We start from the raw sequence: 42,568 nt of genomic DNA, 5'->3' as shown, positions 1-42,568 counted from the left end.
GCTCAACAGGAGTATCGAACATCATCGCTTCTTTTAGAACTCGCCAATGATAGTCATGGATAGAGTTGGATGAGCGACCGCATTGACACACAGCGGTGGAATCAGGCTTTAAAGTGATTGTAATTAAAGAATCAGTTTTATGGGACTTTATAATCTGAAAGCCTTCCCAGAAGGAAGATAGGAAAGTATTATTCGACATGAAAACGGTAGTTTTTGGAAGGTTGTGTTTGGCGATGTAACCATACCATTAACTACCGTTTTTGTTTTCAGTTCCCGCTAATCCGCGAAGAACCTTTTTTTTACCCGAAATCCAATGGCGAAGTTAACCAATTGATTTAAAGAGGATTTTAAAAAAATATCAAATCTTTTTTAAATTTATTGGAACCATTCTGAAAACAGTCAGTCTGAATATATGACATTCAAATTAATGGTGATGCAAAAAGATTGTTTTCATCATTAATCATTGATGCCACTGCTGCTAAAACTCCTTATTTTGTGTAAATGCATTATACCGTTTGGTAATCCCGCTGAAGGCTCAGCGGGATTTTTTTATGCGTGGTACACAAAAAAGTTCCCTTCAGCATGAAAAAGCCTTCAAACCATAAAAATACAATTTTTTTGAAATTCTTTTGAACCAACCTCATTTCACAAAGTCATACTATATAGATTGAGATTAATCCTTTACCCATTCTAACTGAATTTAGTTATGAGTAAGTGCTACTGAGTCCTTATGCATTTAATCTTAAACTGCCACTGCTGCTTAAACTCCGAATTTTTGGATATTCACGCTGAGCCCCTTGCTCAGCGTTTTTTTATCTAAAAATTAACACTTAACATCATCTAGCTCCGGCTTTAGCTGCATCAAATCATCTTTTTCTAGTACCAGATTAAGTAGATCGCAAGTCAATGTCGCATCAATTGTTTTGCCACTTTCCCCACATATATCAATAAATTCTGGTACTGCTAATCCAGCAATCTTTGCCATCGCAGTGTAGTAATCTGCTCGAGAAGGATGCTGGCTAGCAGCAAGATGAAAGATATTTTGCTTAGGCTGACAGCGAATAATCGCCGTTATTGCCTGAATACAATCCTGTTGGTGAATGAGGTTCACTGGCGCGCCGCCCTGTTCGATACCCGTACGGCCAGATAAAAATTTAACTGGATGCCTATTGGGTCCAATTAAACCGGCCAACCTCAGTATCGTCACCTTATCACCCCACGACGCTATCAAGCTCTGCTCAATCTCATAATGGGCTTTACCCGATTCAGTGGTAGGCATTGGCAGCGTAGCTTCTGATATCACGCCACTTTGTTCACCATAAACCGCTGTTGTACTAATAAAGATAAGCTGTTGGCACCCTTTCCTTTTTGCTGCAAGGCAGAGTGTCAAAATCGAATCTGTGTAATGTGAAGATAAGCTACCTTTTCGACCTGGTGGAATATTTACGACCATCACATCGCAATCAAACAAGCGATCCAATTCTGATAATGATTCGCTTATTAACGGCAACGTTAGTGGAAACCCCATAATGTCTGCATCACAGAGTGCCTGAATCCCCTCTGGTGTGCGTTTGGTACCTTGTACGATCATTCCCTGCTTTTTTAAATAATAAGCAAGCGGTAGCCCTAACCAACCACAACCACAAATACTGACTTTCATGCTATACCCTTTCGCTCTGTAATAAACATTAATAACCACACTATTAATTTCAAGCTGTAAATTAATTCCTCCAATATGAAATTAAATAACAGAATAAGTGCCAAACTGCGCGTATTTTTACGGATTTCACGCATTTTATTTTCAATTCTGAAAGGGAAAACTCGATCCCTGTCAAATTATAATAAAAAGGAATGCCGATATTGATCGATTCACTAGGAGTAACAATCACAGAGGTAGTATAGTTTCACCATATTGGCTAACTATGTAGTCTTTTGAAACTCAGTAACGAAGCGCGGTAATCTCGATGAATACCCTAGAAAAAATTCAAAAAAATTTAGATAACTTCAGTAAGTCTGAACGTAAAGTTGCAGAAGTTATCATTGCTTCCCCGCAAACTGCTATTCACTCCAGCATTGCAACATTAGCCAAAATGGCTGACGTGAGTGAGCCAACGGTAAACCGTTTTTGTCGCCGCTTAGACACAAAAGGCTTTCCCGATTTTAAATTGCATTTAGCACAAAGCCTTGCAAATGGTACGCCTTATGTGAACCGCAACGTTGAAGAAAATGACGGCCCAGATGCTTACACATCAAAAATTTTCGAATCAACAATGGCGTGTTTGGATGTTGCTAAAAATAGCTTAGAACCTTTGCAAGTAAATCGCGCGGTTGATCTACTTACTCAGGCAAAGAAAATCTCGTTTTTTGGTCTTGGCGCATCAGCTTCTGTTGCGCATGATGCACAGAACAAGTTTTTCCGCTTTAACATCCCGGTCGTTTGTTTTGACGATATAGTGATGCAGCGCATGAGTGTAATTAACTGCAGCGACGGCGATGTCGTGGTTGTTATCTCGCATACTGGGCGCACGAAAAGCTTGGTCGAAATTGCTCGTATGGCTCGCGAAAATGGTGCAACGGTAATTGGTATCACAGCTAAAGACTCACCACTGGATCACGAATGCTCGCTGTCTATTTGTCTGGATGTACCTGAAGACACGGATATTTATATGCCAATGGCAAGCCGCGTTGTACAAATGACGGTAATTGATGTGTTAGCCACGGGCTTTACACTACGCCGCGGTGCGGGTTTTCGTGAAAACCTAAAACGCGTAAAAGATTCGCTGAAAGACTCTCGTTTCTCTAAACAAGATCTTATTTAAGCCTAAATAACCACGTGTTACATTATCCCTAAAAGGCATGCATATATATTCATGCCTTTTTGTTTTTTTCTGCCAAACTTCCACCCTAGTCTCTCTCTGTAACCACTACACTTACATCATTGAATAAACTGCCACTGAAAATCATTTTTATTTCATCCATTGCATGTATATTTCTTACAGTTTATTGATGAATAACAACGAACATTCCGCTCGTCTTGTAGTAATATTTCAAATAGATAAATGGTTTCAACTGGCCCGTTCCTAACCAGTCCATTTTTCTTTATGAATCTTAAATGGAGTTCCCAATGTCTGATAGGCTAAGACGCACTAAAATCGTAACTACTCTGGGTCCAGCAACTGACCGTGATAACAATCTTGAAAAGATTATCGCGGCTGGTGCTAACGTTGTTCGTATGAACTTCTCTCACGGTAGCCCTGAAGATCATATCCAACGTACTAAAACTGTACGTGAAATTGCGGCTAAGCTCGGCAAACACGTCGCTATTCTAGGTGACCTACAAGGCCCTAAAATTCGTGTTTCAACATTTAAAGACAACAAAATTCAACTCGCTATTGGTGATAAATTTACACTTGATAGCGATCTGCCAAAAGGCGAAGGTAGCCAAGACGCAGTTGGCCTTGACTACAAAGAACTGCCAAAAGATGTAACGACTGGAGATGTTCTATTACTTGACGATGGCCGCGTGCAACTGCGTGTTGTCGCTGTTGAAGGTAATAAAGTTCACACTGAAGTTACTGTTGGAGGCCCTTTATCAAACAATAAAGGCATCAACAAACAAGGTGGCGGCCTATCAGCAGAAGCACTGACTGATAAAGATAAAGCCGACATCTTAACGGCTGCTGCAATGAAAGTTGATTACCTTGCTGTTTCGTTCCCGCGTAACGGTGAAGATATGAAATATGCGCGTCGCTTAGCTGTTGATGCTGGCCTTGAAGCTAAGCTAGTTGCGAAAGTAGAACGTGCAGAATCAGTAGCAACAACAGAAGCGATGGATGACATCATCTTAGCGTCTGATGCTGTAATGGTTGCTCGTGGTGACCTCGGCGTTGAAATCGGTGACCCTGAGCTTGTAGGCGTTCAGAAGAAGCTGATCCGTCGCGCTCGTAGCCTGAACCGCACGGTTATTACTGCGACGCAAATGATGGAATCAATGATCACTAGCCCAATGCCAACACGTGCTGAAGTGATGGATGTGGCGAATGCGGTTCTTGATGGTACGGATGCAGTAATGCTATCGGCTGAAACTGCAGCGGGTGATTTCCCCGTTGAAACCGTAACGGCAATGGCAAGCGTATGTCTTGGAGCTGAAAAAGAGCCAAGCATCAATGTTTCAAACCACCGCCTAGCACGTCGCTTTGAATCACCAGAAGAAACCATTGCAATGTCTACCATGTACGCAGCTAACCACATGGAAGGCGTTAAAGCGATGGTAACAATGACTGAATCTGGCCGTACGCCACTGATGATGTCTCGTATTTCTTCGGGCTTACCTATTTTCGCAATGTCACGTAATGAAAGCACATTAAACCGTGCGGCACTGTTCCGTGGTGTTACACCGATCTTCTTCGATCGTGAAAGCGATGCAGGTCTTGATGCAGCTAAACACGCCGTTGTTGTGCTGAAAGAGCAAAACTACCTTGCAACGGGTGATCTTGTGATCATCACTCAAGGTGATGTGATGGACACGGTTGGTTCAACCAACAATATGCGTATTTTAACTGTTGAGTAATACTCGGCGATCGCAAAGCAACGCTTAAATCCAAAGGGCTTGCACAGTGCAAGCCCTTTTTATACCAATCACATTAATTAACTAAGCAAATATTACGCAGGAAAAACACAGTTAACTAGACATAGATTACTGTCGATCATTTAGGGCATTTTCCAATTGGGATTTATTTTCGACGTCAAAACGTGGTCTTCCCACTTGCCATTAATTAATAGGTAATCTTTGGCATACCCTTCTTTTTCAAAACCGAGAGATTCCAATACTTTTTCGCTTTTCGCATTACGGGGCATATAACCTGCTATAACACGATGAAAATTCTGCTCTTCAAACACCCATTGTACCGTTGCTGCCACAGCACGACGCATAATACCTTGGCCTTGGTAATGCTCACCTAATGAGTAACCAACATGGCATGCATGAAAAGGATGTTTAACTAAGTTACTGAAATTCACGACACCGCAAATTTCATCACTTCCCGCTTTGAGAATAATAAAATAGTACGCAAGATGATGTTTCTGCAATTCTGTCAGCTGGATTAAACGCTTTTCCCACCCAGCTAAAGTATAAAAGTGCTCCTCGCGTAAAGGTTCCCAAGGTTGAAGATAGGATCGGTTTTTTTGATAATAGGCTGTAATCTGCTCAGCATCTTTGTTAGCAATCAGACGAATTTTCAGATCATCGACTGCTAAATTTGATGAACGGTTTATAATAGAATTAAACAAATTAGTCCCTTAAGCCGTAACTATGTATTTCGACTATCTTGATACTGATATTGGTAGAATTTTCTTGTTGGCAGACTCACAAGGTCTTCGCCAACTCACCATTTGTAGCCCTGGTTTTTGCCCCGATAAGAGCTGGGAACATAAACCAACCCAAATGCAGCCCTATATTCATGAGCTCACCGAGTATTTCAAAGGAAAAAGAAAAGAGTTCACCTTTCCTATCGCTCCGCAAGGCACAAGCTTTCAAATTAAAGTATGGCAAGCACTTCGCCATATTCCGTTTAATCAACACCAAACCAACCTGCAAATTGCGCAGCAACTCGGCTTGCCACATGCCGCCAGTGCAGTGGGAATGGCCAGAAATGTAAACCCAATCCCTATCGTTATTCCTTGCCACCGCATTGCGAGTAACGTCTCTTCCCGCTATCACTTTGGTGATGATGTTATTCAACAATTACATGCCCTTGAAACGGGGCAACTTGCGTTGATTTCTACCCATAAAGAATAGATAAATGTAGCATCGTGATAGGTAGTTGTCCGATGGCGACTACCTAGCAGTGACTACTTGTTAATTTGATACTCACGCAGCTTATTCGCCACAGCAGTATGCGAGACACCAAGCCTTTTTGCCAATTTGCGGGTTGACGGGTAGCTCTTATACAAATTATTCAAAATACCCGACTCGTACCGCTTCATGATGTCATCTAAAGATCCATCAAGAATTTCGTCACTAATGATGCTGGTGGTTTCATTTTCAGGTAATTGAATATCTTCAATTTCCAGCTCCTCACTATCCACTTGAGTCATTGCGCGAAACAATACATTTCTGAGCTGACGAATATTTCCAGGCCAAGCATATTGGCTCAGATACTGTGCCAATTTATCGGAGATATTTGGTTTTGGCTGTTGCAGCTCTTGGGCAAATTGCGATAAGAATAAATCAGCAAGTGGGACAATATCTGCGGTGCGTTCACGTAGTGGCGGTACGACTAACGCCAGCACATTAAGACGGTAATATAAATCTTCGCGAAATTGCCCAGCCGTGATCAAATCGGGTAATTTCTTTTGGGTTGAACAAATAACGCGTAAATCAACCTTAATTTCATGCTCTTCGCCCACACGACGGAAGGTGCCATCTTGTAAAAAACGTAACAGTTTGATTTGAAGGTGCGCCGACATTTCACCGATTTCATACAAGAAAACCGTACCGCCATCCGCTTGTTCAAATATCCCTTTTTTGCTGGGCTCGGTTGCACTACCTGCAAAACCAAAGAGCTCAGTCTCCGCAGCGTTATCAGGCATAGAGACACAGTTCACCACCATAAAAGGTTGGTCACGGCGAACAGAGCGCTGATGACACGCCCGCGCCAACATTTCTTTACCTGTACCTGTTTCACCTTGGATCAATAACGGCGCATCAAGCAAGGCGAGTTTTTTCGCTTGGGATAGCAGATGCTTAAAACGAGATGACTGACCAACAAGGTGCTCAAAGCCATTATCGCCGCTGATCTTACGCATCGCGATTGGCATTTTTGCTTCCGACAGCGATTTAAGCAGCACCACAGCACTCGCCATGACCGACTCTTCATTATCATCCGTCACAAATACTGGCATGATTTCCATCATGTAATCTAAGCCAGAAATCACCACCATTTCACTGCGATGCTCACCGGCTTGATTTTCCAACCACTGCTGAAAATTAAAGCCCAGAATGGTTTGAATCGTCTCACCCAATATCTCTTCACGCTGCTTGGCGATTAAACGCTCAGCCGCTTCATTGGCTAGATCGATCTTGCCGTGAAGGTTAATTGAAAAAACTGGATCAGGTAGCGTTTCTAATAAGGCGCTTAGCTCTTTATGCTCACGTTCGCTAGGCATAAACTGAATTTTTCGCACATCGGTGACACCATCAAGTTGGCGTATTTGTGACATTAATTGACTGAATTGCTCGAACTCAATCTCAGGGCAATTTAAATAAATGATGCCAATGCGATCAATTTCAATTCCGCGAAGATCAATCTGCTGATTGGTCAGAATATCCAGTAATTCACGGGTTATTCCTAAGCGATCTTCACAAAAGACTTGTAGCCTCATATTTTCCACTCCAAAAGTGTCAACTATTCCTGACAGTTGAAGTGTGCGTCGATGTGTAATTTGAGTCAAGTAGAGCCTGATAACCTGTAACAATTATCGAGTTAAATGTGCTCAAGATCAGCTAAGCGAGTCAAAATCTGACTGCTGTCGCCGACTTCAGCAACATGGCACATTCAGCAAGTAAATATGAGTAAACTAAATCAAAGTCAGATCGAGATATATCGTCCGAAAAAATAGCAGACGAGAAAAAGGCAACTCGAGGTTGCCTTTAAACTCAATATTGAAATATGTCGCGTATGTTATAAATTACGCATCATCTTGTTTCTTGGTTAATTGCGCTAATAAGTCGCGACGTATTTCACCCAGTTTGGGCTGGGTTCCCTCTTGCCATGGTAGCGGACGCATTAATGCCATCGCCTTTAGGCCAAGTCTTGCGGTCAATAGTCCAATCCCCACACCTTGAGCGACACGGGTAGAAACACGACCAGCGATATCCATCGACAGCATATTCATGCCTGTATCAGCAACCACCTCACTGGCTCCTGCCAGCGCCATATTAGTCAGTACTAGCTTCACTAAACGAATGCGCGACCAATAACCGAGCTCTACCCCATAAACAGTAGAAATTTGCTCGATCAAGCGAAAGTTACGCCAAGCCACCAGCAACATGTCAGCAATGGCTAATGGACTTAATGCCACCATTAATGCCGCTTCGCTCGAATATTTACTGACTAAGCGACGAGCAAGTTTATCTTGTTGTGACATCACCATTTGATCATAAAGTACGATAACTTCACGGTCGTTATGAGTCGCTGCTAACGATTGTTGCCAACGATCATACCCTGCATGTTCACTATGAATGCCACTTTGCTTAGCAAGCTTGGTGCAAAATGCCTTACCCTGCCCCATACCATCAGCATCCAATAATGCTTGGGCTTGATCGCGCTCTGTTTGGCGTTGCTTAAGGCGGCGTAATTTAAACAATTCGCGCCCTAAAGCTGTGATACCCATGGTGGCGATTGCCGCAGTAATGCCGCTCCACCCCAATGCTAGCCAGTCACCACCTTGGTAAGCAGTAACCACATAATCGACCGTTTGCCAGCCCACCATAGCGGCACCTGCCACCAGCAAGCCTTTAAACCAACCGCTACTTTTCTTTGACTTGGCCAGCGTTCTTTCTAAATCCTTTTCAAGGCTAATATCGGTATCAGCCTCTGGTGTCGTTTCAGGCAGAAAGGTATTGTCGCCAGCAAATTTAAGTTGGCTATTTAACTCAAGATCAATCTCGGCCTCTTGAGGTTCATCAAACACGACTTTTCTTTTTAAGTCTTGAGGTTGTTGGCTCATTGTAATTTGTCCCCCAATAAATACTCCAGCGCCTTATCCATACGGATATGTGGCAATGGTTCATCATTTTGTTGTGCTAACGGCCTGAAATTCACAAAATCAAACCCGTTCTGTTCCCAATAATTCTCATTCGGCAGCCGACGCGGCACTTCACCAGGATAAATTGTCTGAGGCTGCTCATCGAGTGTATGCCCTCTTAATGCGGGCATCTGCTGACCGTGGTAAGACACAAAACCAGGTTCAGTCGCTTGAATGGAAGACAAGCTCACACAATCCATTTTAATGCCTTCAAACGAGGCCGTTTGCCACGCTTCATTGACCATCTGTTGCAGCAAACTCACTAAATTCGGGTGCTGTTCTGGCGTCACATGATCCGCTTTTGTCGCTGCAAACAGTACTTTATCTATTCGTGGAGAGAACAACCTGCGCATCAGCGAACTACGGCCATATTTAAAGCTTTGCATCAATTGATCGAGCGCTTGACGCATATCATTAAACGACTCTGGCCCTGCGTTTAATGGCTGAAGGCAATCAACCAAAATAATTTGACGATCAAACTTCGAAAAGTGATCCCGATAAAACGCTTTCACCACATGCTGCTGGTAATACTTATAACGTTGCTCAAGCATGGCAAAGTTACTGTGCTCATCCGCCTGCGCTAATTCAGCTTCACTGTGATGCTGTAGCCACGCAAAAGGGAAAAACTGTAATACTGGGGCGCCCGCTAATTCGCCAGGAAGAACAAATCGGCCAGGCTGTACCCAATGTAAACCACCTTCTGATTTACACGCATAGAGATAATCAGTAAACGCTTTAGAAATAGCTTCTATTTGCGCTTCATCCGCAGGAGCAAAGGGATCTAACTCAGCCCCTAATGTCAGCCAGTCTTGAGCCAGCGCCTCTCGCTGCCCTTTCATCAATTTGGCTTGCTGTGCCGACCACTCGATAAAGTTCATGTCGAGCAGAGGTAAATCCAATAACCACTCACCAGGGTAATCAACAATATCAAGGTAAAGTGTTGCCGTATCTTGCAGCAGTTTCATTGGCCCTTTTTGAGGCTTATAACGCAAAGCTAGGCGAGTTTGGCTAACATCTCGCGTTGGATCGGGCCACGCTGGCGGGGTTGACAATAACGCACTCATCCCTTCATCGTACGCAAACTTTGGTACATGTAAATCAAGCTGTGGAACACGCTTAGCACCTAATAAGTATCCGTCACGTACTGCTGTAAACAATGGCAAACGTGGATTTGTGCTAACGTGCATCAGCTGATTAATCAACGAGGTGATAAAGGCCGTTTTCCCCGCACGGGATAACCCTGTTACAGCCAAACGAACATGGCGATCTAAGCTGCGATTCACCAGTTTATTAAATTCATTACCAATTCGGTTCATAGCTATTCCTGCGAAAGAGCAAAGGCAACAATGCGGCAATCAATGCGTTAGCCTGCTGATGAAATAAATTTTATCGTAGTGAAGGTTAACCTTGGATGAATGAATTTATCCGCTTCTATTCAGGTTGAGCGAATAACGTGTAAAGCGCCAAAGTACACATCAAGCAATAAACAACAAACGATAAACGATAAAAAACGAAAAGCAGGCCTAAGCCTGCTTTCAATTAAGGGTGATAAGCTTACAAGTTCTTGAATTCACGCTGAACATTGAAGGTGGAAGACGTCACATACGCTTCAATATCACGTACATTCTTTTCAATGTCATCCAGTTCAAGCTCAACATTGTGCAGGACTTGCTCTGGCGGTAAACCCGCCTGCCATGATTTCTGCTTCACATTATGTTCTTTATAAACATACTGCTGTTGGCTTCGATCTTCTGGCATCTTATCGAGAATTAAGCATGCCGCTACGTAAGCCACCAATACCACAAAGCCTAATCCCAATAAAAATGCAGACACGGTAAGAATACGGACTAGCCAGACCTCTAGGCCAAAGTACTCCGCAACACCAGCGCAAACACCACCTAACTTGCCATTTTTGGGGTCACGATAAAGCATTTTGCTCATTGCTTATGCCTCCACTGTGGTGCCTCTGCATCTAGAATTTTTTCCAGCGTTACAATACGCGTTTGCATCTGTTCTGCACGAACAACGAGCGCCTGTAGTTTTTCTTGATCCTCGCTGGATAACCCTTGTGATGCATGACGCTTACTTCGGTAATGTAAAATCAGCCACAATGGGGCGACCACCACCATGAACACAATTAATGGAGCAGCAATAAATCCCATCGACATTCGTTATCTCCTTTTCGCGCAGCAAAACATATTCCAATCAATATAAAGGCTATCTTACTCTTTATCCTTAATATTTGCTTTGAGGCGCGCTAACTCTTTTTCAATTTCATCTTGTGCTTGTAGATCAGCAAATTCTTGCTCTAAGTTTTTACCACGACCTAGGTTGTAACTATCAGCTTCCGCTTCCATTTCATCGATACGGCGCTCGTATTGTTCAAACTTCGACATGGCTTCATCAACTTTACCTGTATCAAGCTGGCGACGAACATCACGACGATTACCTGCGGTTTTGTGGCGCATCACTAATGCTTGCTGACGAGCGCGAGTTTCTTGCAGCTTACGCTCTAGCTCTGCCACTTCACCCGACAATTTATTGATTGTGTCTTCAACCAACTTGTACTCTTCGTTCAGTGTTAATACCACATCGCTAAGTTTTTGTTTTTCAATCAAAGCAGCACGCGCCAAATCATCGCGACCTTTTTGCAGCGCTAGACTGGCTTTTTGCTGCCAATCATCCGCTTGTGCTTGTAGTGACTCAATACGACGGTGTAGTTCTTTCTTATCAGCCAAAGCACGTGCAGAAGAGGTACGCACTTCGACTAATGTATCTTCCATTTCCTGAATAATCAGGCGAATCATTTTTTGTGGATCTTCGGCTTTATCTAGCAGTGAATTAACGTTCGCGTTCACGATATCTGCAAAGCGTGAAAAAATACCCATCATTTCTCTCCTCGTTGAATGGATGAATGCGAATAACCTTATCGGCTTGGTGCACCCATCAAAAACTGTGTTGTCCAAAAGATATTCAACAAGCTGAGTGTAAATCTGGTTCAATTAATCAGCTGACTCACTTGTCATGCCTATAGATATATCAAGTGTCGTGCCAACTTTTTATTTATTAATAATCATACACTTAACTTTGCCTTTCATTTAATGCACTGCTAAGGTATGGATTATTACGCCAACAGTTAGCGAGATTAACCATGCAAAAACAGGATAATTTAATTGGTGAGTCTGAAGCCTTTCTCAGTGTACTCGACAGTGCATCACGGCTTGCCTCTTTGAATCGACCACTGCTAATCCTTGGGGAGCGAGGAACAGGTAAAGAGTTAATTGCTCAGCGAATCCATTACTTATCAAAACGTTGGGATCAGCCATTAGTCACACTGAACTGCGCGGCATTGAGTGAAGGTGTGATTGACTCGGAGTTATTTGGCCATGAAGCAGGGGCTTTTACCGGGGCAAAAGGCCGCCATCAAGGTCGCTTTGAACGTGCTGAAGAAGGGACGCTTTTTCTCGATGAACTTGCAACCGCTCCGCTTGGCGTACAAGAAAAATTATTACGCGTAATAGAATACGGTGAGTACGAGCGAGTTGGCGGCAGTAAAACCTGTCAAGCTAATGTTCGTTTGATCTGTGCGACCAATGCAGATTTGCCCCAACTAGCACGTGACGGTAAGTTTCGATCCGATCTATTGGATCGGTTAGCTTTTGATATTATTCATTTACCCCCGCTGCGCGAACGCCAAGAAGACATTCTACCTTTAGCTGAATACTATGCCGTGCGGATGTGCCGAGAAATGGGTTACGGCTATTTTGCTGGATTTACTTACCCAGCTCGCCGAGCGCTACTCGATTATCACTGGCCGGGCAACATTCGGGAATTAAAAAATGTGGTTGAACGATCTGTCTTTCGCCATAGCCAAGAAGATATTCCTGTTGATGAGATTATTACCGATCCATTCACACCACCTTGGCATGATAATAACGACTCAAAAGCGGACTTACCCTCTACTCACATTGAATCAGCGGATCAAGCCGATAACGCATCAACAGCAATTGGTGAGACTGCACTACCCAGCTTACCTATCGATTTTCGACAATGGCAACAACAACAAGAAGTCAGTGTTATTCAGCACGCCTTAAAACAAGCGCAGTTCAACCAACGGCGAGCCGCTGATCAATTAGGTTTGAGCTACCATCAATTGAGGGGACTGCTAAGAAAATATCAACTTGTTGGAAGCGAGCCGAATAATAATTAGGCAAGAAAACAAACAAGGTTAATCTTGACCATAAAAATTAGCGATATTATGCCTCTGGTTTCCTCGTAATATGGCTAAAACACAATAATTTCAGTGGTTATTATCACTGCTGACTTGGTGCTAAGGAGAGAAAGTGATAAATTTGGATGCTTATTTTCACAAATACCCTTTCCTTATGAACGTCTTTAGTCGTTGCCTGCTCGCTTGTTGGGGGCTGGTTAGCTTAGTTGGCTGCCAAGAACCTACCCAAGACAGTAATACGCGCAGCCGAGGTTTCATTTATTGTGGGCAAACTACGCCAACAACCTTTAACCCTCAGCTAACCGACAGTGGGCTCACTGCCGACACCTTAGCCGCTCAGCTTTTTGATCGCTTATTGCAGCTCGATCCTGTCAGCCACCAGCCGCTGCCAGGGCTCGCACGTAGCTGGGATATCAGTGCTGATGGTTTAGTCTATACCTTTCACTTACGAAGCGGCATCGAATTTCAAACCACACCTTGGTTTAAACCAACACGGCCACTCAACGCACAAGATGTTGTGTTTAGTTTTAAGCGTGTTATCGAACCAAACCACCCTTTCTATCAAGTTTCTGGTGGGCGATACCCATGGTTTGAAAGCATAGGCTTTAGTCATCTGATTAAAGATATCGTCGTCACGGATACCAACACGGTTACCTTTACGCTAAATCGCCCTGATAACGCTTTCTTGGCAAACTTAGCGACAACCTATGCGGTGATTTATTCACAAGAATACGGCCAGCAGCTGCTAAAGGCAGGGCAACTTGACCAGCTAGACATGAAGCCAATCGGAACAGGGCCATTTTATTTAGATTCTTATGTCCCAAATAATGTCATCCGCTTGAAGCGTCATTGGGGCTATTGGCGCGGCGCGGCGCCCATGGAGCAAGTCATTTTTGATATCGCTTCACACGGCACAGGCGATCTTGCCAAATTACTGAGCAAGGAATGTGATGTTCTATCGTCACCTGTTGCCAGCCAATTACCGGTTATTTCAGACGATCCTAATTTTGAACTACTCGCTCAAACAGGCATGAATGTCGCTTTTCTTGCTTTCAACAACGATCAAAAAGCACTGATGGATCCTAAAGTTCGCCAAGCAATCAATGCCGCAATTAATCGAGAAAACCTGCTTAACTCGGTATATTACGGCACGGGGACAGAAGCAAAAAGTCTATTGCCTCCGATGTCTTGGGCATACAATCATACTAGCCAAGCATTAGGCTATGATCCTAAGTTAGCTCGCTCTCTATTAAAAGAAGCGGGGATTGAGCCTGGCATGCGCTTAAATTTATTAGTGCCTCTCGATCCTCGACCTTATAACCCGAGTCCGAAGAAAACGGCGGAGCTGATTCAGGCCGATCTTGCTGCTGTTGGCATTATTGTTAATGTCACGCTAGAAAAACAAGATCGTATCAGTGCCATCAGTAATGGTTTTGATATGGTATTAACAGGTTGGATTGCTGATAACGGCGACCCTGATAACTTCTTACGGCCACTTCTTTCTTGCGACGCAAAGCAAGCAGGGTTGAATGTGGCTAACTGGTGTAATCTTTCGTTCGACAATTTGTTAGAGCTCGCCTCTCGCACCAACCAACTTGAACAGCGTGTTAGCTACTACCACCACGCTCAAAATATTATCGACCAAGAAGTACCCATAGTCCCACTGGCACATGGCGTACATTTCCAAGTTCACCATCGTTCCCTTGGTGGCCTACAGATGAGTCCATTCGGTACGCGTTCTTTTTCTAGCGTGTACCGAAGCGAGTAATTAGCATGTTTATTTATACAATCCGCCGGCTTAATCTTTTCATTATTACGCTTGCGATATTAACCATGATCGGGTTCAGTATTCTGCGCCTTGACCAAACATCACTATGGAGTAACCAACCCTTCTGGAGTGGTTGGCTCATCTATGTAGAAAATCTACTCGCGGGTAACTTAGGGCTAGACCACGATGGTTCGCCAATTTTGCAGCAAGTCTTGACTGTTTTCCCTGCTACCTTGGAGCTGTGTTTCTTTGCATTTGGCCTATCGCTTATTATCGGCATCCCCTTAGGCACACTCGCGGGTGTACGCCAAGGTAGACCCGTGGATACCATCATTTCATCGCTGGCATTAGTGGGCTACTCTATTCCGCTTTTTTGGCTGGCAATGCTGCTGATTTTACTGTTTTCACTTAACTTAGGTTGGTTACCTGTTGCAGGGCGCCATAGCTTGTTATACGAAATTCAGCATGTCACAGGCTTTGCAATTGTTGACGTATTATTGTCTGAAAAGCCCTACCGCGGTGAAGCCTTAATCGATGTTATTCGTCACCTCATTTTGCCAACATTAGTGCTCGCAATGGCGCCAACCACGGAAGTCATCCGCTTAACACGCGCTTCGGTTACTGAGGTTATGACGCAAAACTACATCAAAGTGGCGCACACCAAAGGGTTATCCACTTTCGAAATCATTATTCGCCATGTGCGGAAAAATGCAATTCCACCGATCATTCCAAAGCTCGGCATGCAGTTTTCTACCATGATGACTTTCGCGATGCTGACAGAATCTATCTTCAACTGGCCGGGTATTGGCCGTTGGTTATTAGACGCAATTTCAGATCAAAACTATGTTGCTATTCAAGCTGGTGTAATTACGGTGGCAAGTTTCATACTTATTGCCAACATATTCTCTGACTTAGCGGGCGCAGCAATAAACCCCCTAGTACGGAAGGAATGGTATGCCATCAGATAACATTTATCAGGAACAGAAAATCCCAACTCAGTGGGAGCGTTCACGCCAAGACTTTCGCAGTAATTCTTTAGCGATGTTTGGCTTATGGTGCTTAAGCCTCACCTTAATACTTACTTTAAGTGCACACTGGCTCGCCCCTTACCTACCTCACCTTCAAGTTGGTGAGTTATTAATGCCCCCATCGTGGGATCAATCTGGCCATGTTGAATTTTTCTTTGGTACCGATGATTTAGGTCGCGATATTCTCAGCCGCTTACTGATTGGCTCGCAGCTTACGTTTGGCTATGCGCTATTAGTGGCTTTTGCCTCTAGCGTGATAGGTATCATTATTGGCGTACTCGCGGGGATGACTCGAGGCTTAAAATCAAGCATTCTTAACCATATTCTAGATACTGTTCTTTCCATCCCTTCTCTATTATTGGCCATTATTGTGGTTGCTTATATGGGGCCGGGGGAAAACAATATTTTACTAGCCATTTGGCTTGCGTTGATACCTCGCTTTATTCGCGCCATTTACACCGCAGTACACAATGAAGTCGAAAAAGACTACATCATTGCAGCCCGTCTTGACGGTGCCAATAATTTTTATTTGCTGTATCACTCGATTTTACCGAACATTTTAACCACGATTACCACGGAAATAACACGCGCTATCTCTATCGCAATTTTAGATATCGCCGCCTTAGGTTTCCTTGGTTTAGGGGCACAAGCACCTTCATCTGAATGGGGAGCAATGCTTGGTGACTCAGTGGAGCTGATATACATAGCGCCTTGGACAGTAACGCTGCCAGGCCTTGCCATTATGTTCAGTGTACTCATTGTAAACTTAGTTGGTGAAGGACTCCGCCAAGCCTTAAATGCGGGGATAGACTAATGCCATTACTGGATATACGTAACTTAACGATTGAGATCGATACACCTCAAGGTATGGTGAAAGCCGTCGATCGTATGAGCCTAACCCTTAATGAGGGGGAAATTAGAGGGCTCGTGGGTGAATCAGGATCAGGTAAAAGCTTGGTTGCCAAAGCGATTGCAGGTGTCAGTAAAGATAACTGGCGCATCAGTGCTGATCGTTTACGCCTTGGCAATATTGATCTACTGGCACTCACCCCTCGTGAGCGCAGGAAAATTGTTGGCCGTGAAATCGCGATGATTTTCCAAGAGCCGTCATCGTGCTTAGATCCATCAGAGCCTGTGGGCGAGCAGCTAGAAGAAGCGATCCCATCGTCATCGTTTAACGGCAAATGGTGGCAACGTTTTGGTTGGCGTCAAAAACAAGCGATTGCACTACTGCACAAGGTCGGTATTAAAGAGCATAAACGGGTAATGAATAGCTACCCGTACGAGCTAACAGATGGTGAGTGTCAAAAGGTTATGATTGCAATGGCGATTGCTAACCGCCCTCGTTTGTTGATTGCCGATGAGCCGACCAATGATCTTGACCCAATTACTCAAGCGCAAATATTCCGTTTATTGAGTCGAATGAATCAGTTAAGCAATACGACTATTCTATTAGTAAGCCATGATTTAACACTGGTAACACAGTGGGCAGACCGAATTACGGTGATGTATTGCGGCCAATCTGTCGAATCAGGCAGCCGTAAGCAATTAATTGAATCCCCACATCATCCGTATACCGAAGCATTACTGCGGGCAATGCCAGATTTCAGTAAAGATATTCCGCACAAGAGTAAACTTGAAACCTTGGCGGGCTCGATTCCACCGCTGCAACATTTGCCGATTGGTTGCCGACTTGGCCCTCGCTGTCCACATGCACAGCGCAAATGTGTCGAAGTGCCCAAACGCAGAAAGATTAAAAACCATAAGTTTAGCTGCCACTTCCCGCTAAACATGGAGGACGGTAACAAATGAGTGCTTTGTTAGAAGTTGAGAACTTAAAAAAAGATTATCACTACCGTTCAGGGTTATTCCGCCGCCGTACGATTGAAGCGGTAAAACCGATTTCATTTTCGTTAGAAGCAGGCGAAACCATGGCGTTCATGGGTGAAAATGGCTCAGGAAAATCCACACTCGCTAAAATGCTAGCGGGTGTTGTTGAACCAACGGAAGGGATTATTCGTGTAAACGGTGATCCGCTCTCACCTAACGATTTTCAGACGCGCTGTAAATTGATCCGAATGATATTCCAAGATCCGAACACCTCGCTTAACCCGCGTATTCAGATCGGCAAGATCCTTGAAGGTCCATTAAAGCGAAATACCAATATGACGCCACAAGCCCGTGAACGCCGTATTATGGAAACATTAAAGCGCGTCGGCTTATTACCCGAGCATGCATACTTCTACCCTCAAATGCTTGCTACAGGGCAGAAACAGCGTGTATCTCTTGCTCGCGCCTTGATTCTTCAGCCTTGCATTATTGTGGCGGATGAGGCCTTGAATGGTTTAGATATGTCGATGCGTTCGCAGATCATTAATCTATTATTTGAACTGCAAGAAGAGATGGGACTGTCATACATTTATGTATCGCAGCATATGGGCGTGATTAAGCACTTTACCGACAAAGTTATGGTAATGCATGAAGGTGAGGTTGTGGAATCAGGCAAGACTGCGGAAGTGTTTAGTAACCCTCAACACCCATTAACACAAAAGTTATTAGACAGTCACTTTGCAGCCCCTTCTCACGACCGTAGCACTCGTATCAGCGGCGCAACACCCAAGATTTGCTGCTAAATTAGGTTACGTAATGGGCTGTTAATTAGCAGCCCGTATCCACCATTTCCAACCTGTAGTTACCGATTGAATTTGCATTGGGCGGCAAGTACATCACATAACAGTTCTGCCTTTTATTAGTAAAATTTCTCGGCATGATGTAAAGCCCATCCTTATTCGGACTGGGGTTATGCCACATCCACTCATATTTGCTGGCATCTTGATACGGTACTTCCCCAAACTCGCCGACTAACAGCTCAGCCCATACTGCTCGGTATTGTGATTTAGGATAACCATATACCACTTCGATTGAGCGACCATTCATGGCCACAGCGCCAGATGGTGACTGATCAAGCCCACTGATTATCGATTTTGCGTAAACTTGTTCAGATGCTGACGCCATTGCAGCTTTCATCCCTGCCAATGTCGCTTTGCGGGCATCGTGCTGTAAGTCGATAAAACGCGGTGCTGCCGTAACCGCTAAGATCCCGAGAATAACAATAACAATGACTAGCTCAATCAAGGTGAACCCTCGAATATCACTACTTTTAATCATGTTTACCAGTCACTTATATCGCTAAAAAGAATGTCGATATTTTGACACACACCATAGATAAGCTACAAATATAAATTCTGATTATTGTTAATCAAACACAAAAAAAACGGCCCACATTGCTGTGAGCCGTTATCTTGAATTTAGCCAACAAAACTGATTACGCTAGCGATGCATTAATCTCAGCAAGTACTGCCGCAGGATCGACAGCTTTAGTGATAGGACGACCAATCACAAGATAATCAGACCCCGCCTGTACGGCTTCTACTGGTGTCATCACACGGCGCTGATCACCCGCAGCACTGCCGGCAGGACGAATACCTGGGGTAATTAGCTTAAACTCTTGCCCTAAGTTTGCTTTTAACATTGATGCTTCTTGTGCAGAGCAAACAACACCATCTAAACCGCTGTTCTTCGTTAAGCTAGCAAGGTTTAGAACATGCTCTTGTGGCTCACGTTGGATGCCAATCCCCGCAAGGTCCGAGGCCTCCATACTTGTCAGTACAGTCACAGCAATCAATAACGGGCGATCTTTTCCATAAGGCTCTAGAATTTCGCGCGATGCGGCCATCATGCGTTCACCACCGCTGGCGTGAACATTTACCATCCACACTCCCATATCAGCAGCAGCAGCCACTGCGCGCGAGCATGTATTTGGGATATCATGGAATTTTAAGTCCAGAAATACAGAATGACCCCGATCATGCAGTTTACGCACAAAGTCAGGGCCAAAATAAGTAAACATCTCTTTACCAACTTTCAGTCGGCAGCTTCCCGGTTCAATACGGTCAACAAAAGCTAACGCATCATCTTGATTTGGGTAGTCGAGAGCGACAATCACTTTTGGGTCTAACATTGTATCTCCTGCTTTATCTATAAATCAGTCACGTACAGTTTCCTGTCTGCGGCAGAATTGTACATGAAAATTGCATTTTTTCGAGCGTTAATTACATTTACACCCACAGATAGGCAAAACAGCCACTATTCATCACTAGCCAATCGTTTGTTACAGTAAGATTAATTTTACCGCCTCATAAAACTCATAAAAATACTGAATATCGATTTAAAACTAAAAATAACCTGTTAAATCTTATGTTTTACCCACAAAAAAGCCCACTCATTTTAAAAGTGGGCTCTAAGCTCTAAAATATCAACAATGTAAACCTGCTATTCACCATCTAAACCGCGAATAGGCTTAACCGTTCCCCAGCTTTTACACGATGGACACTGCCAATAAAGTGAATGGGTAGCAAAACCACAGTTTCGGCAGCGGAAGTTCGGTTTAAGTTTCAGTTGTTCACCCACTAATTTACGCAACGAGGTTAGGCTATCTTTAGCCCGTCCCTCTTCAGCTTCATCCAGATGGTAGTCCATCAGTTGGTAGAAGCCCTTCATCGTTGGGTTTTTAGTTAACTGTCGCGTCATAAAAGCTTGCGCTAACGCAGCACCTTCATGTTTAAATATTTCATCAGCCAGCATCAGTTCCGCTGTTGCGCCTGCTTTATGCTCCACTGAGTTTTGTAGATACTTGAGCCAAGCAGCTTCGTTACCAATTGCTTCATAGCATTGCAATAACAAAGGTAAACCTTCGCTAATAAATTCAATATCTTGCTCTGCGATACGCTCTAGCTGCTTTGCTGCTGATTTATATTCTTTTTCAGAAATCAAAATACGTGCAGTCGCTATGGTTGCCCTGACACAATTTTTATCAGCCGATAGTGCTTTCTTTAAGTGTTGCTTTGCTTTGTCTGGATTTTGGGCACCTAACTCCAGCATCGACAATTCACACCAATAATGTGCAATATCGTGCTTTAACTTCGTTTTGCCTATTTTTACCAGTTGCGTCGCCATCTCTATCGCATTTTCCCATTCACGGGTCTGCTGATAAATAGAGAGGAGCTGTTGGAGTGCCGCTTTACGATGATCGGGTTCATCAAGCAGTTGCTGAAATATTTTCTCTGCTCGATCGAGGAAACCAGCAGCCATGTAGTCTTTTGCTAACTGTTGTAACGCCAGATTACGTTGATCGATTGTTAGGTTTGGGCGAGCGATGAGGTTTTGGTGAATACGAATTGCGCGATCGACTTCACCTCGGCTTCGGAAAAGGTTACCAAGTGCAAGGTGGGTATCAATTGTTTCACTGTCAACTTGAAGCAGCTCAATAAATACATCTACTGCTTTATCTGATTGATCAGAGAGCAATAGGTTCAGACCTGTCACGTATTGACGTGACATGTGATGAGACTGTTCCTGTCGTTCATTTTGTGCGTTCCTGTTACCCATATACCAGCCATAGGCAGCAGCAATAGGGAGTAACAGGAACAACAGCTCAAGCATTGATTAGTCCTTCGCTGGCGCGGCGCGAAGCTGCTCCAACTCTTTTTGTTGCTTAGCCACTTTTTTGGTTAGTAGATTTTTTGAAACACGCGCTTTCAAATATAGAAGGCCACAGATCAACCAACCAATAGCAAAACCACCACCGAATGCGATGCCTAATAATGTTGATAACTGGAACTCACCTTGCGCGACAAGGTAGTTAAAATTCACCAGCTCTTGGTTTTGTGCCCCAAGTGCTAAGGTGATCAGAAAGCAGACTATGAGTAGCAGAATGCCAATTATTTTCATCGTGAATCCTCTCACTTAATCCATCAAAGTTCGATTATATCAAACAGAACATTCTGTGATTATGCAGTAACTCGCAACCAAAATCATTAAGTAACGACATAATTCCGCACGTTCTATGAACACTTAGCTCTCAATATTGATATATTCATAAGAATAAATATTTTCTGCTTAATAAATAGTAACTTAACTCATTACCATCTTGCAGAATCACGGTACAGAATCAATATTCTAAGGTGTCTTCTTTCCACTGGCAATACAACTCAAATTTTAGGCATAAAAAAACGGCATACAATGTATGCCGTTTTTTGTCAGAACCGTGGTTAACCTGCCAGAGACAAATTAACACGATCGCGTAATTCTTTACCTGGCTTGAAGTGAGGAACGAACTTGCCGTCCAACTCAACTTTATCACCAGTTTTAGGGTTGCGACCTACACGGGGAGCACGGTAATGCAACGAGAAGCTACCAAAGCCGCGGATCTCAATGCGATCGCCCTCTTCGAGGGTATTCGCCATGTGCTCAAGGATATCCTTGATTGCATCTTCTACCTGTTTGGCAGAAAGATGTGTTTGTTGACTACATAGCCTTTCAATTAATTCAGACTTTGTCATAAACACTCCGGTTTTTAGTATGTTTCTCAATAGTATAACCGTTTAGGGAGAAAATGCTAAAACGCTTTTTCTCCCTAAGCTCAATTATTCGCCTTTAGCAGCTTTGAAAGCGTCAGCCATAGCGTTACCGAACGAAGCATCATCTTGCTTGTTCAGAGTAGCCATTGCTTCTTGCTCTTCAGCAACGTCTTTAGCGCGTACAGATAGGTTGATTACGCGGTTCTTACGGTCAACGCCTGTGAATTTAGCTTCAACAGAATCGCCAACAGAAAGAACTAGAGTTGCGTCTTCAACACGGTCAACAGATGCTTCAGAAGCACGTAGGTAACCTTCAACACCTTCAATTAGCTCAACTGTTGCGCCTTTCGCGTCAACTGCAGTAACAGTACCGGTAACTAGAGCACCTTTCTTGTTAACTGCAACGTAGCCGTTGAATGGGTCTTCTTCGATTTGCTTAACGCCTAGAGAGATACGCTCACGCTCTGCGTCAACTGCAAGAACTACTGCAGAGATTTCGTCGCCTTTCTTGAAGTCACGAACTGCGTCTTCACCAGAAACATTCCAAGAAATGTCAGATAGGTGAACTAGACCGTCGATGCCGCCTTCAAGACCGATGAAGATACCGAAATCAGTGATAGACTTGATCTTACCAGTTACTTTATCGCCCTTAGCTTGCATTTCTGCAAATGACTGCCATGGGTTAGCTTTACACTGCTTAAGACCTAGGCTGATACGACGACGTTCTTCGTCGATATCAAGAACCATAACTTCAACTTCGTCGCCCACGTTAACAACTTTTGATGGGTGGATGTTTTTGTTAGTCCAATCCATCTCAGAAACGTGTACAAGACCTTCAACGCCTTCTTCGATTTCAACGAAGCAGCCGTAGTCAGTTAGGTTAGTTACGCGGCCAGATAGCTTAGTGCTTTCTGGGTAACGCTTAGCGATTGCAACCCATGGATCTTCGCCAAGTTGCTTAAGACCTAGTGATACGCGAGTACGCTCACGGTCGAACTTAAGAACTTTAACGTTGATTTCGTCACCAACATTAACGATTTCACTTGGGTGCTTAACGCGTTTCCAAGCCATATCAGTAATGTGTAGAAGACCGTCAACACCACCAAGATCAACGAATGCACCGTAGTCAGTAAGGTTCTTAACGATACCTTTAACTTCCATGCCTTCTTGTAGAGATGCAAGTAGCTCGTCACGCTCAACGCTGTTTTCAGATTCGATAACTGCGCGGCGAGAAACAACAACGTTGTTGCGCTTCTGATCAAGCTTGATTACTTTGAACTCTAGCTCTTTGTTTTCAAGGTGAGCAGTGTCACGGATTGGACGTACGTCTACTAGTGAACCTGGTAGGAACGCACGGATGCCGTTAAGTTCAACTGTGAAGCCGCCCTTAACTTTACCGTTGATGATACCAACAACAGTTTCAGCTTCTTCGTAAGCTTTTTCAAGCTGGATCCAAGCTTCGTGACGCTTAGCTTTCTCACGAGAAAGTTTAGTCTCACCGAAACCATCTTCGATCGCGTCAAGAGCAACATCTACTTGTGCGCCGATTTCGATTTCAAGTTCGCCAGCAGCGTTCTTGAATTCTTCAGCTGGGATAGATGACTCTGACTTAAGGCCAGCATCAACAAGAACGTAACCGTTCTCGATAGCTACTACAGTACCTTTAACGATCGCGCCTGGGCGTGTTTCGATTTCGTTTAGAGACTCTTCAAAGAGTAAAGCAAAAGATTCAGTCATTATTTAATCTTCAATTTGATAAACAACCATGGGTATCCTACCGCATGGGGTTGATATAAAAGTCAGTTATCTTCCTTGACACCGACGCCGCCTTGCTGAGTATTCAACAAGACAATTTTTGTTCAATATAAGCGAGGGCTTGTGCTGTCACTTGCTCTATTGAAAGTTCAGTAGAGTCTAGCACTAAAGCATCATCAGCGGGACGCAGAGGAGCAACCGCACGGTTACGATCTCTATAATCGCGTTCTTGAATCTCGCTTAAAAGGGTGACAAAGTTAACATCTATGCCTTTATTTTGCAACTGATTCATACGGCGATTAGCACGTTCTTCCGCACTCGCATCTAGGAAGATTTTCACTTCCGCTTGTGGAAAAACAACCGTGCCCATATCGCGGCCATCAGCCACTAAACCAGGCGCTTCACTAAACGCACGTTGACGGCGTAGTAAGGCTTCACGAACACGAGGAAGTGCCGCAATTTTAGATGCTGCGTTCGCCACATCTTGAGTACGCAATGTAGGCGATACATCTTCGCCTTCTAAGATCACTTTCACCAAGTCACCTTCAGCAACAAACTGCACATCTAAATGCGCCGCCAGTACCACTAGCGCTTCTTCTGATTCAAGATCAACACCGTGATGAAGCGCTGCAAGTGCTAATACACGGTAGATAGCGCCAGAATCTAAAAGATTCCAACCTAACTTGTCAGCTAAAAGCATACATAGTGTGCCTTTACCTGCACCGCTGGGGCCATCAACCGTGATTACAGGTGAATGTGTAGACATAGAGTATCTCCGAATATTTTCACAATCGTAATATTAATCGCTTAATTTTGCATAGCAAAAAATGCAGCAACAACAAAGTTAAGCCATCAATCAAACGGGCGCAGATTATACGTGATTTTTTTGAAAAGGGGCAGAAGAAAACGGCCGCATCGAATAGGAAAAAATTAGCTGAAGAAAAAACACCCACATCTGGTGATATGGGTGTAATTCTTGATTATTTTCTTATATTTATAAGCGGCTGATTATCGGCTGAGTCCTTCAAGCTTCTCAAAGTAATCTGGGAATGTTTTTGATGTGCACTTCGGATCATTAATGGTCACCGGTGTATCGCTTAATGCAACTAATGAAAAGCACATTGCCATACGGTGGTCATCATAGGTGTCAATAGCGGCATGAAGTAGCTGCTTAGGCGGCGTAATTGTAATGTAATCATGCCCTTCTTCGACTTCCGCGCCGACTTTACGTAACTCTGTCGCCATTGCCGCTAATCGGTCTGTTTCTTTCACTCGCCAATTATAGACATTGCGAATTGAGGTTGTACCGTCGGCAAATAGTGCGGCAGTCGCAATCGTCATTGCTGCATCTGGAATATGGTTAAAATCAAGGTCGACCGCTTTTAACTCACCGCGACGAGCAATAACATAGTCATCACCCCACTCGATTTCAGCCCCCATTTTGGCCAACGCATCAGCAAATTGAACATCACCTTGAATACTTTTTTTGCCAATACCCGTAACCTTAACAGCGCCTCCCTTAATAGCGGCAGCGGCTAGAAAATAAGAGGCTGAAGACGCATCCCCTTCAACTAAAAAATCACCAGGCGCTTGATAGATCTGTCCCGCAGGCACAACAAACTCTTGATAATTACGGTTTTCAACTATCACACCAAATTGCGCCATAATGTGCAGCGTAATATCAATATAAGGTTTAGATACCAAATCCCCCTTAATACGAATAACGGTGTCTTGCGTTGCCATTGGTGCCGCCATTAAGAATGCGGTCAAAAACTGGCTAGAAATAGAACCATCAATTTCAACGTCACCACCATTAAGGCCTGTGCCTTTAATCGCGAGCGGTGGGTAGTGTTCATTTTCTAGGTAAGTGACTTCTGCTCCCGCAGTACGCAGGGCATCGACTAAATGTCCAATTGGGCGCTCTTTCATGCGCGGTTCACCCGTTAAGACAAACTCACCGCTACCGAGGCACAATGCGGCTGCCAGTGGGCGCATCGCCGTGCCGGCATTACCAAGATATAACTCTAGTGCTTTTTCTGGTTGGAAAGCATGACCTAAACCATTTACTACACACTCAGTTTTATCAGCAGAGAGTTCGAATTGGACCCCTAATTGCTTGAGTGCATTTAGCATATGACGAATATCATCGCTATCCAGTAAGTTGGTTAGGCGTGTTTGTCCCTGTGCTAACGCCGCCAATAACAAGGCACGGTTCGAAACACTCTTTGAGCCCGGTAAATTTACTACACCATCAATCTGTTTAATTGGCTGTAACGTTAAACTTTCCATTTATTTATGCGTCTTCCTAAATTTTAGCGTTCCAGCAGATTAGCGAATTATGTTGTGAGATGCCAGCACCAATGCATCACCTAACTAGTACAAACTTAGCCACTACGTATTAATTCACCATAGTCCCCTTGTTTAACCCTACCCGTTCAAGCCTATGATTAAAGAGATGAAGACAATCATGCACTTTATCTTGGAGTCTTATCACTGATTGTTAACAAATTAGATTGGCAGTTCAGTGACTTCATTGTATATATAGGTTCAGAATAGATTTTTGGAGTTAAAAGCTTAATATGGCGGCAGAAAACCCTAAAGTGGGCATCGGCGTTATTCTGGTAAATGAACAAGGGCAAGTACTGATCGGTAAGCGCAAAAATAGTCACTCACCGTATTACTCAATTCCTGGTGGTCACCTAGAAATTGGTGAAACCTTCGAACAATGTGCTGTGCGTGAAATGCTTGAAGAAACTGGGGTCCAGATCCTTAACCCACAAGTTATTGCCGTCACGAATAACCTAAAGACATATCAAGAGTCTGGCCTGCATTACATCAGTATTGCCCTGTTAGCGACTGAATATACAGGCACTCCACAATTGAAAGAGCCTGAAAAATGCGATGGTTGGCTATGGGTTGATCCTAAAATGCTCCCGCAGCCTCACTTCGATGCCAGCGAGCAGTCTATCGCCTGTTATTTAGATAATATTGTTTATCTTAGTGCGTCCTAATTCCCCATGACATCGCCTCCCCCTTTTACTGTTCGCACAGCTTATGATGACGATTATGAGTTTCTGTTTGAGCTAAAAAAGCAAACCGAATTTGAGCCAATAAAAAACGTGTTTGGCTGGGATGAAACAGTGCAACGTCGTATTCATGCTGAAGAATGGTTGGAAGAGCGTCCTTTGATCATAGAATCTAATGGCAAAGCGATTGGCAGTTACCTGGTACAAGACCAAGGCGATAAGCTGTATTTTTGTCGCTTCTTTATTTTACCGTCTCATCAAGGGCTCGGCATTGGCTCTCAAATCCTGAACCTGGCGATTAAACAGGCCCAGCACCAACAACTGCCCTTAACCTTAAGTTACTTACAAAGCAACCGTGTTGGTGCGCTTTACCAGCGTATGGGGTTTGTTCAAACAGGGGAAGATAAGCAGTTTGTCTATATGTGTTATCAACATAAAAACTAACCACCCTGCTATATTGCGCACATAAAAAAGCAGCCACATTCAGCTGCTTTCTTTTGAACTATTAAGACAAACTCAATTATGCATTTGCTTGCTCAAAGGCTGTCATAAAATCAACTAACGCCTGTACACCTTCTATTGGCATCGCGTTATAAATAGATGCACGCATCCCCCCGACTGCACGGTGTCCTTTTAAAGCAACCAAACCAGCCGCATCCGCTTGCTGTAAAAATAGCGCATCAAGATCTGGGTTCTTCAGTTGGAAAGGCACATTCATTAATGAACGGTTATCGGCGTGAACCTCGTTGCGGTAGAAATCAGAGCTATCAATAAAGTCATACAGCACTTTAGCTTTGGCTTCGTTGCGCAGTTGCATCTCCGCCACACCACCAATGCTTTTGAGCCACTTGAAGACTTCACCGGCTAAATACCAAGCAAATGTCGGTGGTGTATTAAACATTGATTCTTTATCCACCAGCACCGAGTAATCTAAAATGCTTGGGAGAATACCTTTTGCTTTACCCAGTAAATCATCACGTACAATCACTAAGGTTAAGCCTGCTGGACCGATATTTTTTTGTGCGCCAGCGTAAATCACACCGTACTTAGACACATCAATCTCGCGAGACAAAATGGTCGAAGACATATCTGCAACAATCGGCTTATCGGTTTCAGGCAAGTCACGAATTTCAATCCCATCGATAGTCTCATTCGGACAGAAATGCACAAATGCCGCGTCTTCAGATAACGGCCACTCAGAGGCAGGTAAAATTGCTTTCTTACCATCGCGCACACAGGTGATATCAACATTATTTGGTGAACAGTATTTCTTTGCTTCCGCGACAGCACTGTGGGCCCAGTAGCCGCCATCCATGTAATCTGCTGATTTGGCATCACCCAATAAATTCATTGGTACAGCAGCAAACTGACCACGCGCACCACCATGGCAAAATAGCACATGGTAGTTAGCAGGAATTGACAATAAATCGCGTAGATCTTTTTCCGACTGCTCCGCTACCGCAAGAAACTCTTTGCTGCGGTGGCTAATCTCCATCACAGACGTGCCTAAACCATTCCAATTGATGAGTTCTTCCTGAACCTTTTTTAACACTTCGGCTGGGATCATCGCTGGGCCAGCGCAAAAGTTATAGACGTTTTCCATGATGAAAAGTGTGCTCCTGCTATACAAATTGAGACATAGTTTTATCCATCACACTCACTCATTGCTGAATGTGATTACGATCAATCTCTTCGTTTTACACCTTTGTCGCAGCGCTGAAAAGCCTTTCCCAACCTATTTATTAAAAAAAATGACGATAAGCCTTTCATCTTATAGCCAATTTTATTCAGGCATAAAAAAACGCAACCCGTAGGCTGCGCTTTTATCAGTGATTCAATCTAACAAGATTACTCTTCGTCAGTTGATTCATCTTGCTCTGAATCAGATTCAGGTTGTTGTGGCTGTTCAGCATCAGACGCTTGGCCTTCTACTGCTTCACCTTCAACCACGCTTGCTTCACCGTCAATGATGTCGTCATCATTCAGTAACACTTCTTCAGGCTCATCGATACGTTGTAGACCAACAACAAGCTCATCTTCCGCAGTTCGGATCAGCGTAACACCTTGAGTATTACGGCCTACACGACTCACTTCAGATACACGCGTACGAACCAGAGTACCACCGTTGGTGATCATCATAAATTCGTCACCGTCTTCAGCTTGAACGGCACCAACAACTTTACCATTACGCTCAGAGACTTTAATCGATACAACACCTTGTGTTGCACGGCTCTTCGCTGGGTATTCTTCCAATGCAGTACGCTTACCGTAACCATTTTCAGTTACTGTTAATACGTCACCTTCATTGTGCGGTACGATTAGCGAGACAACTTTGTCGCCTTCCGTTAGTTTCATACCACGAACACCCGCAGCTGTACGGCCCATACCACGCACTTGTTCTTCAGAGAAGCGAACCACTTTACCCGCTTCAGAGAACAGCATGATTTGGTCTGTGCTGTTGGTAACATCAACACCAATCAATGAATCACCGTCACGTAGGTTCACCGCAATGATACCTGCGCTACGAGGGCGACTAAAGTCAGTTAATGGCGTTTTCTTAACGGTACCATCTGCTGTTGCCATGAATACAAACTTATCAGCTTCGTATTCTTTAACCGGCAAGATAGCAGTAATACGTTCACCTTCTTCTAGTGGAAGAATGTTAACAATTGGCTTACCACGTGCAGTACGGCTCGCTAACGGTAACTGGTAAACTTTCAGCCAGTACATACGACCACGGCTTGAGAAACACAGAATCGTATCGTGAGTGTTGGCCACTAGCAGACGCTCGATGAAATCTTCATCTTTCATGCGCGTTGCCGCTTTACCTTTACCACCACGACGTTGCGCTTCGTAATCACTTAGCACTTGGTACTTAACGTAACCTTCGTGAGACAGTGTTACAACAACATCTTCTTGCGTGATTAAATCTTCAAGATCGATATCGTGGCTTGCTGCTGTGATTTCAGTGCGACGCTCATCGTTGAACTGTTCTTTCACTGCAAATAGTTCTTCACGAATAACTTCCATTAGACGCTCAGAGCTACCCAGAATAAGCAGTAGTTCTTCGATGATATCTAGAAGACCTTTGTATTCATCAAGGATCTTCTCGTGCTCAAGGCCCGTCAAACGGTGTAGACGAAGCTCAAGGATTGCTTGTGCTTGCTGTTCAGTTAAGAAGTACTGTCCACCGTGAATACCGTATTGAGGCGCTAACCATTCAGGACGAGCAGCATCGCTGCCAGCGCGCTCAAGCATGGTAGACACATCACCAAGCTGCCAAGGACGCGCCAATAGGCCTTCACGAGCAACTTGTGGTGTCGGTGCTTTTTTGATCAATTCGATGATTTCATCGATGTTAACCAATGCAATTGCTAAACCTTCAAGAAGGTGTGCACGCTCACGTGCTTTACGCAATTCAAAGATAGTACGGCGTGTCACCACTTCACGGCGGTGATTCACGAAGCACTTCAGCATTTCTTTTAGGTTAAACAACTTAGGTTGACCATGGTCTAGTGCAACCATGTTAATACCAAATGTTGTTTGAAGCTGAGTTTGTGAGTACAGGTTATTCAGGATAACTTCGCCCACAGCATCGCGCTTACATTCAATAACAATACGCATACCGTCTTTATCAGACTCATCACGTAGTGCACTGATGCCTTCAACCTTCTTATCTTTAACCAGCTCAGCGACCTTCTCGATCAGACGGGCTTTGTTAACTTGATAAGGGATTTCCGTAACAATAATGGTTTCTTTACCATTTTTGTCAGCTTCGATTTCAGCTTTGGCACGCATGTAAACTTTACCGCGGCCGGTATGGTACGCATCGATAATGCCCTTACGGCCATTAATCAGTGCTGCTGTTGGGAAATCTGGACCTGGGATGTAATCCATTAGCTGATCGATAGTGATGTCTTCATTATCGATGTAAGCAAGACAACCATTGATCACTTCACCCAGGTTATGCGGTGGGATGTTTGTTGCCATACCCACGGCAATACCCGACGAACCATTTACCAGTAAGTTTGGCACTCTGGTAGGAAGAACGGCTGGGATTTGCTCTGTACCATCATAGTTAGGTACATAATCAACAGTTTCTTTATCTAGATCGGCCAACAATTCGTGGGCAATTTTTGCCATACGAATTTCGGTGTAACGCATTGCCGCTGCGGAGTCACCATCAACGGAACCGAAGTTACCTTGACCGTCGACTAACATGTATCGCAGTGAGAATGGTTGCGCCATACGTACGATAGTGTCGTATACAGCACTGTCACCATGTGGGTGATATTTACCGATTACGTCACCTACCACACGGGCAGATTTTTTATATGCTTTATTCCAGTCATTGCCTAGCACATTCATCGCGAATAATACGCGACGGTGCACAGGCTTTAGGCCATCACGCACATCCGGAAGAGCACGACCAACGATAACTGACATCGCATAGTCGAGGTATGAGCCTTTCAGCTCCTCTTCAATGTTTACGGGCGTGATCTCTTTTGCAAGATCGCTCATTGAGCCAATATCCCTCAGGTAATTTCTGTCGTATTTTTATACGTGCAAGGTGCGAGAATATAGCATATTTCCGTAAAAATAGGCACACCTTTCACACTTTATGTTGTGAGTAATTGATGGGTTTGCTCAAAAAACGAAAGTAAATATCCGTCTATTCGTTAGCAAACCATCACTTCAACGTGAAAACACATACTTATATCAACTACTGCATAAAAATATAAAAGAAAGTGCTACCAATTGTAAAACTTAGATCCGCGCGCTTTTTATACAAAAACATTCACCTCTCACTTCTTTATTAAACAAAAATAAGATCGCAGTCACTACCAAAAAAATTAAGCCCAGTAGAATCAATCAGGCAATACCAAACAAGGTGAATATCCAGCATGATTGGTCATGGCTATTTGGTAGCTATCCTTTGGTATACAACCTTCGGTAATGCGTGCTCCACGTAATGTTCACGTTAATAATTGAGTGAGGTTGTTATGTTGGGATCTGCAATTAATACCATTGGGCTTTGCATCATTGGCGGTAAATACATTCTTATGCTCATTCTTGCCGCAATGACTGCATTTTCAGGTTCAATTAACCCTGAAGCGTTTTCATTTGTCATGACTGAAATATCACAGTAGTCATACAGATTGCCTTCGTTATTAATCGGGAAGCCAAATTGTGACTTTCCCGATTCCCTCTCCTTCAACCTATCAAGCGCTATCTAACTATTTCATGTCACAGCTAATTAGCTATAATGCCGACACCGATTATGGACAAATGGCACGAAGCATGACCAAACCGTTAAATGTCGATCCGGCAGAAATCAGTAAATTTGAAGATATAGCCTCACGTTGGTGGGATCTCGAGGGGGAATTCAAACCTCTTCATGAAATTAATCCACTGCGCTTAAATTACGTAATTGATCACACTGATGGTTTGTTTGGTAAGAAAGTGCTCGATGTTGGCTGTGGCGGCGGTATCTTAGCTGAAAGTATGGCTGTCGAAGGTGGTGATGTAACAGGTCTTGATATGGGCAAAGAGCCATTAACTGTCGCTCGCCTACATGCCCTAGAGACGGGTACTAAAGTTGAATATGTTCAGTCTACTGCGGAAGAGCATGCCGACCAAAACCCAGAAGCTTACGACGTCGTTACCTGTATGGAAATGCTAGAGCATGTTCCTGATCCGGCCTCTGTTATTGCAGCATGTGCAAAAATGGTGAAGCCTGGCGGCCATGTGTTCTTCTCAACACTCAACCGCAACGCTAAATCCTATTTATTTGCGATTGTAGGTGCTGAGCAGTTACTTAAAGTTGTACCAAAAGGCACACATGACCATAGCAAATTCATTCGCCCGTCAGAAATGATGGCAATGATAGATAAAACGCCACTGCAAGATCGCCATATTATCGGCCTTCACTACAACCCACTAACCAACAATTACTGGTTAGGCAATAATGTCGATGTGAACTACATCGTGCATACAGTGAAACCGCTGTAATTTTCGCTCGATGAGATCCTAATCTGATCACTTTATCATTGCTAAAGTGATCAGATACTTACTCCGATTATTATAAAGCTAGCTATTCTTATTAAAGCGACGCTGCCTATTCACTTACGCCTTTCATGTTTATCAGCGTTGATTCGCCTCCCTTAGCGCCTTACTTTTTCTATTACGCGAATAAGGGTGAGTAGCTGATTTACTTTGATAAGGATATTGCCATGCCTCAACCTATTGCAGGTGTACTGTTCGACCTTGATGGCACATTGCTAGATACCGCACCAGACATGGCACTTGCTGCCAATAAAGTCTTAGCAAATCACGGCATTCCACCTTTACGCGAACATCAAATTCAAGCCAACACCAGTTTTGGTGCTAAAGGGCTGTTAGAAGCCGGATTTGATGGCATTCCTGACCACCTTGATTTTCTTTCACTCCGTCAGGAATTTCTCGACTACTACCAACAAAACATTTGCATCAACACCCGTTTTTATCACGGTATCGAAAACCTTCTTTATAGCTTGGAACATCATGAAATCCCTTGGGGTATCATGACCAATAAACCTGGTTTTTTAACCGATCTATTATTGCCCTTCTTCCCATTACTCCTTAAAGCCAAAGCCATTGTGTGTGGTGATACCTTAGCCAACGCAAAACCTCACCCCGAACCATTGCTCTACGCCAGTGAATTGATTGCGATCCCTCATACTCAGTGTGCTTATATTGGTGATATAGAAAAAGATATGATTGCCGCCAATGCCGCAAACATGCAGGGTTACGTTGCCAGCTGGGGATATATTGGCGCGCATCATTCACCTGAACAATGGAATGCAATGGGCGTGCTTCCAGCGCCACAAGACATACTCACTTTATTGCTTAAATAAATATCAGCAAAATAGCCACTTTTTGAGCGTCTTTTATGCCTAATCGACAAGGTTTTATTGACTGAAAAATCAAGCAAAAAAAAATATTTTTTTCAAAAAAACTCACTCAAGATCTGTTGCAATTTTCTTTAATACTAATGTATCTGCCCGAGTGAGTTAGTGGGCACTAACTTTTTTTAACGCATCCCCAAGTTATCCACAGATGGTCAATTTTTGTCAACTTGCAAAATGCCGTCATCAACACTATCTTGTAACGCATCAAGCTCAACACCCCAATATGTAGTGTTTTTATGCAAACACATAATCGTTACAAGGATCACATTCTTTAGTAACGAATTACTCATAATTGCAAAAAACACGGGGTTCAACGGAATACTGCCAAAAATGAATCAACAGCTAACGGTTACTAAGCGTGATGGTCGCAAAGAGACTATCGAACTGGACAAACTTCACCGAGTGATTACTTGGGCTGCAGAAGGGTTAGAAAACGTTTCTGTATCGCAGGTAGAATTGAAATCACACATCCAGTTCTACGATGGCATCAAAACGGAAGATATCCACGAAACCATCATCAAATCAGCGGCTGACCTCATTTCGGAAGAAACGCCAGATTACCAATACCTGGCGGCACGCCTTGCGATTTTCCACCTTCGTAAGAAAGCATACGGTAAATTCGAGCCACCAGCACTTTTTGATCACGTCACTAACCTAGTAGAAAAAGGTAAGTACGACCAACATTTGCTCGAAGATTACACTGCTGAAGAATTTGCAGTGATGGATGGCTTTATCGATCACTGGCGCGATATGAACTTCTCATACGCAGCGGTTAAGCAACTTGAAGGTAAATACCTGGTTCAAAACCGTGTAAGCGGTGAGATCTTTGAAAGTGCGCAGTTCCTATATATCCTGATTGCTGCGTGCCTATTTGCTAAGTATCCAAAAGAAACGCGTCTTGATTACATCAAACGTTTCTACGATGCGGCATCACAATTTAAGATTTCACTACCAACACCTATCATGTCAGGTGTACGTACCCCTACTCGCCAGTTCAGCTCTTGTGTACTGATCGAGTGTGACGACAGCCTTGATTCAATCAACGCAACCTCAAGCGCAATCGTACGTTACGTATCACAGCGTGCTGGTATTGGTATTAATGCGGGCCGTATCCGTGCGCTAGGTTCGGAAATCCGTGGTGGTGAAGCTTTCCACACAGGTTGTATTCCGTTCTACAAATACTTCCAAACCGCCGTTAAGTGTTGTTCACAAGGTGGTGTACGTGGCGGTGCTGCGACACTGTTCTACCCTATGTGGCATGGCGAAGTAGAATCACTACTGGTACTGAAAAACAACCGTGGTGTTGAAGAGAACCGTGTTCGTCACATGGATTACGGCGTACAAATCAACAAATTAATGTACACCCGTTTGATCAAGGGCGAGAACATTTCTCTATTCTCTCCTTCTGATGTGCCAGGACTGTATGATGCATTCTTTGCTGATCAGCCTGAATTCGAACGCCTATATGTGAAATACGAGCAAGACAGCAGCATCAAGCGCACAACGGTAAAAGCGATTGACCTGTTCTCACTGCTAATGCAAGAGCGTGCTTCAACAGGCCGTATCTACATCCAAAACGTTGACCACTGTAATACGCACAGCCCGTTTGATCCTGCGGTAGCTCCAATTCGTCAATCTAACCTATGTCTTGAAATTGCCCTGCCAACCAAGCCATTGAACAACGTTGAAGACGAAAACGGTGAGATTGCTTTATGTACGCTGTCGGCGTTTAACTTAGGTGCGATTGAATCTCTTGATGATCTCGAAGAGCTAGCCGAACTGACTGTTCGTGCCCTTGACGCCCTATTGGATTACCAAGACTACCCACTACCAGCAGCACGCCGTTCAACCATGAACCGTCGTACGCTAGGTGTTGGCGTGATTAACTTTGCTTACTACCTTGCGAAAAATGGTGTTCGCTACTCTGACGGCAGCGCAAACAACCTAACGCATGAAGCATTTGAAGCGATTCAATACTACCTATTGAAAGCATCGCTTGGCTTAGCAAAAGAACAAGGCGCATGTCCTTCATTCAATGAAACGACTTACGCACAAGGCATTCTACCTATCGATACTTATAAAAAAGATATCGATAAGATCTGTGATGCAGAACTGAAATACGATTGGGAAACACTGCGTGAAGAAATCAAAACGCATGGTCTACGTAACTCAACGTTATCAGCACTAATGCCTTCTGAAACATCTTCACAAATTTCGAATGCAACCAACGGCATTGAACCACCACGTGGCTTCGTATCGGTAAAAGCATCGAAAGACGGAATCTTGAAGCAAGTTGTTCCTGAATACAGTAAGTACAAAGATAACTACGAACTACTGTGGAACATCGGTAGCAATGATGGCTACTTACAACTTGTTGGTATTATGCAGAAATTCATCGATCAGGCGATTTCAGCAAACACCAACTACGACCCTAGCAAGCAAGCTGGCGGTAAAGTGCCAATGAAACTCTTGCTAAAAGACCTGCTTAACGCGTATAAACTCGGCGTGAAAACGCTTTACTACCATAATACGCGTGATGGTGCTTCAGACGCTCAAGGCGATGTAGGTGCAGATGACTGCACAAGTTGTAAAATTTAAAGAATTGAATGGGAGCTTCGGCTCCCTTTAATGTCGAGGAAATCATGGCATACAGCACTTTTTGTCAAACAAATAACGATCAACTAAAAGAACCGATGTTTTTCGGTCAGCCAGTCAATGTTGCCCGTTACGATCAACAGAAATTCGAAATTTTTGAAAAACTGATCGAAAAGCAACTTTCTTTCTTCTGGCGTCCTGAAGAAGTGGATGTCTCAGGCGATCGTATCGACTACAACAATCTGCCAGAGCACGAAAAACACATTTTCATCAGCAACTTGAAATATCAAACGCTGCTTGATTCGATCCAAGGTCGTAGCCCGAATGTGGCACTACTGCCTATCGTTTCAATTCCTGAGCTTGAAACTTGGATTGAAACTTGGTCGTTCTCTGAAACAATTCACTCACGTTCTTACACGCATATTATTCGTAATATCGTAAAAGATCCGTCGATTGTTTTTGATGACATCGTAGATAACGAGCACATCATCAAGCGTGCTGGTGATATCTCTAAGTACTACGATGACCTGATCAACCAAACCAACAACTATCACCGCCTCGGTGAAGGTACACATGTGGTTAACGGTGAGAAAGTGGTTGTTAACCTTCGCGAAATCAAGAAAACACTTTACCTTTGCATGATGTCGGTAAACGCACTAGAAGCAATTCGCTTCTACGTAAGTTTTGCTTGTTCATTTGCATTCGCTGAACGCGAGCTGATGGAAGGTAACGCGAAAATCATCAAGCTTATTGCGCGTGATGAAGCACTACACCTCACTGGTACTCAGCATATCTTGAACTTGCTCCGTACGGGTCAAGACGATCCAGAAATGGCCGTGATTGCAAAAGAGTGTCAGCAAGAGTGTTTTGACATTTTCCGTGATGCGGCAGAGCAAGAAAAAGAATGGGCTGAATACCTATTTAAAGATGGCTCTATGATTGGTTTGAACAAAGATATTCTTTGCCAATACGTTGAGTACATAACGAACTTGCGTATGAGTGCTGTTGGCCTGAGCCAAGCGTACCCAGAAGCAACTCAAAACCCAATTCCTTGGATTAACTCATGGTTATCATCTGATAACGTACAAGTTGCTCCACAAGAAGCGGAAATCAGTTCGTACCTTGTTGGCCAAATCGATAACGATGTCAGCGCTGACGATCTTGGTGACTTCGAACTATGAGTCAATTAACCATTACGGTTAACGGCATTAAGGTTCACGGCAATAGCCGTGAACCTTTACTCGTGCAGCTTGAAAAAGTGGGCATTCAACCTGAATACCAGTGCCGTAATGGCATGTGTGGCGCTTGTCGTTGCAAATTACAAACGGGTGCAGTCGATCAGCAAGATTCGATGGCATTTGTGGGCCAGAATGAAATTCTAAGTTGTTGCTCTGTGCCTAAATCAAACATCAACGTTGAATTTGATTATCACGTCGTGCCAGAAACACTCGCAGAAGTATCCAATAGCTAACATTGCCCTGCAGCGTTAGCTGTTTCGTTAAGCTGTCATTTCCTTAACCTCAGTAGCACCACGCCTTCACCACTGACTCATCCACACGAATCGTGGTTGCCTAGTGATGCGCCGCAAGAAAGATCTCACCAGTCCGCTCTAACGAACCATACTCACCCAGTACATCTTTATGCTCTAGCCAACGGCGTAGCATGTCTAGCATCACAGTCGAAATCATAGTGCGATGAGCATTATGACTATATTCACGCTTTGTTTTCACGGTCTGTGCCCAGTCACCTTGTGGTGTCGCCAGAGCAACAGCTACACAACCATCAATGCACATACCTGAGGCCAACGCGACGTTCGTTTGGCTACGTTCTCGGGCTGCCGATGCCATCGCGAGGACTGCACCAAGCTGATCGCTATTACTCTCATGCACTTGCCCGGCTAAAATCCAGCCCTGTTGGCACTGAGCCCGTGACTCTGGGGTTTCTTGCATCCAGTTTGTCACATAACCACTGGTAAACTGTTCAGCAACAGTGAGTGTCAACTGATCAGCCGCTAGACGTTGGCCAATATTCTCAATCAGCGACTGCTCAACCGACACCACATGATCCGCTAACAGATCGATCATCTGCTGATGAAATTGCTGAGCATGCTGATGTGCTTTATCAGCAAACAATTTCACTTCGATAAATGGCAGTGACGAGCGATAACCAATTTCACAACCTTGAGGTAAACTCAATGCCGTTAAGCTTTCACCAATACCTGATTCTGATAAACCAAAGGTATGGAAACGGTGACAACACAGAGCGGTATTTTCAGGATGTAACTGCTTCATTCTAGGCAAAATTTCATCGTGAACCATTTTTTTAAATTCGCTTGGCACACCGGGCGTAAAATACAAGGTTGCCTTATTTAGCTTCATTGTAAAACCACACGCCGTGCCAACTGGGTTTTCAAGTAACTCGGCCCCTTCAGGTAACATAGCTTGTTTAAGGTTCGTTTTTGGCATCTCACGACCGAGCCTTTGGAATTTAAGTCGCATTTGGTCAACCCAGTAATCCGATTGCTCCAAACCAAGGTCGCCAGCAATCGCGGCGGCTTGAGCCGTTAAATCATCCGTTGTTGGGCCTAGCCCACCATTCACTATCACAATGTCGTTACGTAGACTCGCATTCACCAGCTCTTCAGCAAGCACTTCAAGTTGGTCGCCAACCGTTGTGCGGCGTGTCATAGCAAAGCCTTGCTCAAATAACAGACGAGAAAGCCACGCAGCATTGGTGTCGACAATATCGCCGTGTAACACTTCTTCCCCGGTACTGATCATTGCGATGTGTAGCATTTGTTCACCTTTACTGGTTACGTATTCCCTAAATCCATAGAACAAACTATCACCGTACTTTGTCCACCTTCGTTAGTATATTAGCTTGCTCTGTACTCCTTGCCTACGACTCAACTCACTGAAAAATAATCAAACCTAACGCTCAACACTTGCCAGCCAAGAAACAGTAGATAAAAAGTGAAGCACCCTGATAATTCAGCCTCCCCTTAAAAAAACAACTGCAAATATAACTTTACACGCAGTAATTCACCGTTGACAGTTTAGCTCACTAGCTTTAAGGTAGCTTTCAGCCAAGATATTCCATTCAAACACTGGAATACCAATAATAATAGCAATGAAAGAGTCAAAACTGTGATAACACGCCACCAGCTAACTTACTATCGCTAGCCGCAGTAGAATAGAAAGTGTAAAGATAAGATTACACCCTCTACTATGGCCACCCCAAAGCTATCACGATGCGCAAAGCTCGTGACAACCTACTGATTTAGCAGATAACTAAAAGCTAAATCCCCCAAGATAAGTTTCGGGAGCGACTCTAATGACGATGAACAAAACCTTTGGCAGTATGCTAATTATCGCAGGCACCACAATTGGGGCTGGCATGCTTGCTCTCCCTCTTGCTTCAGCGGGTTTAGGTTTTTCAACCGCAATTATAATTATGGTGGGAATTTGGGCGCTAATGACCTACACCGCACTATTGATGCTAGAAGTTCATCAATACGCAAGCCCAAGTGCAACGCTGCACACACTGGCACGAGACCTACTCGGTCGAAAAGGACAAGTAATTGCAAGCTTCGCTATGCTCTTTCTGTTCTACGCACTATGTGCGGCATACATTGCAGGTGGTGGGGCGCAAATGAACGATAAGCTTGTGCATTGGTTTGATCTGGATGTCGCACCTCAGGTTGGTACGATTGGTTTTACTGTCGTGATTGCAGCTGTGGTATCTATTGGCACACACTCTGTTGATATCATTAATCGAATATTATTCAGCTTAAAAATTGTGGCACTTGCAACTATGCTTGGCTTGCTTGTTCCGCATGTGCAAGGTGATCACCTTATTAATATGCCACTCGAAAAAGGGTTAATCATTTCGGCACTGCCTGTTGTTTTTACCTCATTTGGGTTCCACGGCAGTATCCCTTCTATTGTGCGTTACATTGGTATCGATATCCGCTCGCTGCGTAAAGTGATGGTGATTGGCTCTGCAGTCCCACTGACAATCTACATCTTGTGGCAAATTGCTAGCCAAGGTGTTTTAAGCCAACCCGATCTAATGGGCAGCTCTAACCTAGGGATGTTTATCACTAGCCTTAGCGATATGCTGCATAACCCGATGGTAAGTCAATCTGTGTCAATCTTTGCTGATCTCGCTTTGGCTACATCCTTCCTAGGGGTGAGTTTAGGGTTATTTGATTTTCTATCCGACAGCTTTAACCGTGGCGATAAAGTCGGTGGTCGCGTTCAAACCGCTCTCATCACTTTTGTTCCGCCGCTATGCTTTGCTTTATTCTACCCACAAGGCTTTATCATGGCGCTTGGCTACGCTGCAATTGCCTTGGTGATTTTAGCCTTATTCTTGCCTGTTGCTATGGTGAGTGCACAACGAAAAAAACACGGTGAAAAAAATGTGTACGCTGATGGCTACCAAGTACGCGGTGGTAAACCCGCTCTCGCGGTTGTCACCCTTAGCGGCATCATTATTATCAGTGCGCAATTCCTGCAAATGGCAGGCGTGATCCCCGCAGTAGGATAACAACAAACATCCCCATTAGATTGCCACTTTAGGGCTTATTCTCTAAAGTGGTTTTTATTAAAAAAACATTCATCCTTATAGTCTTACCACTCTATTTTACAGATACAGCACAATAAAATTGCATTTAATTAGTATCTTGATCCATCCAGACTAAAACAATCGTTTTCGGCACATTCTTGACTTTAATTTCTTTAAAAAATCAACAAATTAACCTCATCCATATTGTAATTAATGAACAGGTGTCACGATTTCTTATAAAGTTCATATTGTTAATAGCCATTTTGGGCTAATCTGAAGACCTTACTTTTGATACTAATTATAAAGTCTGGTAATGAGCCAACACTTTTCTCTTTTTGATCGCCTTCAATCCCCTGTATGGGTATTCGACCTAGATCACAAACGTATTATTTGGGCCAATCAGGCTTCACTACCATTATGGGAATCTTCGTCAATCGAAGAATTAATATCCCGTGACTTAGCCAAAGATATGTCACAAGCCGTCCATGCCATCCTAGAAGAATACCAACAGTATTTTCAACGTGGCGAACATATAAAGACATGGTGGAACTTCAACCCTAAACAGAAACAAAAGAAAGCATTATGCTGCTTTTCTGGCTTCACGTTAGAAGACGGCCGAGTCGCGATGTTAGTCGAAGTCATTGCGGATGAATCAACGTTACGGCGTGAGCTTGCATTTGCTGAATGTTCGAACCTTGCATTGTTGTTTGCCTGCCAAGGCGACTTGATCAGTGCTAACGACGTGTACACACATGAATTTGGCTCTTTGCTTCAAGATTTAGCGCACTTTTTAGGTGACTGCCAGTTGGCAGATACGTGGCTAACAGAAGCCAGAGCAAACAGTGTTATTCATCGGCAAAAGCTCTGCTGGACAGGTAAACAGCACCTTTGGTTCGATATTGAGGGAAAATGGCTACAAGACAAGCAACAGCTGTTGCTGCACCTCACCAACATTAGCCCTGAAAAAGAAAAGTTACGCAAAGCCAAATACAACGCTGAACACGACTTTCTCACCGGGCTTTTAAATCGACGCGGTATCACCAATGCCATTAAGAAATCCCATCATGATCGCCAACCTTATAGCTTACTCTTTTTAGACATTGATGGATTTAAACTGGTTAACGACACCTATGGTCATGCCATTGGCGATAAACTGCTTCGTGCTATTGCGATTCGACTTAACGACACCCTGCAACAAAAAGGGTTGTTAGCCCGCTTTGGCGGGGATGAGTTTATTGTTCAAATTGAACGTCGTTACATCTCAGATAGTAGCCTATTTGCAAAAGAGCTGATTGCGGTACTTAATCGTCCATTCCACCTCAAAGAAGTCGGTGAATTATCGATCGGTTGTAGTATTGGTATTACCCACTACCCTGACGATGCGATTGATATTGAAACCCTGGTGACGCAGGCGGATAT

The 42,568-nt window shown here is 43.9% G+C and carries 37 protein-coding genes and 1 pseudogene (1 of these 38 only partly in view); 19 read left to right on the top strand and 19 right to left on the bottom strand.

The features are described 5' to 3' along the window. Positions 1–823: 823 nt before the first annotated feature. Complete coding sequence (locus tag L4C35_RS05640) at positions 824–1,660, bottom strand: SDR family oxidoreductase (protein WP_428461942.1); 837 nt, start codon at positions 1,658–1,660, stop codon at positions 824–826. A 304-nt stretch (positions 1,661–1,964) separates the two neighbouring features. On the opposite strand from L4C35_RS05640, the gene L4C35_RS05635 reads away from it, so the two are divergent. Further along, positions 1,965–2,819, top strand: coding sequence for a MurR/RpiR family transcriptional regulator (locus L4C35_RS05635; protein WP_428461941.1), 855 nt, complete (start codon positions 1,965–1,967; stop codon positions 2,817–2,819). 305 nt (positions 2,820–3,124) lie between these two features. Beyond that, the gene (gene pyk, locus L4C35_RS05630) at positions 3,125–4,570 is read left to right on the top strand and encodes a pyruvate kinase (protein ID WP_428461940.1); all 1,446 of its coding nucleotides are present in this window, start codon (positions 3,125–3,127) and stop codon (positions 4,568–4,570) included. A gap of 140 nt (positions 4,571–4,710) precedes the next feature. On the opposite strand, the gene rimJ is transcribed toward pyk, so the two are convergent. Further along, positions 4,711–5,289, bottom strand: coding sequence for a ribosomal protein S5-alanine N-acetyltransferase (rimJ, locus tag L4C35_RS05625; protein WP_428461939.1), 579 nt, complete (start codon positions 5,287–5,289; stop codon positions 4,711–4,713). 22 nt (positions 5,290–5,311) lie between these two features. On the opposite strand from rimJ, the gene L4C35_RS05620 reads away from it, so the two are divergent. Continuing rightward, entirely contained in the window at positions 5,312–5,797 is a 486-nt protein-coding gene (locus tag L4C35_RS05620) for a methylated-DNA--[protein]-cysteine S-methyltransferase (protein WP_428461938.1), read from the top strand. Between the two features lie 53 nt (positions 5,798–5,850). Here L4C35_RS05620 and tyrR read toward each other — a convergent pair whose 3' ends face one another. The 6 genes from tyrR to pspA form a co-directional block, all read right to left on the bottom strand. After that, entirely contained in the window at positions 5,851–7,383 is a 1,533-nt protein-coding gene (gene tyrR / locus L4C35_RS05615) for a transcriptional regulator TyrR (protein ID WP_428461937.1), read from the bottom strand. A gap of 306 nt (positions 7,384–7,689) precedes the next feature. Then, positions 7,690–8,730 (bottom strand): YcjF family protein, encoded by a 1,041-nt coding sequence (locus tag L4C35_RS05610; protein ID WP_428461936.1) that lies wholly within the window; start codon positions 8,728–8,730, stop codon positions 7,690–7,692. Then, entirely contained in the window at positions 8,727–10,124 is a 1,398-nt protein-coding gene (locus tag L4C35_RS05605) for a YcjX family GTP-binding protein (protein WP_428461935.1), read from the bottom strand. Before L4C35_RS05605 ends, L4C35_RS05610 begins: the two co-directional genes overlap by 4 nt. Positions 10,125–10,362: 238 nt before the next feature. Next, positions 10,363–10,749, bottom strand: coding sequence for an envelope stress response membrane protein PspC (gene pspC, locus L4C35_RS05600; protein WP_428461934.1), 387 nt, complete (start codon positions 10,747–10,749; stop codon positions 10,363–10,365). Then, on the bottom strand, positions 10,746–10,976 hold the full coding sequence (gene pspB, locus L4C35_RS05595) for an envelope stress response membrane protein PspB (RefSeq protein ID WP_428461933.1): 231 nt from the start codon (positions 10,974–10,976) through the stop codon (positions 10,746–10,748). Before pspB ends, pspC begins: the two co-directional genes overlap by 4 nt. 54 nt (positions 10,977–11,030) lie before the next feature. Then, positions 11,031–11,696 carry a phage shock protein PspA gene (pspA, locus tag L4C35_RS05590; RefSeq protein WP_428461964.1) on the bottom strand — a complete coding sequence of 222 codons (666 nt, stop codon included), beginning with the start codon at positions 11,694–11,696 and terminating at the stop codon, positions 11,031–11,033. A gap of 263 nt (positions 11,697–11,959) precedes the next feature. On the opposite strand from pspA, the gene pspF reads away from it, so the two are divergent. The 6 genes from pspF (at position 11,960) to L4C35_RS05560 (ending at position 18,468) form a co-directional block, all read left to right on the top strand. Beyond that, a complete protein-coding gene (pspF, locus tag L4C35_RS05585; protein ID WP_428461932.1) occupies positions 11,960–13,018 on the top strand; it encodes a phage shock protein operon transcriptional activator in 1,059 nt (352 codons plus the stop codon). Between the two features lie 175 nt (positions 13,019–13,193). Beyond that, positions 13,194–14,807 (top strand): ABC transporter substrate-binding protein SapA, encoded by a 1,614-nt coding sequence (gene sapA / locus L4C35_RS05580; protein ID WP_428461963.1) that lies wholly within the window; start codon positions 13,194–13,196, stop codon positions 14,805–14,807. 5 nt (positions 14,808–14,812) lie between these two features. Then, entirely contained in the window at positions 14,813–15,775 is a 963-nt protein-coding gene (locus L4C35_RS05575) for an ABC transporter permease (RefSeq protein ID WP_428461931.1), read from the top strand. Continuing rightward, entirely contained in the window at positions 15,762–16,649 is an 888-nt protein-coding gene (sapC, locus tag L4C35_RS05570) for a putrescine export ABC transporter permease SapC (RefSeq protein ID WP_428461930.1), read from the top strand. Before L4C35_RS05575 ends, sapC begins: the two co-directional genes overlap by 14 nt. Beyond that, complete coding sequence (locus L4C35_RS05565; protein ID WP_428461929.1) at positions 16,649–17,647, top strand: peptide ABC transporter ATP-binding protein; 999 nt, start codon at positions 16,649–16,651, stop codon at positions 17,645–17,647. Before sapC ends, L4C35_RS05565 begins: the two co-directional genes overlap by 1 nt. Then, complete coding sequence (locus L4C35_RS05560) at positions 17,644–18,468, top strand: peptide ABC transporter ATP-binding protein (RefSeq protein WP_428461928.1); 825 nt, start codon at positions 17,644–17,646, stop codon at positions 18,466–18,468. Before L4C35_RS05565 ends, L4C35_RS05560 begins: the two co-directional genes overlap by 4 nt. A 429-nt stretch (positions 18,469–18,897) precedes the next feature. Here the strand turns inward: L4C35_RS05560 and L4C35_RS05555 are convergent. The 8 genes and pseudogenes from L4C35_RS05555 to aroA form a co-directional block, all read right to left on the bottom strand. Next, positions 18,898–19,003, bottom strand: a pseudogene (locus tag L4C35_RS05555) (type IV pilin protein); the annotation flags it as partial. 157 nt (positions 19,004–19,160) lie between these two features. Further along, on the bottom strand, positions 19,161–19,856 hold the full coding sequence (gene pyrF / locus L4C35_RS05550; RefSeq protein ID WP_428461927.1) for an orotidine-5'-phosphate decarboxylase: 696 nt from the start codon (positions 19,854–19,856) through the stop codon (positions 19,161–19,163). Between the two features lie 311 nt (positions 19,857–20,167). Further along, positions 20,168–21,337, bottom strand: coding sequence for a lipopolysaccharide assembly protein LapB (gene lapB / locus L4C35_RS05545; protein ID WP_428461926.1), 1,170 nt, complete (start codon positions 21,335–21,337; stop codon positions 20,168–20,170). A gap of 3 nt (positions 21,338–21,340) precedes the next feature. After that, positions 21,341–21,625 carry a LapA family protein gene (locus L4C35_RS05540; RefSeq protein ID WP_048897053.1) on the bottom strand — a complete coding sequence of 95 codons (285 nt, stop codon included), beginning with the start codon at positions 21,623–21,625 and terminating at the stop codon, positions 21,341–21,343. Between the two features lie 320 nt (positions 21,626–21,945). Then, a complete protein-coding gene (gene ihfB, locus L4C35_RS05535; RefSeq protein ID WP_048897052.1) occupies positions 21,946–22,236 on the bottom strand; it encodes an integration host factor subunit beta in 291 nt (96 codons plus the stop codon). An 84-nt stretch (positions 22,237–22,320) separates the two neighbouring features. Continuing rightward, complete coding sequence (gene rpsA / locus L4C35_RS05530) at positions 22,321–23,991, bottom strand: 30S ribosomal protein S1 (RefSeq protein WP_048897051.1); 1,671 nt, start codon at positions 23,989–23,991, stop codon at positions 22,321–22,323. A gap of 103 nt (positions 23,992–24,094) precedes the next feature. Then, entirely contained in the window at positions 24,095–24,775 is a 681-nt protein-coding gene (cmk, locus tag L4C35_RS05525; protein WP_428461925.1) for a (d)CMP kinase, read from the bottom strand. Positions 24,776–25,017: 242 nt separating this feature from the next. Next, positions 25,018–26,298: a 3-phosphoshikimate 1-carboxyvinyltransferase gene (gene aroA / locus L4C35_RS05520; RefSeq protein WP_428461924.1), complete on the bottom strand. Its 1,281-nt coding sequence runs from the start codon at positions 26,296–26,298 to the stop codon at positions 25,018–25,020. A gap of 290 nt (positions 26,299–26,588) precedes the next feature. Here aroA and L4C35_RS05515 point away from each other — a divergent pair, with 290 nt between their 5' ends. Next, entirely contained in the window at positions 26,589–27,020 is a 432-nt protein-coding gene (locus tag L4C35_RS05515) for a nucleotide triphosphate diphosphatase NUDT15 (protein ID WP_428461923.1), read from the top strand. A 6-nt stretch (positions 27,021–27,026) separates the two neighbouring features. Continuing rightward, a complete protein-coding gene (locus L4C35_RS05510; RefSeq protein WP_428461922.1) occupies positions 27,027–27,479 on the top strand; it encodes a GNAT family N-acetyltransferase in 453 nt (150 codons plus the stop codon). Positions 27,480–27,555: 76 nt separating this feature from the next. On the opposite strand, the gene serC is transcribed toward L4C35_RS05510, so the two are convergent. Both serC and gyrA read right to left on the bottom strand, forming a co-directional pair. Further along, positions 27,556–28,638, bottom strand: a complete 1,083-nt coding sequence (gene serC / locus L4C35_RS05505; RefSeq protein ID WP_428461921.1) for a 3-phosphoserine/phosphohydroxythreonine transaminase — start codon at positions 28,636–28,638, stop codon at positions 27,556–27,558. Between the two features lie 245 nt (positions 28,639–28,883). Further along, a complete protein-coding gene (gyrA, locus tag L4C35_RS05500; protein ID WP_428461920.1) occupies positions 28,884–31,556 on the bottom strand; it encodes a DNA topoisomerase (ATP-hydrolyzing) subunit A in 2,673 nt (890 codons plus the stop codon). Positions 31,557–32,038: 482 nt separating this feature from the next. Between gyrA and L4C35_RS05495 the strand changes: the two genes are divergently transcribed. The 6 genes from L4C35_RS05495 to yfaE all read left to right on the top strand — a co-directional run bounded on the left by L4C35_RS05495 (position 32,039) and on the right by yfaE (position 38,051). Beyond that, on the top strand, positions 32,039–32,185 hold the full coding sequence (locus L4C35_RS05495) for a hypothetical protein (protein WP_162845603.1): 147 nt from the start codon (positions 32,039–32,041) through the stop codon (positions 32,183–32,185). Positions 32,186–32,336: 151 nt separating this feature from the next. Further along, positions 32,337–33,047, top strand: a complete 711-nt coding sequence (gene ubiG, locus L4C35_RS05490; RefSeq protein ID WP_428461962.1) for a bifunctional 2-polyprenyl-6-hydroxyphenol methylase/3-demethylubiquinol 3-O-methyltransferase UbiG — start codon at positions 32,337–32,339, stop codon at positions 33,045–33,047. A gap of 221 nt (positions 33,048–33,268) precedes the next feature. Further along, positions 33,269–33,931, top strand: coding sequence for an HAD family hydrolase (locus L4C35_RS05485; protein WP_428461919.1), 663 nt, complete (start codon positions 33,269–33,271; stop codon positions 33,929–33,931). 384 nt (positions 33,932–34,315) lie between these two features. Beyond that, positions 34,316–36,583 carry a class 1a ribonucleoside-diphosphate reductase subunit alpha gene (gene nrdA, locus L4C35_RS05480; protein ID WP_428461918.1) on the top strand — a complete coding sequence of 756 codons (2,268 nt, stop codon included), beginning with the start codon at positions 34,316–34,318 and terminating at the stop codon, positions 36,581–36,583. A gap of 44 nt (positions 36,584–36,627) precedes the next feature. Continuing rightward, positions 36,628–37,761, top strand: a complete 1,134-nt coding sequence (nrdB, locus tag L4C35_RS05475) for a class Ia ribonucleoside-diphosphate reductase subunit beta (RefSeq protein WP_428461917.1) — start codon at positions 36,628–36,630, stop codon at positions 37,759–37,761. Then, positions 37,758–38,051: a class I ribonucleotide reductase maintenance protein YfaE gene (yfaE, locus tag L4C35_RS05470; protein WP_428461916.1), complete on the top strand. Its 294-nt coding sequence runs from the start codon at positions 37,758–37,760 to the stop codon at positions 38,049–38,051. The genes nrdB and yfaE overlap by 4 nt, the downstream gene beginning before the upstream one ends. 100 nt (positions 38,052–38,151) lie before the next feature. Here the strand turns inward: yfaE and L4C35_RS05465 are convergent, their stop codons facing one another. After that, a complete protein-coding gene (locus tag L4C35_RS05465) occupies positions 38,152–39,375 on the bottom strand; it encodes a CinA family nicotinamide mononucleotide deamidase-related protein (protein ID WP_428461915.1) in 1,224 nt (407 codons plus the stop codon). Positions 39,376–39,913: 538 nt separating this feature from the next. Here L4C35_RS05465 and tyrP point away from each other — a divergent pair. Then, a complete protein-coding gene (tyrP, locus tag L4C35_RS05460; protein WP_428461914.1) occupies positions 39,914–41,131 on the top strand; it encodes a tyrosine transporter TyrP in 1,218 nt (405 codons plus the stop codon). Positions 41,132–41,462: 331 nt separating this feature from the next. Further along, positions 41,463–42,568: the 5' portion of a putative bifunctional diguanylate cyclase/phosphodiesterase gene (locus L4C35_RS05455; RefSeq protein WP_428461913.1), read on the top strand. 868 nt of this gene lie beyond the right edge of the window; only the first 1,106 of its 1,974 coding nucleotides appear in the window; the start codon lies at positions 41,463–41,465; its stop codon lies beyond the right edge, outside the window.

This window comes from Photobacterium kagoshimensis (assembly GCF_050337045.1).
Classification (GTDB): Bacteria; Pseudomonadota; Gammaproteobacteria; order Enterobacterales; family Vibrionaceae; genus Photobacterium; species Photobacterium kagoshimensis.
Note: the sequence above shows the minus strand (reverse complement) of the source record. Positions and strands in the feature narration are given on the sequence as shown.

Coding starts and splice junctions, on each gene's coding strand:
- L4C35_RS05640 (WP_428461942.1), bottom strand. CDS start 1,660: ATGAAAGTCAGTATTTGTGGTTGTGGTTGGTTAGGGCTACCGCTTGCT.
- L4C35_RS05635 (WP_428461941.1), top strand. CDS start 1,965: ATGAATACCCTAGAAAAAATTCAAAAAAATTTAGATAACTTCAGTAAG.
- pyk (WP_428461940.1), top strand. CDS start 3,125: ATGTCTGATAGGCTAAGACGCACTAAAATCGTAACTACTCTGGGTCCA.
- L4C35_RS05620 (WP_428461938.1), top strand. CDS start 5,312: ATGTATTTCGACTATCTTGATACTGATATTGGTAGAATTTTCTTGTTG.
- tyrR (WP_428461937.1), bottom strand. CDS start 7,383: ATGAGGCTACAAGTCTTTTGTGAAGATCGCTTAGGAATAACCCGTGAA.
- L4C35_RS05610 (WP_428461936.1), bottom strand. CDS start 8,730: ATGAGCCAACAACCTCAAGACTTAAAAAGAAAAGTCGTGTTTGATGAA.
- L4C35_RS05605 (WP_428461935.1), bottom strand. CDS start 10,124: ATGAACCGAATTGGTAATGAATTTAATAAACTGGTGAATCGCAGCTTA.
- pspC (WP_428461934.1), bottom strand. CDS start 10,749: ATGAGCAAAATGCTTTATCGTGACCCCAAAAATGGCAAGTTAGGTGGT.
- pspB (WP_428461933.1), bottom strand. CDS start 10,976: ATGTCGATGGGATTTATTGCTGCTCCATTAATTGTGTTCATGGTGGTG.
- pspA (WP_428461964.1), bottom strand. CDS start 11,696: ATGGGTATTTTTTCACGCTTTGCAGATATCGTGAACGCGAACGTTAAT.
- pspF (WP_428461932.1), top strand. CDS start 11,960: ATGCAAAAACAGGATAATTTAATTGGTGAGTCTGAAGCCTTTCTCAGT.
- sapA (WP_428461963.1), top strand. CDS start 13,194: ATGAACGTCTTTAGTCGTTGCCTGCTCGCTTGTTGGGGGCTGGTTAGC.
- L4C35_RS05575 (WP_428461931.1), top strand. CDS start 14,813: ATGTTTATTTATACAATCCGCCGGCTTAATCTTTTCATTATTACGCTT.
- sapC (WP_428461930.1), top strand. CDS start 15,762: ATGCCATCAGATAACATTTATCAGGAACAGAAAATCCCAACTCAGTGG.
- L4C35_RS05565 (WP_428461929.1), top strand. CDS start 16,649: ATGCCATTACTGGATATACGTAACTTAACGATTGAGATCGATACACCT.
- L4C35_RS05560 (WP_428461928.1), top strand. CDS start 17,644: ATGAGTGCTTTGTTAGAAGTTGAGAACTTAAAAAAAGATTATCACTAC.
- pyrF (WP_428461927.1), bottom strand. CDS start 19,856: ATGTTAGACCCAAAAGTGATTGTCGCTCTCGACTACCCAAATCAAGAT.
- lapB (WP_428461926.1), bottom strand. CDS start 21,337: ATGCTTGAGCTGTTGTTCCTGTTACTCCCTATTGCTGCTGCCTATGGC.
- L4C35_RS05540 (WP_048897053.1), bottom strand. CDS start 21,625: ATGAAAATAATTGGCATTCTGCTACTCATAGTCTGCTTTCTGATCACC.
- ihfB (WP_048897052.1), bottom strand. CDS start 22,236: ATGACAAAGTCTGAATTAATTGAAAGGCTATGTAGTCAACAAACACAT.
- rpsA (WP_048897051.1), bottom strand. CDS start 23,991: ATGACTGAATCTTTTGCTTTACTCTTTGAAGAGTCTCTAAACGAAATC.
- cmk (WP_428461925.1), bottom strand. CDS start 24,775: ATGTCTACACATTCACCTGTAATCACGGTTGATGGCCCCAGCGGTGCA.
- aroA (WP_428461924.1), bottom strand. CDS start 26,298: ATGGAAAGTTTAACGTTACAGCCAATTAAACAGATTGATGGTGTAGTA.
- L4C35_RS05515 (WP_428461923.1), top strand. CDS start 26,589: ATGGCGGCAGAAAACCCTAAAGTGGGCATCGGCGTTATTCTGGTAAAT.
- L4C35_RS05510 (WP_428461922.1), top strand. CDS start 27,027: ATGACATCGCCTCCCCCTTTTACTGTTCGCACAGCTTATGATGACGAT.
- serC (WP_428461921.1), bottom strand. CDS start 28,638: ATGGAAAACGTCTATAACTTTTGCGCTGGCCCAGCGATGATCCCAGCC.
- gyrA (WP_428461920.1), bottom strand. CDS start 31,556: ATGAGCGATCTTGCAAAAGAGATCACGCCCGTAAACATTGAAGAGGAG.
- L4C35_RS05495 (WP_162845603.1), top strand. CDS start 32,039: ATGTTGGGATCTGCAATTAATACCATTGGGCTTTGCATCATTGGCGGT.
- ubiG (WP_428461962.1), top strand. CDS start 32,337: ATGACCAAACCGTTAAATGTCGATCCGGCAGAAATCAGTAAATTTGAA.
- L4C35_RS05485 (WP_428461919.1), top strand. CDS start 33,269: ATGCCTCAACCTATTGCAGGTGTACTGTTCGACCTTGATGGCACATTG.
- nrdA (WP_428461918.1), top strand. CDS start 34,316: ATGAATCAACAGCTAACGGTTACTAAGCGTGATGGTCGCAAAGAGACT.
- nrdB (WP_428461917.1), top strand. CDS start 36,628: ATGGCATACAGCACTTTTTGTCAAACAAATAACGATCAACTAAAAGAA.
- yfaE (WP_428461916.1), top strand. CDS start 37,758: ATGAGTCAATTAACCATTACGGTTAACGGCATTAAGGTTCACGGCAAT.
- L4C35_RS05465 (WP_428461915.1), bottom strand. CDS start 39,375: ATGCTACACATCGCAATGATCAGTACCGGGGAAGAAGTGTTACACGGC.
- tyrP (WP_428461914.1), top strand. CDS start 39,914: ATGACGATGAACAAAACCTTTGGCAGTATGCTAATTATCGCAGGCACC.